The following is a 57,671-nucleotide window of genomic DNA, read 5'->3' on the forward strand; positions in this document are numbered from 1 at the left end:
CGTTCATCGTCACCCTCGCCGGCATGTTCTTCGCTCGCGGCATGTGCACCTTCATCAGCCAGTCGTCCATCCCCATCACCGACGGCTTCTGGACGGCCGCGTCGCAGCAGCGCATCGGCGACCCGCGCGGGAACTTCGTCTCGATCAGCGTGCTGATCGCGTTCGCGGTCGTCCTCGTCGCCGCGTACGTGCTGGCGTACACCCGCTTCGGCCGCACCGTGTACGCGATCGGCGGCAACCCCCAGTCGGCGCTGCTGATGGGCCTGCCGGTGGGCCGTACCCGGATCGCCGTCTACACGGTCAGCGGGCTCTGCTCGGCGATCGGCGGCATCCTGCTGTCGTTCTACACGCTCTCCGGCGCCCCGCTGATCGCCGTCGGCATGGAGCTGGACGTGATCGCGGCGGTCGTCATCGGCGGCACCGTGCTCACCGGCGGGTCCGGTTACGTCTTCGGCACCGTCCTGGGCGTGCTGGTGCTGGGCGTCATCCAGACCCTGATCACCTTCGACGGGAGCCTCAACTCCTGGTGGACCCGGATCGTGATCGGTGGCCTGCTCTTCGCCTTCATCCTCCTGCAGCGCCTCATCGGCATCCGCTTCAAGTGACCGCCCCTCTCGCGGAAGGCAACTCCATGGCAACGCATCCCGAACCCGAGGTCTGGTTCCTCACCGGCAGCCAGGGACTGTACGGCGAGGACACCCTCCGACAGGTCGCCGACCAGTCCCGGCAGATCGCCGCGCAACTCGACGACTCGCCGGGCATCCCGGTCCGGGTGGTCTGGAAGCCGGTCCTGACCTCCAGCGCCGACATCCTCAAGGCCTGTCGGGACGCGGCCGTGCAGGGAGCGGTCGGGGTGATCGCCTGGATGCACACCTTCTCGCCGGCCAAGATGTGGATCGCCGGCCTGGACGCGCTGCAGACACCGCTGCTGCACCTGCACACCCAGGCCAACGTCCTGCTGCCGTGGGACGAGATCGACATGGACTTCATGAACCTGAACCAGGCGGCGCACGGCGACCGCGAGTTCGGCTTCATCCAGACCCGGCTGGGCGTCGCCCGCAAGACCGTCGCCGGCCACGTGAGCGATCCGCGGGTGATCGCGCGGGTCGGCGCCTGGTCCCGCGCGGCGCTGGGCTGGTCGGCGATGCGCTCGCTGCGGCTGGCCCGCTTCGGGGACAACATGCGCGACGTGGCCGTGACCGAGGGCGACAAGGTCGAGGCGGAGCTGCGCTTCGGCGTGTCGGTGAACACCTACGGCGTCAACGACCTGGTCGCGGTGGTCGACCAGGTGGCGGAGGCGGAGATCGACGACCTGGTCAAGGAGTACGACGACACATTCCGGGTCGACCCGCGGCTGCGCCCGGGCGGTCCGCGCCACGACTCCCTGCGCTACGCCGCACGGTTGGAACTGGGGCTGCGCGCCTTCCTCGACGAGGGCGGCTTCCGGGCCTTCACCACCAACTTCGAGGACCTCGGCGGCCTACGCCAACTGCCCGGCATCGCCGTGCAGCGGCTGATGAGCGACGGCTACGGCTTCGGCGGTGAGGGCGACTGGAAGACCTCCGTGCTGGTGCACACCCTCAAGGCGATGGCGGTCGGGGTCGAGGGCGGAACGTCGTTCATGGAGGACTACACCTACGACCTCACCCCGGGCGAGGAACTGGTGCTCGGTGCCCACATGCTCGAGGTGTGCCCGACCATCGCCGCCGACACCCCGAGCGTGGAGATCCATCCGTTGAGCATCGGTGGCCGGGAGGATCCGGTCCGGATGGTGTTCGACGCCGCACCGGGGCCGGCGGTGGTGCTGGGCCTGGCGGACATGGGCGAGCGCTTCCGGCTGGTCGCCAACGAGGTCGACGTGGTGACACCACCGCACCCGCTGCGCCGGCTGCCGGTGGCCCGGGCGGTCTGGCGGCCCCGCCCGCACCTCGCCGGCTCGGCGGAGGCCTGGATCACCGCCGGCGCCCCGCACCACACCGTGCTGTCGCAGGCCGTCGGCGTGGAGGAGCTGCACGACCTCGCCGAGATGACCCGCACGGAGCTGGTCGTCATCGACGCGGACACCGATCCGCGGCGCTTCGCCGACGAGATCCGCTGGAGCCAGGCGTACCACCGGCTCGCCCGGGGGTTCTGAGCCCCCGTTCCGCTGGGGCCGGCCGGTGCCGGCCCCAGGCGCCGCGCGGCGGTGTCGTCGGTACCTCCGGAAGTGGCGGCCAAAGCCGGCCAGCGACCGTCTTGACTATCCTGGTGTTATCGTTCACAGTCGATGTGCGGACGGTCGTCCATCTCGGCTAGCCGGGCCTGAGATGGCCCCCTGCGGATCGCGGGGATCGAGCGCCTCATTGGGCAGAGGCAGCCTTGTTAGCGATCACAGAGCGAGTGCGTGACAGGCCCGGGTGATCCGGGTGTCCCCGGGATGACGGCCAACGGATTCGTTTCCAGTTCCTGATCTCGAAGGAGAATCATGGTTGCCATCGGTGGGCCCAGCCGGGCCGTGCCACCTCGCCGTACATGGTCATCCCGGCTCGCCGCCGTCACCGCGGCGGTGGTGGTGGGCGGCCTGCTCGTTGCGGTGGCACCGTCGCCGGCGTCGGCGGCGACGGTGGACACCAACGCGTGGTACGTGTTGGTGAACCGCAACAGCGGCAAGGCGTTGGATGTGTACAACCTGGCCACGAACGACGGAGCGCGGATCACGCAGTGGTCGCGCAACGACGGGAACTGGCAGCAGTGGCAGTTCGTGGATTCCGGTGGTGGCTACTACCGGTTGAAGTCGCGGCACTCCGGCAAGGTGCTGGACGTGTACAACTTCTCCACGGCCAACGGTGCCAGCATCGTGCAGTGGTCGGATCACAACGGCACCAACCAGCAGTTCCGGTTGGCGGACTCGGCCGGTGGTCAGGTGCGGTTGATCAACCGGAACTCGAACAAGGCGCTGGAGGTGCAGGGCGCCTCGACCGCCGACGGGGCGAACGTCGTGCAGTACGACGACTGGGGCGGGACCAACCAGCAGTGGCAACTCGTACGCGTCGGAGACTCCGGCAACCCCGGTGCCGGCCTGCCGTCGTCGATCCGGTGGAGCTCCAGCGGGGTCCTCGCCGGTCCGAAGCCGGATGCGGCCCACCCGGACGTCCGGGCGATCAAGGACTACACGGTGGTGCGCCACAACAACGCGTGGCAGGTGTACGCGACCACGGCGAGCCCTTCGCAGGGTTGGAACCTGGTGCACTTCTCGTTCCCGGACTGGCCGCAGGCGAACGCCGCGACGCACACCTACCTCGACACCGCCACCCCGATCGGGCGCGGCTACCGGGCGGCGCCGCACATCTTCTACTTCGCCCCGCACAATCTGTGGTACATGGTCTACCAGACCGGGCTGCCGACGTACTCGACCAGCACCGATCCGAGCAACCCGCGATCCTGGACGACGCCCCGCAACTTCATGAGCAGCGAGCCGGCGATCGTCACCCAGAACAAGGGCAACGGGGCCTGGCTCGACTTCTGGATGATCTGCGACACCGCCAACTGCTACCTGTTCTCCAGCGACGACAACGGCAACATCTACCGGTCGCAGACGACGCTGGCGAACTTCCCGAACGGGTTCGGCAACACCCAGTTCGCGCTGCGCGACTCGAACGCCTTCAACCTGTTCGAGGGCACCGCGGTGTACAAGGTGGCGGGCAGCAACCAGTACCTGCTACTCCAGGAGGCGATCGGTTCCAACGGACGCCGCTGGTACCGGTCGTTCACGTCCGGCAGCCTCAACGGCTCCTGGACGCCACACCTGGCCACCGAGTCCAACCCGTTCGCGCACCGCAACAATGTCACGTTCTCCGGGGCCGCGTGGACGCAGGACTTCAGCCACGGTGAGCTGATCCGGTCCGGCAACGACCAGACCGTGCCGGTCGACCCCTGCCGGCTGCAGTTCCTCTACCAGGGGCAGGACCCGAGCGCCGGCGGCGAGTACATCTCGCTGCCTTGGCGGATGGGTCTGCTGACCCAGACCAACTCGACCTGCTGAGGACACCGGCGCCCCCGCCTCTCCGGGCGGGGGCGCCGGCTCCGCGTGACGGCCCGACCGATCTGGTCGGGCGGTCGGTGGCCCCGCCCGACGATCATGATCGTGCGCGGCGGTCCGGGCGGCACCGCGTGGCCGTGGACGGTCGTCCCGGCTCGGTGCCGCCGGTGGTCGGTGAACGACGGGCGACGCCCACGGACCGCCGCCTGGCGCTCTCCTCGGCATTTTTCCGCAACTTCGGAAAGCGCCGTAAAATCGACCTCCATGCGTCGCCGGCGGCGCGACGAAAAATGGTGTCCGTCAATTATTCGGCCCCCCGGAAACGGCACACTTCCGGTGGGTTCGGCCGCGCCGGGCCCGGCGGGACCGCTGGCGTAGACTGTCGGCGATCAATTATCGGCCGCTCGGAAGAACCGCCGTGGCGGCTGCGTGAGCGATTCGCGCCACCCGGCCGGTTTCGGCCGATGCCGGCCCTGGGGCGGTCGCCGCAGGCACGTGGGGAGAGTGAGGTGGCCGTGCGCGGTCCTGCGATGACGGACGTGGCGCGCCTCGCCGGCGTCTCCCACCAGACGGTGTCCCGGGTTCTCAACGGCCACCCGAACGTGCGCGAGCAGACCCGGCTGCGGGTCCAGGCGGCGATCGCCGAACTCGGCTACCGGCCGAACCGCGCCGCCCGCGCGCTGGTCACCGGCCGATCCCAGGTGATCGGCGTGGTGGCACAGAACACCACCCTCTACGGCCCGGCCTCGCTGCTGGCCGCCCTCGAACAGGCCGCTGCCGAGGTCGGCTTCGCGGTCAGCGTCGGCAGCGTGCGCGACCTCGATCATCGGTCGATCTCGGCCGCGGTCGAGCGGCACCTGGCGCACCGGGTCGCCGGCATCGTGGTGATCGCCCCCGTCGAGTCGGCCGGGGAGGCCCTCGAACGGCTGCCCCACGACGTGCCCCTGGTGACCGTCGACGGCGATCCTCGACGGCCGGTTCCCCTGGTGACGGTCGATCAGGTCGCCGGTGCCCGAGCCGCCACGCAGCACCTCCTCGACGCCGGGCACCGGACGGTCTGGCACGTGTCCGGGCCGTCGGACTGGTTCGACAGCGCCGGGCGGATCGAAGGATGGCAGGCGGCCTTGCAGATGGCCGGCGCCGAGGTGCCGCCCCTGGTGCCGGCGGACTGGTCCGCGGCGGCCGGGTACCGGTGCGGGCAGATGCTGGCCCGGATGCCGGAGGTCACCGCGGTCTTCACCGCCAACGATCACCTGGCTCTCGGTGTGCTGCGGGCCCTGCACGAGCACGGCCGGCGGGTGCCGGACGACATCAGCGTGGTCGGCTTCGACGACGTACCCGAGGCGGCCTACTTCATCCCGCCGCTGACGACGGTGCGGCCCGATTTCGCCGCGGTCGGTCGGGCGAGCCTGGAGCTGCTGCTGGCCCAGCTCGAGTCGGACGCCGTCGGCCCGCTGAGGCGGACCATCGCACCGACCCTCATTCCGCGCAGCAGCGTCGGCGCCCCGCCGCGTCGCTGAGCCCACGAGCCCTGACGCGGGTGATCAATCGCCGGCCGCCGGGCGGTGCCGGACGTCCGGCGTGGACATCGCGGTCTGGGCGGTCCTGAGGATTCGGTCGGCACCGACCGGCCGATCTGGACGGTGGGTGTTGTCATGCCACGACACGGTGCTAAGGTAGCTGCATGCACATGCAGTTATCGACACCCGGAGTCGCCGCTGCGGGTGTCGTGAGTCCGGCCTGGTCGCAGGTCGCGGCCTTCGCCTCCGCTGTCGATGCGAGTCTGGGCAGGTGGCTCACGGACGCCTACCGGGTCGGCCTGACGGAGTACCGCGCGCTGGTGTACCTCAGTCAGGCCGCCGACAAGGAGCTGCGGGTCAACGACCTTGCCCAACGGGTCGGCCTGAACCAGAGCTCCGTCACCCGGCTGGTGAGCCGGCTGGAGGCGAAGGGGCTGACGCGCCGCGACGTCTGCCTGGACGACGGGCGCGGGGTGTACGCGGTCATCACCGAGCAGGGTGAGGCTCTGCTCAAGCAGGTGCGGGGTCCCTACGAGCAGCGGGTGCGGGAACTTCTCGGCAACGTCGGAGTGCACTTCCCGCAGTTGGATGCGCGGCAGCTGGGCCAAGCCCTGGGTGACATCGGTCGCCTGCTCGCTCCCTAGTGGGTCGGTTGGGTGTTGTCGCAGCCCGGTCAGGTGCCGAAATATGCATGTACATGCAGCAGATACGACGAAAGGATCATCGTGAGCTGGCTCCATCTGGGAATCGCCGTCATCTTCGAGGTCGCGGTCGGCCTCTTCGCCAGCAAGGCGCAGGGCTTCACGCGCCTGTGGTGGACCATCGCCACCCTGGCCAGCGGCGCGATTGCGACCTTCTTCCTCAGCCTCGCGCTGTTGACCTTCGACGTCGGCGTCGGCTACGCGATCTGGACCAGCGTGGCCGGCGTCGGAATCGTGGTCGTCGGCGCGCTCTTCCTCGCTCAGCGCCTCAACTGGAAGAAGGCGCTCGGCATCCTCATCGTCATCGGCGGCGTGGTCGGGCTGCAGCTCAGCGGCGCCGCGTGACCCGCGTCCCATCCACACCACACGAAGGACTGATTCGATGACCGTGACGACGACCATGAACGACTCGAAGAAGGCCGGCCCCTGGCTCGTGCTTCTCCTCGCCGGCACATTCGAGGTCGGCTACGCGCTCAGTGTCGGCGGGAGCCAGGGGTTCACCGTCCTCGGCTGGTCGATCTCCGCTGTCGTCTTCTTCCTCCTGACGTTGTTCTGCCTCAGCGTGGCACTCAAGAGCATCGACGTCGGGATCGGCTACGCCGTCTGGGCGGGCATCGGCGCCGTCGGGGCCGCGCTGTTGGGCCCGGTGTTCTTCGCCGAGTCGCTCACCCCGGTTCGCGCGGTCTGGCTGGCCGTGATCATCGGCGGGGTCGTCTGGCTGAAGCTCGCCGACAGCCCGGCGCTCGACGTACGACAGGCCGCGACCCCGTCCGACGCCATGCAGTGAGCGCTGGTCGAAGCGGAGGGTTGGTCGTCATGGCCGTAGGGTCCGTGCCGGATTCGGTCAGAGTCGTTCGTCGACGGTGGTGACCCGTCGGCGGTGACTGCGGTGGGAGGGCCCCCTTCCAGGCTCCCGCCTGGAAGGGGGCCCTCCCGTGTTCAGCCAGGAGTCGGGGCCAGGTCGGCCGTCACGGCGAGGTCGGCGGTTCGGCCTGGTACGCCCGGTGCAGCAGCGCCAGGAAGGACGGTGCTTCCGGCAGCGGCACCGAGCCGATCCGATGAACCGCCACACCCGGCGTCCACGAGTTCATGACCACGGCCCCGGCCAGCGCCGGCAGGTCGGCAAGGGTGACCTCCTGGACGCGCTGGGGGACACCGAGGCGATCCAACTGCCGGCGGACGATGCCCATCGTGGTCCCGCCCAGCATCTCGGCCGCGGGCCACACCACCGCGGCGCCGTCCCAGAAGGCCAGGTTCCAGATCGACCCTTCGCTGAGTCGACCCCGGCGGTCAACGAAAGCGACGTCGTCGAAGCCCTGTCCAACGGCCTGACGGAGGAAATACGTCTTCCCCACCTCGCCGACATGCTTCACGGCCGGCAGGACCCGTTCGTACTCGACCGTCGCCAGCGTCAGCGGGCCCGGCGGCCCGGACGCGGCCGGCCCGGTGCGGACCAGCACTTCCGGCTCCGCATCAGGCCGGGCCGCGGTGAACTCGCCCGCCGGCGAGTACACCGTGGCGAGCAGCGAGAGGTCATCAGGACCGGCCTTCAGCGCCGTCCGCAGGTAGGAGCGGACCCGATCATCAGGCAGAGCCTGACCGAACATCTCCATCGAGGCGAGCCGTAGCCGGTCCAGATGAAGGTCGAGGCCCCGGACCCGGCCTCCGCGTACCTGCATGGCGGTGAAGTGGGCATAGCCCGCGAAGGCGAGCGGCGTCAACTCCTCGGCGGTCGCCGCACGGCCGTTACGTTGAACAACGAAGGAGGTCATATCGCAAACGTAGGATCTGACACCGATGTGAGGTTCAAGCGCGGATGAGGGAGGTCACACGGGAATGAAGATCGGGGAACTGGCTCGCGAGACCGGCGTCAGCCCACGCCTCCTGCGCTACTACGAGGAGCAGGGACTGCTCACCTCGTACCGCGTCGGAGGTGGGCACCGGCGGTACACCGATGACGCCCCGGTCGTGGTCGGCCACATCAGGGCGTTGCTCGCCGCTGGCCTGCCCACCAGCGTCATCCGCGAGGTGCTGCCCTGCGTAGAGGGTCCGGGCCCAGAACTGGAGCACTGCGCGGCGCCTACCCTGCGGGAACAGCTCCGTGGCCTCGACGACAAGATCTCGACGCTCCAGAACGCCCGGTCCGCACTCGCCGCGCTCCTCACCACCACCGCCCGCGCGGCCGACGCGCGGTCAACCGCCCGATGACGCGACGATCACGGGCTGCCGGGACGTGATCCACCACGTGGACTCCTCGGCACCGATGAGTTTCGGAGGGCTGACTGGTCTGCCTCCGTGACAGCCGACCGTTCAGGAGAGTTCCGATGACCTCGATCCAACCCGTCGTCAGCACGCCCGACCTGCCCCGCCTGCGCAGCTTCTACGAGAAGGTGCTCGGCGCGATACAGACCCTGCGCGTACCCGAGGAGGGCCCGGAGTTCTACGTCGAGCTGCGGATCGGCGACACCGCGCTCGGCCTCGTGCAGAAGGATGACACCCAGATCGGCGCACCGGTCCGGATCATCCTCAGCGCGGACGTCCCGGACGTCGACGCGCTGCTGCCCGAGGTCGAGTCGGCCGGCGGCGCCGTGCCCGGCCAGCCCAACGACATGCCGTGGGGCCAGCGGGTCGCGCACGTGCTCGACCCCGACGGCAACATGCTCAACCTGACCAAGTGGCTGTAGCCGGCAGGTGAGCCGACCCCGGCTACCTGGCGGGCTGCCGGCGCACCATCTCGGTGATCCAGACGGGCGCGAACGGAGACGTGCAGCCCGGGGACGTCGGGTAGTCCTTGAGCACCTCCAGGCGCTCGCCGATGTCGATCGCGCGGGCGCGGTGCTCGGCGTGCTCGATACCGATCTGGGCCAGGCAGTGGTTCATCGCCCATTGCAGGCGATCGGGGGCGTCTCGCATCTCCGCCTCGATGACGTCGAGCAGACCTGCGAGGTCGAGGCCCTCGGGCTTCTTCGCCACGCGTTCGGTGGTCAACGCCCAGCCGGCGCTCGCGACCACCGGATCCGGATCGGCGAACCAGGCCAGGCGCAGCTCCTCGGCGTGCGGGTTCTTCTTCACCACGTAGTTCACGAGCCAGTCGTGCACCTTGGGTGTGCGCGCCTCGCGCACCATGACGTCCAACTCGTCACGCGCGAACGCCTTCGGCCGGCAGATCAGGATCGCCAGCAGTCGCGCCGCGGTGTCACCGGTCGCCCAGAGCTGCCGCGCGAGTTCCTGCTGCGTCTTGAGCCGCTTCGCGAGGGCACGCAACCTGCCGAGGTTCACACCGTGATCGTCACCGTGCTTCTCGTTGACTTCGCGTGCCTTCGGGTCCTCGAGCGCGGCCAGCTCGGCCATCACCTCGGCCACCGTCGTCCCGTCCAGCGTCGTCCCGGCCACCTCAGCCTCCTGGTTTATCAGGCGCAGGATGCAGCCTACGACGCAGGTCGACCTTATGTCGTCCACGCCGGGCCGGCGCCGGGCGCTGGCCGTCGAGGCTCCCGCACAACTGCGGCCAGGTCACCACGCGCACGGTGGGAATCCAGGTCGCGGCCGTGCCGGGCGGGATCGTACGGTGGGCGGCGTGTCCGAGGACGGCTTCCCGAACGATGTCAGTGGCGACTTCGAGGTCCACATCACCGTGCACGAGTGGAACGCCGGCGAGCTGGCAGGCTTCGCCGCGGAGCACGGGTTGAAGTACACCCACGTGGTCTTGGACCAGGGCGAGAAGCCGTCACAGCCCATGCTGACCCTGACGGGATCCGGCCCGCTGCACCGGCAGCGCGATGTCGCCGACCAGTGGACCGCTCGGTTGCGGGCCGCCGGTCTCGGCGTCGCGCGGGTCAAGATCGAGGCCGCGCCGTGGTGCGACGGTGTGCCGGTGACCGACGGGGACGCCGCGGCCCAGCCGGCCGGACGGTATTTCGAGCACCACGTCAAGCTGCTGTTGCCCGCCGGTGTCTCCGCGCTGGCGACGGCATCGACGGTGGCGGAGCGGCACGACGCCCGGCTGTCCCGCAACGCCCGGCGGGCGCGGGATGACGGGCGGCAGGAGCGGTTCGTCACCCAACGGTGCCACCGGGTGGGCCGCGCCACCGCGCGCGCTCGTCTCGATGACCTCGTCGCGGCTCTGCGGAGCACCGGCCTGGAGATCGTCGCCGTCGAGCAGGAGTACGTCGTCTTCGACGACCGTATCGAGCTCGACGCCGGCTGGCTCGCCCCGGCCGAGCCGGACCGATCGCACTGACCAGGGAGGAAACGATGCCCAAGGCACCTGCCGGTGCGGCCGGCTACCCGCCCACCTATCAGCCGTTGCCACCCCGGCCCAAGCTACGGCAGCGGGCCGTGTTCGATCCCGCGCTAAAGCAGTACACGAACGCCTACCGAGCGGGCGAGCCGATGTTCGCCGACCCCGGCACCGGCCAACGCTGGCGTGCTGCCCGCCGCGCCGCCATGTGCCACCTGATCAACGTCATCGCCGACACGCCCTGGGCGCAGCAACTGGTCCTGCGGGGCAGCGTCACGATGTCGGCGTGGTTCGGCGCGGCCGCGCGGGAGCCCGGCGATGTCGATTTCGTCGTGACGCCTTTCTCGCTGAGCATCCGCAGCGACGAGGCCACGGCGATGTTCGCCGGCATTCTGTCCGCGCTGCGGGCCCGGCCGGGCGCCGGCCTCAATCCTGAACTGGTGCAGACGTCCGACATCTGGACCTACGAACGGGCCGACGGACGGCGTCTGGTCATCCCGTTCACCACCGACGACGGGCTGACCGGATTCGTGCAGGCCGACTTCGTCTTCAACGAACACCTCGACCTGGAGCCCGTCCCGATCCGGTTGGACGGCGTGCACCGGCCCGTGCGGGCGGCCGGCCCGGCGCAGTCGCTGGCCTGGAAGGTGATGTGGCTCGCGACGGACATGTACCCCCAGGGCAAGGACCTCTACGACGCCACGCTGCTCGCCGAGCACACCACCGTGGACCTGCGACTCGTGCGGGACCTGCTCCGGCCGGAGCTCGGCCGCGAGGCCGACGACTTCACCGCCGCGTCGGTCCTCGACTGGACGGTCGACTGGGACAACTTCACCGCCGAGTACCCGGGCATCGCCGGCAACGCCGCCGTCTGGAGACGGCGACTGGCCCACGCTCTCGAGCGAGGGTTCACGCGGTGAGCGCTCCTCTTCTCAAGGTCGCCGCAGGGCTACGGGGTGGATGGTGCCGATCAGCTGTTGTCCGGGGCTGACGTCAGTGAAGAGGAGTGCGCCAACCGTTCGCGTAGTCGCCGTGCCTCGCGGCCCCGGTAGGCCCGCAGGACGCTCTCCAGGGTGTCGCGGACGTCCGGGTCGGGGTGATCGGCCAGGTATGCCAGCTCCTCGGCGCCGCCGCGTCGGCCCCGGCCCAACTCGCCGAGCACGTCGATGATGTCGTCGGCCGTGGTTGCCGCCCTCAGCCGCGCCATCAGCTCACTCTTCGGCCGCGGCGGCTCATCGTAGGGGAACCGGCGGCGCAACCTGCCCGCCTTGTACCCACCGCGGGGAAGGCAGGCCGGGCACGGGCAGGGCCGCCGGCCGTGGGCTGCCGGCAGGTATCGCCAACCGACGCCCTGCGGGACGTCCCGGATCCGTCGTACCTCTGCGGTGGTGATCGCGCGGGGCACGAACGCCTCGTAGCCGCGCGGATCGTCGAGCTCGCGTACGGCGGCGACGGCCTGCGCGGCGGTGGCCTGGCGCGGTGGAGCACCGTAGTGGCCGACGGTCACCGGCTCCTCGTCGGGCAGCCGTAGCTGAACCGCCACCAGCACGCCCGGGTGCCAGCGTCGCAGCTCACGCACCCACTGGTAGGTGAGGGTGAACGATGGCAGCACCGGCATGCAGTACACGCCCCGTCGACCGGTGGGCCCGTGGCTGCGCGCGGCGACTCCCGAGCGCTGGATGCGTCGCGCCGACTTCGCCCCGGTGACGTGCACGAACTCCGCCATCGCGGGGATGGTAGCCGCGGCTAACCGGCATGGTGCTCGGCGCCGGGCCGCGGCTCCAGGACCACCACGGCGGTCTCCGACGACCGCAGCGCCGCGTGCGCGTCGAGGTTCGTCTCGATGTCGCGCCAGCGGGCCCACAGCCGCGACCGCTCGTCGCCTGTTGCGGCGCGCCCACGGACCAGCCGCTGGCCGTCCACCAGGTTGACGGTCGCGTCCGGATGCGCCTGCAGGTTGAGCCACCAGGCGGGCTCACCCTCACCCCAGCCGTTCATCGCCAGCGAGTACAGATTCGGCCCGTCCTCCAGGTACGCGATGATGACGCTGCGCCGCTGGCCGGTGCGGCGCCCGGTGGTGGTCAGCCGCAACGTGCCCCAACGGTCGGCACGGGGCCGCCAGAGCCCGACCCGGCTGCCGGAGATCCGGTACAGGCCCCGGTGCACCGACCAGGCCAGCCGGATGAACCAGCGCGGCGGGAGCTTCGGCTTCTCCGCCCGATTCTCGTCCGACATGACCACCTCCCAGGCCTACCAGCGATGCTACGAACAGGACGGCACGTGCAACATCGGGTGAACCGCCAGCGCTGAGCGGCCCCGCCGGCGCGGGAGCATGTGCCAGGGGCTCTCGACATCACCGGCCCGACTTTCCCGCTTCCGGCAGCCGTCGGGGTGCAGGCGCGTTGGCGGCGGCGAGCCGTATGGTGTACGGTACGCCGTACGGCAACGATGGAGACTGGTCGGGTGGGCTTTGGCGGTCGACCCACGTCGGGAGGTGCGGTGCGACCCGGACGGCTCGCGGTCGTCTTCGAGCCGGGGGAACCGCCCCGGACCGGCGCGGTCAGCTTCTACGATCCGGCCGGCGCAGGGTTGTCGGCGGAGTTCGACCGGTTGGGGGAGCACGGCGAGCTGCCCCTCGCCCTGCCCGGGTCGGGTCGCGTCGTGGCCCGGCCGGTTCCGGTGCGCACGGTCCCGGTCGGTGACGCGGTCCGGCAGCTCGTCGCGCTTCGGGACGCGGAGGAACTGACGCCGGCCGCCGCCTTCTGGTCGGCGGTGGCGGTGACCGGGCTGCACCTCGCCGCCCGGGGGCGGCTGCTACCCGGGGTCTCTCCGGACGGCTACGACGCCTGGCGGGTGGGCCCGTTCGACGTGGCGGACGTCGAGCGCGTCCGGGCCCTGGCGGCGGCGATGCCGACCGAGGCCCGTGCGGTGCCGCTCGATCCCACCGCGGAGCGGCCCAGGTTGCCCGACCCGGAGGGGCTGGTCCGGGCGTTCCTCGACGCCGTCGCCGATACCCTGCCGCGCACCCCGGCGGCGCCCTGGCTGACCGGCGACCCGCGTTTCACCAGTGAAAACCCGGTGCCGAGCGACGACCTGCGGGACTGGGCGCGGGAGGTCTCCGCGGGCGTGGACACCGGCCTACGGGTGGCGCTGCGGCTGGAACTCCGGGAGCACCGCGACACCGCCGCACTCACGGCCGTGGTGCGGATGCGCAGCCTTGCCGACCCCACCCTGGTCAGCGACGCCGCGGCGCTGTGGGAGGGCGACGAGCACGGCCTCGGCGAGCGGGCCACCTTCGAGGCGATGCTCGCCGTCCGGCGGGCCGCCGCGGTGTGGCCGCCGCTGGGACGGCTGCTCGACGACGCCGCGCCGGTCTCGCTGGACCTGTTCGACGAGGACCTCGTCGACCTGCTGGGCGGCGCCGAGGCACGGCTCGCCGCCGCCGGCATCGACCTCCAGTGGCCGCCACAGCTCTCCCGCGACCTGCACGCTCGGGTGCTGGTCAGCACCCCGCCCGAGCCGCCCGCCGAGGTGGCGACGCACCTGCGCGGCGCCCCGCCGATGCCGCTCAGCTGGCAGCTCACCCTGGCCGGCGCGCCGCTCACCGAGGCGGAGATGGACCTGGCCGCCAAGTCCGGGCCGATCGTCCGGCTGCGGGACCGGTGGGTCGCGGTCGGGCCGGAGCTGGCCCGCAAGGCCCGCGACCGGCAGCTGCCGCCGCTGGCGGCGTACGACGCGCTGGGCGCGACCCTGATCGGCAGCACCCTGGTCGAGGACGAGCGGGCCGAGGTGGTGGCCGACGGCTGGTTGGGCGCACTGCGCGAGCGGATCGCCGAGCCCGCCGGCGGGCCCGAGCCGCTGGAACCGCCGGCCGGCCTGCGCGGCACCCTGCGCGAGTACCAGCTGCGCGGGCTGCGGTGGTTGCAGCGGATGACCTCGCTCGGCTTCGGCGGCTGCCTCGCCGACGACATGGGCCTCGGCAAGACCGTCACGGTCATCGCGCTGCACCTGCGTCGCCAGGCCGACCCGGCGACCGTCGGGCCGACGCTCGTGGTCTGCCCCGCCTCGGTGCTCGGCAACTGGGAACGGGAGATCCACCGGTTCGCCCCGGGCGTGCCGGTCCACCGCTTCCACGGCGCCGCGCGCTCGCTGGACCCGGCTGCCGGCGGATTCGTGCTCACCAGCTACGGCACCGCGCGGCTCGACGCCCACGTGCTCGCCGGGCCGCGGTGGGGCCTGGTGGTCGCCGACGAGGCGCAGTACGTGAAGAACCGGCTGAGCGACACCGCGAAGGCGCTGCGGCGGATCCCCGCCCGCGCACGGCTCGCGCTCACCGGCACTCCCGTCGAGAACAACCTCGCGGAGCTGTGGGCCATCCTCGACTGGAGCACCCCCGGCCTGCTCGGCGACAGCGCCGCTTTCCGCGCCCGATGGGCCCGCCCGATCGAGGTGGACCGGGACGCCGCGACCGTGGACCGGCTGTTCCGGCTGGTGCGCCCGTTCCTCCTGCGGCGGCGCAAGGCCGACCCCGGCGTCGCCCCCGAACTGCCGCCGAAGACGGTCACCGACCACCTGGTCTCCCTCACCGGCGAGCAGGCCACCCTGTACCGGGCGGTGGTCGCCGACGTCATGGCCGAGATCCGGGCCAGCAGCACGGCCATCGCCCGCCGCGGCCTGGTGCTCAAGCTGCTGGTCGGCCTGAAGCAGGTGTGCAACCACCCCGCGCACTACCTGAAGCAGCCGCACGGCGCGCTCACCGGCCGGTCGGAGAAGCTGCAACTCGTCGACGACCTGCTGGAGACGATCCTCGCCGAGGACGGTGGCGCGCTGGTCTTCACCCAGTACGTCCAGATGGGCCGGCTGTTGCACCGGCACCTTACCGCGCGGGGCGTACCGGCGCAGCTGCTGCACGGCGGCACGCCGGTGCCGCAGCGGGAGGAGATGGTGCGCCGGTTCCAGGCCGGCGAGGTGCCGGTGTTCCTGCTCTCGCTCAAGGCGGCGGGCACCGGCCTGAACCTGACCCGCGCCGATCACGTGATCCACTACGACCGGTGGTGGAACCCGGCGGTGGAGGAGCAGGCCACCGACCGCGCGTACCGGATCGGGCAGACCAAGCCGGTGCAGGTGCACCGGCTGATCGCCCAGGGCACCCTGGAGGAACGCATCGCCGCCCTGCTCGAAGCCAAGCAGGGGCTGGCCGACGCGGTGCTCAGCGGCGGCGAGAGCCCCCTGACCGAACTCTCCGACGCCGAGCTGCTCAGGCTCGTACAGCTGCGCGACGAGCGATAGGAGCGGGACGTGGACGTCGACTTCGCGTACGACGACGAGCTGGACGACGACGCCGACGCGACCGGGGACGACCGGCGCGCCCGCACCTTCGCGGCGTTCGGGCCGGGCCGGCGGATCGGCAGGAAGTTCGCCGACACCTGGTGGGGCAACGCCTGGATCGAGGCGATGGAGCGCAGCGCGCTCGACTCCGAGCAACTCCGGAGCGGCCGCCGGTACGCCTTCGCCGGACAGGTGGGACCGATCACGGTGAGCCCCGGCCGGATCTCCGCCCCGGTCCACGACGGCGACCAGTACACGCCATACCTCACGGTGGTGCGCATCGGCACCCTCACCGACGGCGGATGGGACCGCCTACTGGACAGGGTCGCCGCGAAGGCGGGGCACATCGCCGCCCTGCTCGACCGGGACATGCCGCACGACCTGATCGACACCGCCGACGACGCCGCGGTCCGGCTGCTGCCCAGCTACGGCGACCTGGAACCGTCGTGCGACTGCCCGTCCTGGGACCATCCCTGCCGGCATGCCGCCGCGCTGTCCTATCAGGCGTCCTGGCTGCTCGACCGCGACCCCTTCGTGCTGCTGCTGATGCGCGGCCGGGCCGAGCCGGAGCTGATCGAGGAGCTGCGCCGGCGCAACGCCCGCCGTCCGGTCGACACCGCGGCCGAGGGCGGGCTCGCGGGCACGCCGGCCGACGAGGCGTACGCGGCCGTGCCGGCACCGCTGCCGGAACCGCCCGGGCCGGTGCCCGGCGAACCGATGGCGCTCGCCCCGCTGCTCGCCGCGCACCAGGCGGCCGGCGTCGACCCGGCGGCGCTGGGGATGCTGGCCGCCGGTGCCGCACTGCGGGCCCGAGACCTGTTGACCGCGTCGCGGGCGCGGGAGCTGCCCGCTGAGCCGGACCCCTGGCCGGACGCGGTGCGCCTGGCGAGCCGCCTGCCCCGCTCGCCGGCGGCGAAGCGGCTCGGCGAGGCCACCGGCCGGGCAGCAGAGCTGCCCCGCGCTATCAGGGCCTGGGAGTACGCCGGCGCGGCCGGCCTGGACGCGCTGGAGGTGGTGTTCAGGCCACCGAAGGAGGTGGCGACCCGGGCCACGGACGCGCTGCGCGCGGCGTGGGAGGGCGACCGCGCCGCACCCGAGGTGAAGACCTGGCGTAACCGCTGGACCGTGGGGCGTGACGGGCAGCTGCGCTACGGCCGCGACGGGCGCTGGTATCCGTTCCGGCGGCGTTCCACCGACTGGTGGCCGGCCGGTCCCCCCAGCTCCGACCCGGTCGAGGCCCTGCTGGAGCTGCGCCGGGATTGACGACGGCCGGCCGGACCGGTGGCGCTGTCCCGGCTCGCCCTCGTCCCGACCGGGGCAAGCGGCGATGCCAGGATGGGATCATGGGCGTGGAGGAGCTGCACGGGAGGAAGCCCGAACAGGACGCGATCGCCGACCTGTTGGCGGGCGCCCGGGCGGGCACCAGCTCGTCGCTGGTGCTGCGCGGCGAGCCCGGCATCGGCAAGACCGCCCTGCTCGACCACGCCGCCGCGGCGGCCGGGACCATGCGGCTGCTGCGCGCTACGGGGGTCGAGTTCGAGGCCGAGCTGCCGTACTCGGGGCTGCAGTTGCTGCTGCGCCCGACGCTCGGATCTCTCGCTGCGCTGCCCGGACCGCAGCGCACGGCACTGGAAGCGGTGTTCGGGCTCGGGCCCACGGCCCGCTCCGAGCCGATGCTGGTCGGGCTGGCGGTGCTCTCCCTGCTGACCGAGTACGCGGACGACACCGGGCTGCTGTGCCTCGTCGACGACGCGCAGTGGCTCGACCGGGCCTCCCGGGAGGCGCTGCTGTTCGCCGCCCGGCGCCTGCACGCCGAGGGCGTGGTCATGATCTTCGCCGCCCGCGACGGCGAGGGATCCTTCCCCGCCCCCGGCCTTGCCGAACTGCGCCTGTCCGGGCTGGCCCCGGAGGCGGCCGCGGCCCTGCTTGACCGGCACCCGCTCACCCCTGCCGTGCGCTACCGCCTGCTCGCCGAGGCCCGCGGCAACCCGCTGGCCCTGCTGGAGCTGCCGGTCGCCCTGGCCGCCGAAGGCGCCAGCGCGTTCTCGCCCGGAGCGCTACCGCTCACCGGTCGCCTGCAACTGGCCTTCCACGGCCAGGTCAGCCGCCTGCCCGAGACCTGCCAGAGCCTGCTCCTGGTGGCGGCGGCCGACGAGACCGGTGAGCTGGCCGTGATCCTGCGGGCCGCCGCCGCGCTGGGAGCGGCCATCGCGGACCTGGCCCCCGCCGAGCGGGCCGGCCTGGTGCTCCGCGGCGACGCCGACGGCACCACGATCCGCTTTCGCCATCCGCTGATCCGCGCCGCCGTCTACCAACGGGCGCCGCTCGCGCAACGCCTCGCCGTCCACCGCGCGCTCGCCGCCGCCCTCGACTCGCCCGAACACGCCGACCGCCGGGCCTGGCACCTGGCGGCCGCCACCACCGGCGCCGACGAGGAGGTTGCCGCCGCGCTGGAACGCACCGCCGCCCGGGCCCGTGACCGCAGCGGCCACGTGGCGGCCGCCGCGGCGTACGAGCGAGCGGCCCGGCTGAGCGCCGAGCCGGCCGCCCGGGCTCACCGGGAGGCCCTGGCGGCGGAGGCGGCCCTGGAGGCGGGAGACCTGGAGCGGGCCAGGGCCCTCGGGGTGCGCGCGGCCCGGCGGCTCGACGAGGCCCCGGTGGTGCGGGCGCGGATCGCCCAGGTGCAGGCGGTCGCGGACTTCTGGCAGGGCTCCTACTCCACCGCCCACCGGCTGCTGCTCGACGGCGCCGGGCTCATCGGCGACACCGAACCGGGCCAGGCCGCCCGGTTGCTGATCCAGGCCGTGCACACCTCCTGGTATCTGGGGGAACGGCAGCTCGCGGAGACCCTCGACCGGCTGGCCGCGCTGCCGCTGGACGACGCGGACCCCCTCGCGCCGGTCGGGCGCTACCTCGTCCACCTCGACCCGGGCCGCGCCGAGCGGCCGCCGCCGCTGGGCGACACCCTCGCGGCGGTGCGGCGCCGCGGCCCGGCCCCCGACCAGGTGCTCCTGATCCTCTGCGGAGCGGCGCTGGCGCTGGGCCAGGACTCCGACGCGTACGAACTGGCGACCGCGCTCGCCGCCGAGCACCGCGCCCGCGGCGGTGCCGGGCGGCTGCCGACTGTGCTGTTCTTCGCCGCCGAGGGCGAGGTGTTCGCCGGCCGGCACGGGGACGCGCTCGCCACCGCGACCGAGGCCCTGGGGCTCGCCCGCGACACCGGCCAGCAGCAGTGGGTCAGCCAGTTCAGCAGCGTGCTCGCCTACCTCGACGCGGCCACCGGGGAGGAGCCGGCCTGCCGGCGCAACGCCGAGGAGGCACTGGCGGGAGCCACCGCGGCGGCCATCTCTCCCGGGGCGCCGTGGGCGTACTGGTCGCTCGGGTTGCTGGAGCTCGGCCTCGGCCGCGCCGAGGCGGCGCTCGCCCGCTTCGAGCGCCTGAACCGGGAGCCGATGCGGCATCACATCTGCGCCACCCGTTCCGTTCCCGACCTGGTGGAGTCGGCCGTCCGGGTGGGGGAGCCGGAGCGGGCGGCCGAACCGCTGGCACGCTTCGCGCGGTGGGCCGGGGCGGTCCGGCAACCGTGGGCCGACGCGCTCGTGCTGCGCTGCCGTGGGCTGCTCGCCGCCGACGACGAGGCCGAGGCGTTCTACGCGGCGGCCCTCGACCGGCACGACCGGGACGGCCGCCCGCTGGAGTACGCCCGGACCGCGCTGCTGTATGGGGAGTGGCTGCGCCGGGCCCGGCGCAAGGCTGAGGCGCGCGGGCCGTTGCACGCCGCCGTGGAGGTCTTCGACCGGCTCGGCATGCGGCCGTGGACCGCCCGTACCCGTGCCGAGCTGACCGCGACCGGCGTCCAGGACCAGGGCCCCCCGCCCGGCGGCGGCGTGGCGGCCGGTCTGACCCCGCAGGAACTGCAGATTGCCCGGCTCGCCGCGCAGGGCCTGTCCAACCGCGACATCGCCGCGCAGTTGTTCCTCAGTCACCGGACGGTGGGCTACCACCTCTACAAGGCCTACCCCAAGCTCGGCGTCACCTCCCGCGGCGAACTCAAGGATTTCGCCGGGCAGCTCGGGTTGTGAGATCTTGTCCGGATGACCACCGCGGAACAGGTGCTGCCTGGGCAGATGATGGCCGTGGACGTCGACGAGGTCCCGCCGGTCGAGCTGGGTCCCGGCGTCCAGGTACGGGCGCTCCCGGGCCCGCCGGGGATCAGAACGTGGGTGATCGACCTCGCCCCGGGCGCCGAATGGCCGGACCTCGACGTGCACGAGACCTACGGCGAGGCGTACTTCGTCGTGCGCGGCGAGGTCATCGAGGGTGAGCGCACCCACGGCCCGGGCTCCTACGTCGCCTTCGGCCCAAAGACGAGCCACCGGCCCCGTACGCGGACCGGTGTGCGCGCCTTCGGCTTCAACTACGACGTCACCGGCTGACGTACGCCGGAGCCGTTCCGCAGTTCGGCGGCCATCGCGGCCGAGTCGTGGTCGGGCCCGACGCCCTCCACGATGATCACCTCGCCCGCCAGGTGGTCCGCCCGCAGCGGCAGGATCTCCTGGTAGGCCGCCGACTCGTACCAGTTCCGCGCGTTCTCCGCCGACGGGAACTGGAGTATCACGACGCTGCCGGGCCAGTTGCCCTCGCGCACGTCGACCGGTCCGCCGTGCACGACGAAGCGACCGGAGAACGGGTCCATCGTCGCCTGGATCCGCTCCATGTACTCCAGTACCTGCGGGTGGAGCTCCGCCGGGTCACGAAGATGCGCGATCACGTAGGCGGTCATGGTTTCCTCCTCTGTTGCGTCGACGACCGGGGGCGGACCGGCCTGGCGGTCCACCCCCGAGGTGTTCAGATCCCGGCCGGCACCTTGTCGAGGAAGCCCAGCACCTGGCGGATCCGCCCGTCGTCACCGATCACCGCGACGTCGAAGCCGACGACGATCGGCTCGGCGCCCTCGGGGCCCAGGTGCCAGGTGAACCGCGCGATGTCGTGGTGGGTGTCCACGGCGCCGCCGAGGCTGAAGACCAGCCCGCCGAACTGTGCCTGGACGGCCGCGATGGTCGCGTCGAGCCCGTCCCTGCCCCGCACCGACACCAGCGGGTCGGTGTAGACCGCGTCGTCGGCGAAGACCTCCTGGAGAACGGCCTGTCGCGCGGTGGCGTCGGTCTCGTTCCAGGCGGCGAGGTAGCGCTGGACCAGCTCCGTGATGTCGCTCATGTCGGTCTCCTCAGTGGTCGTGCTTCCTGGTGACCACCACGTTATGAGCCCCGAACCGACGGCGAATCTGACGCGCATAGGTACTTTCGCGCGCGCCTTCGGTACGCAGCGACTGGCGCCGTGTTCACCTCGTCGAGCCGTGTCGGTCGGACTACTCCGGGAAGCTCCGACTGGTTGGGTGCTCCTGCTCCTCAGCGGCTCCGGGCGACGATGTCGCCGTAGGCGGTGGTCGCGCGGATGTCGAGTTCGGCGCCGGCGCCTTCGGCGTTCATGAGCGCGTTGGTGATCCGGCCGTAGCTGGTGCCGGCGTCCAGGGAGGCGGAAACCCCGTGGGCGGCCTGGACCGACACGTCGCCGGCCTGGGTGCGCAGCACGAGCGTGCCGCGCACGGCCTCGGCGATCCGGATGTCGCCCTTTCCGGTGCTGATCTCGGCGGGGCCGTTGAGACGGCCGACCTCGACGTCACCGCCGGCGGTGGCGAGGCGGACGCTCGCGGCCTCGTCGACCTTGACCGCGCCGTGCGCGCCGTCGAAGGTGACGTCGCCGACGCGGCCGACGACCCGGAACTCGGCGCTGGCCGCCTTCGCCGCGACCTGCGAGCCGGCGGGCAGCTGGACCGTCACCTCGATGGATCCGGAGCTGCCGAGGATCTGGTTCTTCGCCGAGGCCTTGATCCGCAGGACGCCGTCGCCGTACTCGACCGTGGTGCGCTCCGCCACCTTCACGTCGCGGCCCTTCGCGGCGTCCGCGGGCCGGATCTCCACGGTGGTGTCGGTCCGGTCGGCGGCGATGACCTGGATACGCCCCGCGGGGATGTCGAAGACGGCGGAGATGGGGTTGGGGGTGTCGAAGGTCTGCATCGTGTTCTCCTTGTTGCTCGGCCTTTCTGATGTCGAAAACGCTACGTTGCATTCAACAATCGAGCAACGATCCTGTTGCGAATAGCTTGCATAATCCCAGGTAGAAGGTCGGAAATCGTTGCAACGGCTCTGCTTCTAACGCAACGAGCATCAGGCGCTCCGTTGCAATGGAAGGGGAGTGAACGCTAAGCTGGCGGCGTCACGCAGGCGGAAGAGGGAGATCGCGATGCCGGGGGGCAGGCTCACCCAGCAGGAACGCCAGCAGATCGCGCTGGGGTTGGCCGACGGGCTCGCCTACGCGGAGATCGCCCGACGTCTCGACCGCCCCACTTCGACGGTCACCCGTGAGGTGATGCGCAACGGCGGCCCCACCGCCTACCGGGCCGACCTGGCCCACCGCGCCACCGAACGCCGCACCCGCCGGCGCCGGCAGACCGCTCCGCGCGCACAGCAGGTGCCCGCGCAGGCCCACGGACGCGACGCCGAGGCGGTGCGCGAGTACGAGGAGACGTTCACCACCCTCCTCATGCAACAGGGCCTGCCGAAGATGATGTCCCGGGTGCTGACCTGCCTGTTCACCGCCGACGCGGGCAGCCTCACCGCGTCCGAACTCGTCCAGCACCTCCAGGTCAGTCCGGCGTCCATCTCCAAGGCGACCACGTTCCTCGAAGGCCAGGGCCTGATCCGCCGGGAACGCGACGAACGCCGCCGCGAGCGCTACGTCGTCGACGACGACGTCTGGTACCAGTCGATGATCGCCAGCGCCCGATCCCACGCCCAACTCGCCGAGACCGCCCGGCAGGGCGTCGGCGTCCTCGGCTCCCACACCCCGGCCGCCACCCGCCTGGAGAACATCGCCCGCTTCGTCGACTTCGTCGGCGAGAGCATCATCCGCGCCGCCGAACAGGCCCGCGAGATCCTCTACACGAAGACCGAGGCGGCCTCGGGCGGCATTCCCACCACCGCAGGCCCGGACCGCACCTCCGATCGTCAATCCGAGAAGGCGGGCCCGGCGCCGGACACGGCCTGACGCCGGTGCCCGCACACACCGCCGACCGTACGTGCGTCGACGCCGTCAAAGGCGTGGGCGGTGCCGGGCGACGAGGGTGGGGTCGCCCGGCACCGCCGGTCGTGGACAGCGACCGGAGCAACGCTGTCCACGGTGCCGGTCGGGCCCGCACCGCCGCGGTGACGCGGCCGGCCCGTCCGACGGGTGCGGTCAGGGAAGCACCTTCCAGGCCCGGGTGATGGTCTGGTCGATGCGGTTGCCGGCGCGGTCGGTGGCGGTGACCCGGACCGTGGCGAACCGCGCGCCCGCCGGTGCGGCCGGCATGGTCGCCGTCACCGTGCCGGTGCCTCGGGCGGGCACCTTCCGCCAGTGGGCGCCGTCGTCGTAGGACACCCGCACCGTGACCTCGAACCGCCCCGGCCCGGTCGCGCCCGGCTGGTAACCCGGCTTGAGCGACAGCCGGTACGGCTGATCGGCGCGGACCGCGTTGGACAGGTCGGTCCGGATGTCGTAGCGGAGCTGCGGCAGCGCCAGCACCTGCGGCTCATCGCCCTTGGGCCGCCCGGAGCGGAACGTCCAGGTGGTGGAGGTAGCGGTCGAGGTGGTCCACCAGACCCGCTCCGGGAACCGGTCCCGGGTGACGTCCAGGGTCAGCTGGTAGGTCCGGTTGCCCGGGCCGACCGTGAACTGTTGCGACGATCCGGTGCTGGTGCCGACGACCTGGTCACCGCGGCGCAACGTCAACCGGGCCCGGTCGGAGCCGCCGTCGATCCAGCCGTACGCCGCCGCGGCGCCGTCGGCGTACTGCGGAACGGCCACCCGGATGGTGTCGTGCCACCGGTTGACCGGCGTCCCGTACGGGTAGTTCGGCGCGCCCGCCGGCACGGCGGGCCGGGTCAGGGCCGGGAACCACACCTCCCGCGTCCGCTCGCCGGGCCGGTACGCCCGCAGCGGGCCGTACATGGTGCCCTGGGTGCCCTGCCGGTTCTCGCCCTCGGCGGTGGCCTGGGCGCGCCAGAGCACCCCGTTGGTGTTGACGTGGTCGGTACGCCGCTGCGCCGCGGTCACCGACCGGTTGAAGCTGAACGCGACGCTCACCCCGTCCGGGTAGCCGGCCCGCGAGTCCAGCGCCCGCATCTCCGGCGCGTGCTGGTGGAACTCGTTGTCCACGGTGGCCAGCGCCAGTTCCCGCGACGTGTAGTGCAGGTCGGCCGGAATCCGGTCGGGCTCGGCCAGCAGCAGGTCGTAGTGGTAGGGGCTGGTTGCCACACCGGTCAGCTCGACGGTCACCTTCCCCGCCGCCAACCGCTGGCGCAGCCGCTGGCCGTCGGCGTACTCGACCTGGTAGGCCGGTACCGGTGAACCGTAGCCGCTCGCGTAGATCTTCCCGGGCTCGTCCGGGGCGAGGAGCACGACCACGGCGCCGGCCGCTGCCGCGGCCCGCAGCTGCTCCGCGACCGCCTCGTCGCCGACGTACCGCAGCAGCAGCGCCGCGCCACGGGCGGCGCCCAGCCCGGCCGGCCCGCCGTCGCCGCCGTCGACCAGCGGCAGCGTGTGGGTGCCGTCGAGCAACGGCGCGTACTCCACCGGCAGCGGGCGAGCCAGCCGGAAGCCGCCGGCGCCGGTCACCTCGGCGGTCAGCTCGGGGGCGCTGAGATCCCACCGGCTGAAGAACTGGAAGGTGCCGGTGGAGACCGGCCGGGTCGGCACCGCGTAGACCCGCTGGACGTTGGACGGGTTGAACGCCCAGCCGGACAGGTTCGACCGGCTCCCGGCGGTGCGTTGCCACGAGATGGCGCCCCGACTGATCACTGTCGGGTCCGCGACGTCCATCCGGATTTCGTTGCCGGCGCGTGCGTCGATGCGCACGGTGCGGTCCGCGTCGACGAGCAGCTCCGGGTCGCCCGCCACGGTGACGTCCTTCTCGACGCCACCGGCGTCCAGGGTGTGCACGAGCGTCATCAGCGAGTACCGCCCGGCGGGCAGCTCCACCGTCGCCCGGCCGTCGGAGAAGAACCCGTAGTGCTGCGCGCCGGTGTCCAGGTTCCACAGCTCCGCCCGGTCGGGGAACCCGGTGGCCGGCCGACCGTCGCGGTTGGTCGCCTCGATGGTGAGGGTGTGCGCCGGCGGGGTCACGCTGAGGCCGACCGGGGTCCGCAGCCGCAGTCCGGCGGCGGTCGCGGTGAGCACGCCGGCGTACTGGTTCGGCCTGGTGGCCGCGGTGTCCAGCCGGACGGTCGCCGTCGCCCGTCCGCCGGCGGCGATGGTCAGCCGGGCCGGCGTGACGGTCAACGCGGCGGCCCGGCCGGTGGCGCCGGTGTCGGTGGCGGCCACGGTCAGATCGAGCGTGACCGGCTTCCGGCCGGTGTTGTGGTACGCCACGTCGGCGCTTCGCGGACCGGAGCCGGCCGGCACCTGCCCGAGCACGACGTTGGCGGTGTCCACGCCGACGGTCTGGCCCAGCGCCGCCGGAACGTCCAACCGGCCCACTCCCTGCGCCCAGACCGGCGCCGTGCCGACCGGCTTGGCGGTGCCGACCAGCGCGGCCTTGAGTCGTTCGGGCCGCCAGTCGGGACGGGCCTGGGCGAGCAGCGCGGCCGCGCCGGCCACGTGCGGCCCCGCCATCGAGGTGCCGGACATCGCGGTGTACGACCGGTCGACCAACTGGCCGAGCGAGGTGCCCGCCGCCCGGGCCGCCACGATCCCGACACCGGGCGCGGTGATCTCGGGCTTGACCGCACCGTCGTCGAGGCGCGGGCCGCGGCTGGAGAAGTCGGCCAGAACGTCCTGCTTGGACACCGCGCCGACGGTCAACGCGGCGGTGGCGATGCCCGGCGTGCCGACGGTCTGCGGCCCGGGGCCGGAGTTGCCGGCGCTGACCACGAAGAGCGTGTCCGAGTTGGCGGTCAGCGCGTCGACCGCCTCGCTGACCGGGTCCGGGCCGCCGTAGGACGGCGCGCCGAGGCTGAGGTTGACCACGCGGGCGCCCTGGCGTACCGCCCACTCCATGCCGGCGATGACCCAGGAGAGGTCGCCGTAACCGGAGTCGTCGAGGACCTTGCCCACCAGCAGCCGGGCGCCCGGGGCCACGCCCCGGCCGCCGGCGCGGCCGGCCTTTCCGCTGCCGGCGATGGTCGCGGCGATGTGCGTGCCGTGCCCGAACCGGTCGACCGCCGTACCGCCCTCGGTGGTGAAGTCCGCGGTGGCGGACACCCGGCCGGCGAGGTCCGGGTGGGTGGGGTCGTAGCCGCTGTCGAGCACCGCCACGGTGACGCCCCGCCCGTCGTATCCGGCCTTCCACGCGGCCGGCGCGCCGATCTGGGGCACGCTGTCGACCAGGTCCGCGCGGACCCGACGGTCCAGCCACACCCGCCGTTCGCCGGCGGCGAGGGTACGCGGCCCGGTGGTCAGTGCCGTCCAGAGCGCCCGCGCCTGCGACTTGCGTCCGGTGACCGCGACCGCGCCGATGCTGGACAGGACGCGGGTCCGGGTGGCCCCGGGCGGAGTCTCCGGCACCGAGGCCCGGGCGCCGGCGGTGGCGGGCGCGCCGGCCACGAGCAGCGGAAGGGTGGGGCTCGCCGCGTCGTGGTAGCCGTCGGCGACGAGATCCGTGACGTTGAACAGCGCCTCGTCCAGCACGCCGGTGGCGACGTACGGCACCGCCTCGTCCGGCACCACGTAGACGTCACCGTCGCGGTGGGACAGTCGGAAGCCGTGCCGGTCGGGCCGGCCCCGGTCGTCGATGGTCGCCTCCTGCCGGCCGTCGGCGAACCGGGTGAGCCGCACGACGTCACCGTTGATCAGCGTGACCGTGTACACCGAGCCGGGAGTCGCGGTTGGCGCAACTGCGTCAGCGGCGACGGCCGTCGCGGCCGATGGCGTAACGGCGACCACGGTGATCGCCGCCACCGCGGCGGCGAGCACCCTCCGTAATGAGCTGAACACGAGGCCCCCTTCGACGTGCCGGCCCTACGGCAGGCAGCGTCACACCTCGTCAACGGGACCGTAAAGGATCTAGAGTCAGCGCAGCTGAGACATGGCCCAGATGCGCCAGGGGAGGACCATCGTGCTTGGACCGGCCGGGCTGAGCGCGGCCGAGGAGACGGCCTACCTCGCGCTGGTCCGCCAGGGCGGTGCGACGCTGACGCAGCTGACCGCCCGGACCGGACTCAGCCCCGCCCAGGTGCGCCGCGCGGTGCTCTCCCTGCACCGCAAGGGCTTCGTGCACCACACCCCGGCACCCGAGGAGCGGGTCGTACCGGTTCCCCCGGAGCTGGCGGTGGAACAGCAGGTCCGCCGCCGCCAGGAGGAGCTGGAGGGCGTACGGGCGGCCGCTCACCGCCTCGCCCAGGAGGCACGCAGCCGGGCCAGCAACCGGCGCACCGAGGAGCTGATCGAGATCGTCTCCGGCCGGGCGGCCGTCGCGCAGGCCTTCGACCGGTTGCAACGCACCGCCCGGCAGCAGATGCGGGTGCTGGTCGCCCCGCCGTACGCGGTGCCGAAGGACGTCAACCGCCAGCAGTTGGAACGGCAGGCCGCCGGGATCACCTACCGGGCGGTGTACGACGTCGACGCGCTGACCGATCCCGGTTTCGTGGCCAGCGTCGTCGTGCACGTGCAGGAGGGCGAGCACGCCCGACTGGCGCACGGCCTACCCACCAAGCTCGCCGTCGCCGACCGGGAGCTGGCCCTGCTGCCGCTGGCGTGGACGCAGGCGGCACACGACGCGGCGTTGCTGGTGCACCCGTGTGGCCTGCTCGACGCGTTGATCGCGCTCTTCGAGACGGTCTGGAACCAGGCCACGCCGCTGTCCGTGGCCGACTCCGCCGACCTCGCCGCCGCCACCGCGGTCTCCGCCGCCGACCGGCACCTGCTGTCGCTGCTCGTCGCCGGCCTGACCGACGAGGCGGTCAGCGCGCGGCTGGGCGTCAGCCGCCGCACGGTGGTCCGTCGGGTGCAGCACCTCATGGAGCTGACCAACTCGCGGTCGCGGCTGCAACTGGGGTGGCAGGCCCGCGACCGCGGCTGGCTCTGACTCACCGTCTCCTGAGGAGCCCGGCACGCGGCGACGGACGCCCCGCCGACCACGGGACGACGGTTGCTGCGGGCGACCACCTGAACGATGATCACTGTCAGCTGTGGACGCGTGAGCAGGCGAGCTGTAGGGGGCAGTGGTGGTCGGCGAGGTCGCTCCCCACTCCGGTGCGGCCGATGTGGACGTCGGTGGGGTGGCGGCGCCGCTGCTGATCGGCCGCGACGGGGACCTCGTCCGGCTGGGGCAGGTCCTCACCAACACCTCGGCACTGGTGCTGATCGAGGGGGAGGCCGGGGTCGGCAAGAGCCGCCTCCTGGACGAGTTCCTGTCGTCCCCCGCCGGCGCCGTCCATTCCGCCCTGACGGCGGTCTGTCCGCCGCTGCACGAGCCGTACACGTTGGGACCGATCGTCGAGGCGCTCCTGGCAACCGACGTCGACACGGTGGCGAACCTGGACCTCAGTGGCCTCGCCGGTGCCTTGCGGCCGCTGTTCCCCGAGTGGGCAGAGCACCTGCCACCGGCTCCCGAGCCGGCGGAGGACGCGAGCGCCGCCCGCCACCGGGTGCTCCGGGCACTCGCCGAACTGCTCGACAAGCTGGGGGTGAACCTGCTCGTCGTCGACGACGCACAGTGGTCCGACGACGCGACCCGGGAGTTCCTGCTGTTCCTGGCCGAACGGTACGGGCAGGGGCCGAGCCTGGTGGTGGCCTACCGTCCGGAGGACCTGGTCGGGGACCCGTGGTTGCTGCACCTGTCGGGACGCCTCAGGCCACACCGCGCACGGCTCCGACTCGTCCTCAACCCGCTCGATGAGTCCGAGACCGCGGCGCTGGCCTCCTCGATGCTGGCCAACCAGCGGCTCTCCGCCGAGTTCGCCCAGCATCTGCACGCGCACACCGAAGGGGTGCCCCTCGCCGTGGAGGAGTGTGTGCGACTCATGGCCCGACGCGGCGACCTGGTCCGCCGCGACCAGGGCTGGAAGCGGCTGCCACTGGACGAGATCGTGGTGCCCCCGACGGTGCGGGACACCGTGCTGGAGCACGCCAGCCGCCTGGACCAATCCACCCGATCGGTGCTACGAGCCGCCGCGGTCGTCGCCGACCCCATCGCCGAGCAGATGTTGTCGCAGATCAGCGAACTGCCGCCCGCCGAGTTCGCCGCCGGGCTGGCCGAGGCGATCGCGCACCGCCTGCTGCACCTCCGTGACCACCTCCGGGTGTCCTTCCGCCACGTGCTGGCTGGTCGGGCCATCTACGACGCCACCCCCGAGCGGGAACGTCGTACGCTGCACGAGCGCGCCGGGCGGGTGCTCGAAACCGTGACCCCGCGACCGCTGGCGCAGCTCGCGCGGCACTTCCGCCACGCCGGTGACGGCAAGAGGTGGGGCAGGTACGCGGAACTCTCCGCGGACGTGGCGTTGGAGACCGGCGACGAGACGACAGCGGGCGCGCTGCTGCACGACGTGCTGACCAACGGCGACGTGCCGGCCGAGCAGATGTGCGTGCTGGTGGAGAAGGTGCCGTTCGGTTCCTTCACCGGTCCGGGTCGCCTGCGGGACCTCGCCGCCGCCGTCCGTCGGGTCCTCGGCCGGGGCGTACCCGATCCGGGTGTCGAGGCGAACCTGCGGTTCCAGCTCGCCCGGATCCTCAACGACATGGAGGAGTTCGACGAGGCGCACGCCGAGCTGGAAAGGGCGCTGCCGCACCTCGATCGTCAGCGTGCCTCGCCCGCCGTCGCCATGATGCTGCTCGGCTGGCCGCGCGGCCGCCCACCGGCGGCTCGGCACCTGACCTGGCTGGACCGGGCGGCGGAGTTCGCGCGGTCACTGGAGCCGTCGGACCGGCTGCGCGTCGCGGCCGGCCGGGCTGCCGCCCTGCTGCAACTCGGTGACGAGCGTGGCTGGGTGGAGGCCGCGCACATGCCAACCGCGGCCCGGACCGTCAGGGACCGCCGGATCATCACCGTCGGCTACCTCAACTTCGGTGACGGGGCCATGCGGTGGGGGCGGTACGCGGAAGCCGGCCGCTGGCTCGCTACCGCGCGTCGCCTCGCGGTCGAGTACGAACAGGTCAGGATCACCGATCTCATCGACTCCACCCAGTTGCACCTCGACTGGTTCACCGGAGCCTGGGACGGCCTCGCGGAGCGGTCGGCGGCGCTGGCGGACACGGACGACTTCCACCCGGTCAGCCGGGTCGAGCCGATCATGATCAGCGGCCTGCTCCGGATGGCGGCCGGCGACCTCGTCCAGGCCGCCGAGGAGATCGAACGCGTCGTCGCCGGCGCGCGGGACGCCGGCGCCTGGGACACGGTCGCGGAGGCGGTGGCGACGTTGGTGCAGATCCGGCTGCGCGAGGGCCGGCCCGACGAGGCCCTGACGATCTCCCGGGACCCGTGCGAGGTCGTCGCGGAGAAAGGGGTCTGGCTCTGGGGCACCGACGTGGTGCCGGCCCGTGTCCAGGCCCTGCTCGCCGTCGGTGCCGTGCCGCAGGCACAGGACCTGGTCGAGGCGTTCGCCCGAGGGCTGGGCAGCGGGCGGCTGCCGGCACCGCAGGCCGCCGTGCTGGACTGCCGTGGCCTGCTCGCCGAGGCCGCCGGCGACCACGCCTCGGCGGCGGGCCTGTACGGGCAGGCCGCCGCGGCCTGGGCGGCGCTTCCCCGGCCGTACAGCGCGGCGCTGTCCCGCGAGCGGCAGGCAGGGTGCCTGATCCGGGCCGGTGCCGTCCCGGACGGGCTCGACCTGCTCACCGACGTCCTGAGCGGATTGTCCTCCCTGCCGGCGAAGCTCGACGTGGACCGGGTCGCTCGCGTCCTGCGTGCGCACGGACGCCCGGTGCCGCGCGTGTGGCGCGGCGGCCGGAAGGGCTACGGGTCCGAGCTGTCGCCCCGCGAGTTGGAGGTCGTCGCCCTCGCGGCCGAAGGGCGGACGAACCGGGAGATCGCCGATGCCCTGCACCGCTCACACCACACCGTGGCCAGCCAGATGAAGTCGGCGATGCGCAAGCTCGGGGTCTCCTCGCGGGCGGCCCTGTCCGCCCGGGCGATCGCCACGGGACTGGTCTCCGAGCCGGGCACGGCGGCGGGCGACTGACCCGCGGGCGATCCGGATTGTTTCCCTCACCTGAGGGATCGCAGCACCGTCTCGCGGTTGACCACGATGCTGGCATGCCGCATCGCGATGACCCTGATCAGGACGAGACGACGTCGTCGGAGGCCGCCCGCCCGGCCGATGTACCCGGCGAGTCCCGCCCCGGGGCCGGACCGGGCGACGAGACCGACGTCGAGGACGACGACCGATATCTGCCGCTGTGACCAGCCACGGTCGGCGTCCCCACCGTCCTCCCAGACGAGGAGCCACTATGCGCCTTGCCCATCCGAGACGAAGAATCACGACCGTGGTGGTGGCCGCCGCGGCCACGGTACTCGCCCTGAACGGTGCCGCCACCGCGCTCCCGTCGACCACTCCGGACCCGCGGAACGCAGCCGCGGCGAAGGCCAAGATCCGCCCGCAGCTGCAGACCCAGTTGAGTGCCCGGGAGTCGACCGTGGACTTCTGGGTCTACTTCGACGCGAAGGCGGACCTGGCCAAGGCCAGCGCGATCACCGATTGGGACGCGCGCGGCACCGCGGTGGCCAAGGCCCTGCGGCAGGCCGCCGACGAGAGCCAGCGGGCGGTACGCGAGGAACTCTCCGCCTCCGGCGTCACCTACCGGAGCTTCTGGGCGACGAACGCGATCAAGGTGACCGGCGACCAGGCCCTCGCCGAGCGGCTGGCTGCCAGGAGCGAGGTCAGTTCGCTGCTGCCGTCGTTCACGGTCGACCCGCCCCCGATCACCAAGGGTGTCGGCCGGCAGGCGGTCGACGCGGTCGAGTGGGGAGTCGCGAACATCAACGCCGACGACGTGTGGGACCAGTTCGGCGTACGCGGCGAGGACATCACGGTGGCCTCGATCGACACCGGCGTCCAGTTCGACCACCCGGCGCTGGTGCGGCAGTACCGCGGCAACAAGGGCGACGGCGTGTTCGACCACAACTACAACTGGTTCGACGCGGCCGGCACCTGCGGCGGCGCGCCCTGCGACGGTGACGGGCACGGCACGCACACGATGGGCACCATGGTCGGCGACGACGGCGCCGACAACCGGATCGGGGTGGCCCCCGGAGCCCGGTGGATCGCGGCCAACGGCTGCTGCCCGGACGACGCCGCGCTGATCAGTTCCGGCCAGTGGCTGCTGGAGCCGACCGACCTGAACGGGCAGAACCCGGATGCCAGCAAGCGGCCGCACATCATCAACAACTCGTGGGGCACCACCACCCCGTCGGACGCCCCGTTCCTGGAGGACATCAGCCTGGCGTGGACCGCGTCGGGCATCTTCGGCGTCTGGGCCAACGGCAACAACGGGCCGGGCTGCCGGACGAGTGGCGCCCCAGGCAGCCGGAAGATCAACTACTCGGTCGGGGCGTACGACTCCGACCACACGATCGCACCGTTCTCGTCGCGCGGGGCCGGCCAGGACGGCGAGATCAAGCCGAACCTCGCCGCGCCGGGCGTGAACGTCCGGTCGAGCATGCCGGGCGGCGCGTACGCCAACCTCAACGGCACCTCGATGGCGAGCCCGCACGTCGCGGGCGCCATCGCCCTGGCCTGGTCGGCGGCGGCCGCGATGGTGGGCGATATCGACGGCACGCGGTCCCTGCTGGACGGCACGGCCATCGACAACCCGGACAGTCAGTGTGGCGGCACCGACGACGACAACAACGCCTTCGGTGAGGGCCGACTGGACGCGCTCGCACTGCTGAAGCAGGTACCGCGAGGCACCACCGGGCGGTTGGGCGGCACCATCAGCGACGCCGAGACCTCGACGCCGCTTCCCGGTGCCACCGTCACGATCACCGGGCCGGTCAGTCGTGAGGTGACCACCGACGCCGACGGGGCCTACCAGTCGGGTGCCCTGCCGGTCGGCAGCTACACCATCGGGGTGCGGAAGTACGGCTACGCCTCCGGCGCGTCGGAGGCGCAGGTCCGCGAGGGCGCGACCACGACGGCCGACGTCAGGCTGGTCGCCCAGCCGATGAACACGGTCAGCGGCACCGTCACCGACGGGTCGGGGCACGGCTGGCCGCTGTACGCCAAGGTCGTCATCAACGGCTATCCGCTCGGACCGGTCTTCACCGATCCGGTCACCGGCCGGTACAGCCTCCGGCTGCCCCGATCCGCGTCGTACACCATGCAGGTCACCGCCCAGTACCCCGGCTACCAGGCCACCCAGCGGACGTTCGAGCTGGGAGAGACGGACCTGGTCCAGGACGCGGCGCTGACCGTCGACGAGTCGGCCTGCACCGCCCCCGGCTACCGCTTCAGCGGCGTCAGCGAGGACTTCGACGACTGGACCGACGCCGGCACCCGGAACGGCTGGCAGACCTCGGGCAAGCCGAGCTGGCGGTTCGACAACCCCGGCTACCGGCCGGTGCCCGACGGCGGCGACGGCAGGTTCGCCATCGCCGACTCGGCGACCGGCGGCGGGAAACGGTACGACACCAGCCTGACCTCGCCGGCGATCGACCTGTCCGGCGACGCCGCCCCGCAGCTCACCTTCCACACCTCCTACTACCCGGACGACGCCAGCCAGCGGGCCGACGTCGACGTGAGCACCGACGGCGGTCGGACCTGGAAGACCGTGTGGCGGCAGACCAGCGACCACGCGTTCGGAAAGGTCACCCTGCCGCTGCCACAGGCCGCCGGCCGCGAGGACGTCCGGATCCGGTTCCACTACCAGGGCCGCGACGCATGGTGGTGGGCGGTCGACAACGTGTTCGTGGGCACCCGCGCCTGCCGACCGGTCGAGGGCGGGTTGGTTGTCGGGTTCGCCGACGACCACGACACCGGGGCGCCGGTCTTCGCGACCGTGGCCCGTACGGGGCAGCCCCGGGAGGCCGGCACGGGCGTCACCACGCCGGTCGACCCGGCCCTCGGTGACGGCCTGTACTGGGTGTTCAGCTCCGCGGTCGGCCGCACCGACTTCACCGCGAGCGCGACCGGCTACCAGACCGCCACCGCGACGATCCCGGTCGGCAAGGACACGGTCGTGACCCACGACTGGTCACTGGTGCGGGCCGATGGCTGACCTGCCGTACGACGCCGCGCACCGCCATCCCGCCACCTCACCTGCCGCAAGGAGCGATTCGTGAACACCTCACGCAGCAACCGCCGCCCTCGGCGGAGACATCGGCTACGCCTGCTCGCCGCCGCCACGGCGGTGCTGACCCTGCTCGGTACGGCCGGCGCCGCCGCCGCGAGGCCGGACGAGCCGACCGCTCCGGCACCGGCCGGAGCCGCCGCCACCGCGGACGGCCTGCGGGCCGTCTCGCTGCCCGGGCTGACCAGGTCGACCTACACGATCACCCTGATCACCGGCGACGAGGTCACGCTGACCCGCGACGGCGGCCGCTACATCGTCACCGCCATCCCGGCGGCACGGGCCGACGGCACCCGCCCGACCATCGACGTCGAGGTCCGGACCGGACCGGGCGGGACGGACACCCTCCTGCACGCGCTGCCCAGCGATGCGCAGGCGCTGGTCGCCGGCGGCGTCGTCGACCGGAAGATCTTCGACGTGGCCTGGCTCGCCGCCCAGGTGGAGCGCGGTGCCAACACCCCGCTCGGCATCACCGTCAAGTACGGTGACCGGCTGGACGCGGCGGCGCTGGACAAGCGGGTGTCGGGCCTGCCCGGTGCGACGACGGCCGCGAAGCACCCGGAATCCGGCACGGTCGACCTGCGCGTCGACCCGCGCCAGGCCGCCACGTTCTGGGCCGGCTTCAAGGGCAAGACCGGCGTCGGCGAGCTGAGCGACTACCTGTTCGACCGGGTCACCCCGAAGCTCGGGGGCGACGCGGTCGCGCTCTGGCCCACCGGGCTCCGCTCGGAGAAGGCCGAGCCGCAGACCGACACCGGGCAACCGACGTATCGGGTCACCCAGACCTACAAGAGGACGAACGGCGAACCGTTCTACTGCGGCACCCGCCTCATGACCATCTGCCCGACGTTCGGCTTCCTGCTCGCACAGGTCGCCGGGAACGCGGTCGGGTCCGGATACGAATCGGTCAGCGCGCGTTGCCTGGACAACGATCCGTGCACCACCTTCGAGGCGACGTTCGAGGTGCCACCCGGCACCTACCAGGGCGGCGGGCACGCGCTCTTCCGGCTCGACGGCCGGGACCAGCAGCTCAACCTGGAACTGCCGGAGTTCACCGTCACCGGCGACACCACCCTCACGCGCGACGCCGACGCCGCCCGCCAGTTGACGGTCGGCACCCCCCGGCCCACCGAGACGTTCGTCGCCTCCCGGACCACCTTCCGCACCTTCAGCAACGGCCAGGGCGGCGGCACCCTGAGCTTCACCGGGTACGGCAACTCCAGTTTCTGGGCCATCCCCAGCCCGCCGGTGACGGTCGGCACCTTCCACCTCGGGACCAACTGGGTGCTCGGCAAGCCGATGGTGACCATGACGGCCACCACCCCCAAGCGGGTCGCCCTGAAGCCCATGCTGCCGACCTACTGGTACCGGAGTCCCGGCTTCGAGGTGGTCCGGTTCAGCGGCCGGCAGACCCTCCAACTGGTCGACGGCGGACTCGGGCGGGCCGCGGACTACGACCGGATCACGGCCAAGGGCAAGATCGTCCTGCTGCGGATCGACGCCGACAAGCCCGCCGGCGGGCAGTGCAACGTCGGCACCGAGCAACTGATGCGAGCGCGGACCGCCGGTGCCGTGGCGGTGCTCGTCGATCCGATCTCGTCCGGTGGGCCGTGGCCCACCACCGTCTGCCCCATGCCGGTCGCGCCGGACTGGTGGTCCTCCCCGCAGGAGGTGGCCGACATCCCGTACGCCGCCATCTCGACGGCGGAGGCCGAGAACCTGCGCGGCCTGCTGCGCCGTGGCCCGGTGAAGATCGACGTATCGGGATACGACTCGGTCAGCCCGTACGTCTACACCCTGCACATCTACCAGGAGGGGCGGATCCCGACCTCGCTGCACACCGAGGTCACCGACAAGCAGCTTGCCAAGGTCGACACCTCCCTGCACGGCACCCAGGCACAGCCGGCCAGCCTGATCTACTCGGCCTTCCGGCCGAACGAGACGGCTGTCGCCGGGGTCCCGTACAGCTACCTCACCGACAGCGTCCGGTTCACCACCTACCGCGGCCCGGTCTCGCCCGACCTGGTCCGGAACCAGTTCTACGAGCCCTCCGGCGGGCAACCGGGTGTCCGTACCATCGACGTCGCCGACCGGGCCGGGCCGGCGAGCGCCCGGTGGACCTCCCGGCCGCTCGTGCCCGGCGCGCCGGCACTGTCCCCCCAGATCTTCCGGTCGCAACCAGGCAAGTGGGAGGGTGACTGGTCCAACGAGATCTGTGCCTTCTGCCGGCAGGGCGACACGTTCTACCCGATCACCTACCTCGTGTCCGGCGCGGCGCCGGACCACCTCATGGGCTCGTACGTGTTCGAGCCCCAGAACGTGCACATGTACGCCGACGGCCAGGAGCTGCCCCAGGCCAACTCGCTCATCTGGGGTGCCACCTACCACCTCCCCGCCGAGCCTCGCCGCTACCGGCTGACCGCCCACAACGGCGCCACCACGACGACGTGGAACTTCACCTCCGCCGCGGCGACCCGGAACGAGCCGCCGAAGGGGTCCAAGTGCCCGGAGGGATCGGGCAGCCCGTGCCACGCCGACCCGTTGCTGTTCCTGCGGTACGACGTCGGCGCCGACCTGGGCGACGCGGTCACCGCACCCGGCCGGCACCAGATCACGGTCACCGCGTACCACCAGGTGGCCGCCGCGCCGGCGGTGAAGCGCGTCGCCCTCGCCATCAGCACCGATGGCGGGGTCACCTGGAAGACGCTCCCGACGAAATCCAGGGGCGGCGGCAACCACACCGCGAGCTACCAGGTCCCGCAACTGGCCGACACCACCGGCACGGTCAGCATCAGGGCCAGCGCGGAGGACGCGGACGGCAACACCGTCGAGCAGACGGTCCTCGACGCCTTCCGCCTCACCAGCCGGCGCTGACGCCACTCCCAGGTCCGCCGGGCACGTCCAGGACGTGCCCGGCGGCTGGGGAAGTGTCACCTCGACAGGCGTGCTCGGCGTCCGGGCGGTCGGTGGTTGGCCGGCCGACCCGGGTCAGCACGCCGGCTGATCGAGCGGATCGAGGGATCGATCGCGCGCGTGTAGTTCCGTAGCCCGTGCCGAGCGGTACGAGGGCTGGGCGTCCCTGGCAGACCGCTGCGACCGGACCGTCCGGATCCGCGACGGGCGGATCGGGTAGCGAGCACAATCGCATCGATGGCGGCGTTCGGTCGGCCCGGTCCGGCGGACGTCCACAATGCCCGAGCGGAGAAGAAGTCCCACCGATGTTGCGGATGGTCTGGTCACAGCTGCGGAACACGCCCGGCCGGAGCCTGGCGGTGTTCGCCGCCGTGCTGGTCGCGACCACCGGGTTCACCGTGCTCACCGGTGCCGCCAGCACCTCCCGGCTGGTCGCCCAGGGCTCCGTCGACGGGCAGTTCCGGCCGTCGTACGACATCCTGGTCCATCCCTCGGCGCCGGTCGCCGGCCTGCTCGACCAGACCCGGCCCACCGCGGCCTACGGCGGGATCGGCCTGGACCAGTGGCGGCGGATCGAGCGGATCCCCGGGGTCGAGGTGGCCGCGCCGCTGGCGGTTCTCGGCCTCGCCGACATCCGGCCGGACCTGAGGGTGGACGTGACCGACCAGATCGACCGGTCGGCCGAGCGGCAGGTCGTCGAGGTCGCCGCCCGGATCAGCGGGGACCGCGGGCTGAGCAGGCTGACCACCGCGCCGACCTACGTGTACGTGTCCCGCCGGCCCCTGGTGCCGCTCGCCGGCCAGAGTGGGCGGCTGTACGTCTACGCCGACGGCACCCGGGTCAGCCAGTCCACCTCCGCCGCCGAGTGCCCGGGCACGGGTGGCGGCGGCACGCTGGAGGTGCAGCCCGACGGCCGGCGCCGGCAGGTCTGCCAGACCGCGGTCGGCAGCTTCGACCCCGACGCCCGGCGGACCGGAGTCAGCGACATGCAGGCGTACCAGTTGCTCGCGGACGGCAGGTTCCGGTTGGCCTCCGTGTTCACCACCGGCCGCCCAGCGTCGGCCGTTCCCGCCACCGCTCGGCTGGAGGTCCGGCTGCCGGCGGTGGTGCCGGTGCTGGTCGCCGGAATCGATCCAGCGGCGGAGGCGCGCCTGGTCGGCCTGGACCGGGCGGTCCGCCAGGGTCGTTATCTGACCGGCACCGATGCCGTCGCCCCCGTACCCCCGTTCAACCGGCTCTTCCCGTCGTCCACGGCCGGTCCGGCCGGCCGGACGCTGCCGGTGCTCGCCGCCAACGACCTCGGCCTGGACGAACGGATCGACCTGGCCGTGTCCCGGCTGACCGGCCCCACCGCCGACCGGGTGCCCGGCACCGCGACGGAGGCGCTCTGGACTCTGCTGCGCGACTCGGCGAAGACGCCGCCGCGGGCGGTCCAGCACGACCTGGCGCAGGTCTACCGCGCCCGGCTCGACGCCGCCCTGGCCGAGCAGGCCCCGCTGTCCGGCATCCTGGCCCTGCTCCGGCCCGGACCGTTGGCCTACACACAGCAGCCCGACGGAGTCGCCCGGGTGCCGCCCCGATCAGGAGCCGACCCGACCGACCCGGCGATCGAGGACGTGTGGCGCGACTCCTGGCTCGGTGCGGGCGGCGTCGGGACGGCGGATCCGGTGAGTCTGCTCGGGCAGTCGGAGTGGTCGGTCACCCCGGTGGGCAGCTTCGCGCCGGACGCGGTCGACGCCCAGGCCGCGCAGCAGGCCCTCGACCTCTACCGCCCGGCCCCGCCGGTGGGCGCCGACGCGCGCTCGCGCGACCTGCTCGGCGACCGCCCGCTGCTGCCGGGCGACGACCCGCTGGGTTACCCGCACCGTCCACCCGGCCTGGTGACCAGCCTGACCGCGGCCGGTGAGCTGTACGCGAGCCTCGGCTCGGCGATGACCGCCGCACCGCTGAGTTCGGTGCGGGTCCGGGTCGCCGGGATCGACCGGTTCGACGAGGTGGCCCGGGAACGGGTCCGGATGGTGGCCGACGAGATCGTCCGGCAGACCGGCCTGACCGTCGAGATCGTGCTGGGCGCCGCCACGGTACGCAGCCCGGTGCTGCTGCCCGCCGGCCCGCTCGGCCGCCCCGACCTCACCCTGTCGGAGGCGCGTACCCGCAAGGGTGTGGCGGCCGAGATCGTCACCGCCGTCGACCGCAAGAACGTCCTGCTGCTGGGGCTGCTGCTGGTGGTCTGCGCGCTGCTGGTGGGAAACGCGGTGTCCACCGCGGTCCGGGTCCGCCGCCGCGAGCTGGCCGTCCTGGCCTGCGTCGGCTGGCCCGGCTGGCGCCTGAGCCTGCTGGTCCTCGCCGAGACCACGGCACTCGGCCTGGCCGCGGGGCTGCTCGGCGCCGGGCTGTCGGGTCCGCTCGCCCAGCTCGCCGGCGTACGGGTCTCCGGCACGGTGACCCTGCTGTGCGTGCCGATCGCGGTGCTGCTGACTGCGGCGGCGAGCACCCTGCCCGCCCTGCGGGCCGCCCGTACCCGGTCGGCGGAGGCGCTCCAGGCGAGTGCGGCACCCGCCCGCCGGGCCGCCGCGCGGTCCGTCGCCGGGCTCGCGGCGGCCAACCTGGTGCGGGCGCCGGCGCGCGCCCTCGCCGGGGCGGTGAGCCTCGCCGCCGGCGTCGGCGCGGTGACCCTGATCGCCGCCGCGCTCTGGGCGTTCGACGACGGCATGGTCGGCTCGCTGCTCGGTCAGGCGGTCTCCGTGCAGGTACGCGGAGTGGACCTGGTGGCGGTCGGCGGGGTGCTGCTGTTCGGGGTGCTCGGCGTGGCCGACGTGCTCTACCTCAACGTACGGGAACGATCGGCCGAGTTCGCCACGCTCCGGGCCGTCGGCTGGCCGGATGCCGCGCTCAACCGGTTGCTGATCTATGAGGCGCTCGGCGTCGGGGCCCTCGGCTGCGTCCTCGGGGTCGCCGCCGGCCTCGGCTCGACCGCCCTGCTGGTCGGCCGGGTGGACGGCCGGCTGGCGGTGCTGGCGCTGGCCGTGACCGCGGCTGCGCTGCTGCTGACCGTGCTCGCCGCACTGGTACCGGCGATCCTGATCCGGCGGCTGCCGACCGCCGCGCTGCTCAGCGACGAATGAGGCGGCCAGCAGTCTCTGCTAACTCCGATGTCTTCGACCAGTCACAGGAGGAACCATGAGCACGACCGAGCGGCGAGGCCTGGTGAAGGCCGCGATCACCGTGTCCCTGGACGGCTACATCACCGGTCCCGACGACCGCCCGGGTCAGGGCCTCGGCGTCGGCGGCGAGCGGCTCCACTACTGGGTGATGGGCGGCCCGTGGACCTACGAGACGGATCACGAACCCGGCGCCGGCATGACCGACGCGGACCGGGCCTACTACGACGCGCTGCTGGAGGGCACGAGCGCCGGCCTGTGCGGCCGGGGCATGTACGACAACGCCGGGGCCTGGGGCGGCCGGAACCCGTTCGGCGGCACCCTGGTCGTGCTCACCCACCGCACCGCGGACCAGCCCGATCCGGGCACCGGTTTCCTCATGGTCGACGGGTTCGAGGAGGCCCTGGCGGAGGCCCGGCGGGCGGCCGGCGACGGCGCCGTCGCCATCGGCGGGGGTGCTGACGTCATCCGGCAGGCGCTCCGGGCGGGGGTGGTCGACGAACTCGGCATCACCACCGCTCCGGTCGTCCTCGGCGGTGGGAAGCGGCTCTTCGAGGGCTTCGACCGGGACGTCGACCTCAAGATCCTCTCGGTCCACCACTCGCCGTACGCCGTCCATGCCCGCTACGCCGTCGTGCGTTGACCCCGCAGATCGAGGTCCCCACCGTGCTCGCGGGCCCGCCCGGGACGGCGGGACCGGCCGGTTGGTGACCTGGGGGAGCGGGGCCCGGCCGCGCGGCGGGTGAACCCTTCGGGCCGGACACCCGGCAGCGACTCCGGTACCGGGGCTGGCACCGACACCGCCGTCGTCGAGGGCGCTACGAGGACGCCCGATCCGCCGGCGTCGTGGCGTCCGCGCGGTCGCCGGACGTGGACTGGGTGGCCCGGTAGTGCGACGGCGAGACGCCGTAGGTGGCGACGAACGCCTGGCGCAGTGCCTCGACGGTGCCGAAGCCGCAGCGACCCGCTATCGCCGCCACCGTCAGGTCGGTCCCGGTGAGCAGGTGCGCGGCCGCCTCCACCCGGGCCCGCCGGACGAACCGGCCGGGCGTCACGCCCAGCTGCCGGCGGAACAGCCGGGCGAGATGCCGCTCGCTGACCCCGGCGAGCCGGGCAAGCGTCGCCGCGGCGAGGTCCTCGCGCAGGTGCGACGAGATGTACGCGACGGTGTCCCGCACCAGTGCGTGCCGGATCGCGGGCGGTGCCGTGAACATGCTCATCTGCGCCTGGTTGCCGGGCCGCTGGAGGTAGGTCACCAGGTGGCGCGACACGTCCCTGGCCAGCGCCGGACCCTCGTCGGCCTCGATGAACGCCAGCATGAGGTCCAGCGCCGCCGTCACGCCCGCCGAGGTGCACACGTCGCCCTCGGCGATGAAGATGGGATCGCTGTCGAACCGCACCTGCGGAAACCGCGTCTGAAGGTACGCCGCGTGGTGCCAGTGCGTCGCGACCCGCCGTCCGTCGAGCAGGCCGGCCGCGGCCAGCACGCCGGCGCCGGTGCACACCGACGCGACGCGGCGCGCCTCCCGGCCGAGTCGACGGACGTGGGCGACCAGGCGCTCGTCCCGCATCGCGTCCACGTAGCCGATGCCGCCGCAGACGATGAGCGTGTCCAACGGTCCACGAGCCCGTTCCAGCGCCAGCTCGGCGTTCACCACCAACCCGGTGGCGGTGCGGATCGCGGCGCCGCCGGGGGAGGCCAGCCGGAGCCCGTAGATCGCCCGGCCCCGCAGGTAGTTGGCCATCTGCATGGACGCCGTCACGCAGGCGATGTCGAGCAGTTCGGCCGCGGGATAGCCGACGACCAGGACGCGACGGGTGCTCCCCACGGTGCCACGCTACGTTCCGCGCCGGCCGGTGGCGACATGTCCGCAGGACAGCCAGCCCAAGTATTCGGACCAACGCCGGGCCGAGCGTCGCCTCGACGACAGCCCGCCGCGCACGGTGGGTCCATGACAACCACCGACCCGGCCACGCCCGCCCACAGCCGATCCGGACGCCTCGTACGCCCGCTGGTCCGCCACTACGTCGAGATGGTCGTCGCGATGACCGTCGGCATGATGGTGATCGGCGCCCTCCGCTCGTTCCTCGGGCTCACCGTCCCGTTCGCCGAGCGCCCCGGCGCCGCGTACCTGTTGATGGCGACGGACATGGCGATCGGCATGGCCATCCGGATGGGCGTTCGCCGCCACCCGTGGGCCGCGACCGTCGAGATGTGCGCGGCCATGTACGTCCCGGTCGCGCTGGTGCCCCTGGTGTGGACCGGGGTCATCGGAACGATGCCGTTCATGATCGCGGTCCACGTCCTCATGCTGGCCGCCATGCTGGCCGTGCTCCTGCGCCGCCGCCAGCAACTCGCCCGCTGCTGACCCGGGCGACCCCGCGCCAGCCCACCCCAGACCGTCCCCGAGCCAGGAGTCGCTGATGCGCAGACGCATCGCACACATCGTCATCATCACGGTGGCGGCGCTCGGCCTGCCCGCCGCCGTCGGCACGCTGGGCGTCCGGCGAGCGGCCGACGAGGTCTACCCCCAGCGCGCCCCGAGCGTCGCCGCGCCCGAGCGGGCGGCCCCCGCCCTGGATCCGGGCCGACCGACGGTGGCCATCGTGCTCGGCTCGGCGGGCGCCAACGTCGCCGACACGCTCGCGCCGTACGAGGTGTTCGCGGCGACGGGCCGGTTCAACGTGGTGACCGTGGCGCCGACCTCCCACCCGGTGACCCTGACGGGCGGTCTCGACCTCGTTCCCGACCTGAGCTTCACGGAGCTGGCCGCCCAGGCGACCGAGCCGCCCGACGTCATCGTCGTGCCGCAGCTGCACGGCCCCACCTCGGAGGTGGTGGAGTGGCTGCGGACGCAGCGGCGGCAGGGAGCGCCGCTGCTGATGGGCGTGTGCGTAGGCGCCGAGGTGCTCGCCGACGCCGGGCTCCTCGACGGCCGGCCGGCCACCTCGCACTGGCTCAAGCTGATCGGGCTCCGACGCAGCGATCCGGACGTGGACTGGACCGAGGGCGTCCGGTTCGTCGACGACGGCGACGTCGTCACCACCGCGGGCGTGCTGTCCGGGATCGACGGCGCGCTCCGGGTCGTGGAGCGCCTCATCGGTCCCACGGAGGCCGAGCGGGTGTCCCGGGAGCTGCGCTGGTCCGGCTACCGACCCGGCCGTCCGGTCGCCATCGCCGACGAAGATCCGGGGCCGCGCGACCTGGTGGCGCTGTTGAGCGCCGCCTACCGGTGGGACCGGCCGACGACCGGCGTGCTGCTGGCCGACGGGGTGGGCGAGATCGAACTGGCCGCCGCCTTCCGTCCCTACACCGAGCTGTCCTACCTGGCCCGCCTCGAGGCGTTCAGCGTCGACGGGCGGGCTGTCCGGTCCCGGCACGGCCTGACGTTCCTGCCCCGCTCCGGCTGGAACCCGGCGAGACCGGGCGTCGACCGCGTGCTGGTGCCCGGCGGTGCTTCCGGGGGCTCCGCCGCCCTCGGCGACACGTCCATCCCGGTGGTCGCGCTGCACGATTCGGGCGAGTTTCCCTTCGACGGAGCGCTGCGCGACATCGCCGACACCTACGACGTCGCCACCGCTCGCTGGGTCGCCAAGTCCCTCCAGTACCCGGTGCCCGACCGGGAGCTCCGCGGCCCTCGATGGCCGTGGCGCCTCACCGCGATGCCGCTGCTGCTCGCCGGTGCCGGCGCCGGCGCGGTGATCCTGGTCGGTCGCCTGCCGAGGCTGCGGCGCGGCGAAGCGCCGGTGTGGTCGAGGTGGTCGCGCAAGCGGCGGATCGGCTCGTCCGGCGGGAGATGATCGGATCGGACCGCAGCGGTCGGGCGCGGGCCGGGGTGCTTCGGTCAGGCTCGACGTCGAGAGGAGGCCTCGTGATCACGGCACTCAACCGGCTCGTCGACCTCGTCGAGGAGCACCTCACCGAGGAGTTCGACGTCGACGGGCTGGCCAGGGCGGTCGGCACGACCGAATACCACCTGCGCCGGATGTTCTCGTCGTTGGCCGGCATGCCGCTGTCGGAGTACGTGCGCCGGCGCCGGATGACCGTCGCCGCCGCCGACGTCGTCCGGGGCGAGGACGACCTGCTCGCCATCGCCGTCCGGCACGGATACGGCTCGACCGAGGCGTTCGGACGAGCGTTCCGGGCGGTCCACGGCGTCGGCCCGAGCGACGTCCGCCGCGACGGAGGCCCTCTTCGCGTCCAACCCCAGCTCAGGTTCCGCCTGACCGTCGAAGGGAGCATCCCCATGGACACCCGCATCGTCGACCGCCCCGCGTTTCGGCTCGTCGGACACGCCGCCCGGGTTCCCCTGATCCACCAGGGCGTCAACCCGCACATCCAGCGGCACATCACGGCACTGCCGCAGGAGGAGCATCTGCGGCTGAAGGCCCTCGGCGACACCGAGCCGGCGGGCCTGCTGCAGGTCAGTGACGACCTCGACCCCGACGGGACGGAGGGCAGCGAACTGACCTACCTGCACGGGGTCGCCGTCGCCGGGGACACTCCGGTCCCGGACGACCTCGACGCCATCGAGGTGGCGGCCGGCAGGTGGGCGGTCTTCCGTACCGCCGGACCCCATCCGCAGGCCCTGCAGAACGCCTGGGCCGCGACCGCGACCGAGTGGTTCCCCGCCAACCCGTGGCGGCTGCGTCCGGGGCCCTCGATCGTCGCGGTCCTCGACCGCGCCGACGACTTCAGTACCGCGACCTGCGAGCTGTGGCTGCCCGTCGAACCGACCTGACGGACCGCGCGGAGGTCCGGACAGCATGCCGGATCCGGCCCGGCCGCCTGCCGAAAGGTGGCTGGGCCGGCACCGAGACGTGTCCCCCGCGTTCGCGAAGGCCCGAAGACGTGGCCCCGTGCGGCAGGGGGTGAAACGGTGACCGACGGGCTGCTCGAAAACCGCCTTGTTGTCCTGCCGCGCCGTACCTACTGTGCAGTGATGTCCTCGCGAACCCTGACGGTGACCTTCGACGCGCACGACCCGACCCGCCTGGCGCAGTTCTGGGCCGGCCTGCTCGGCCGGGAGGTCGTCGAGGACTCCGGTGGTGCGCTCCTGCCCGGTGACGACACCCAGGTCAGCCTCCGGTTCGCCCCGAGCCGCGCGCATCAGGTGGAGTCGGCCCGCCGGCTGCACCTGCACCTGACCAGCGCCAGCGCCGACGACCAGGAGCACACGGTCGCCGCGGCGCTCAGGCTCGGCGGCGGCCACCTCGACGTCGGGCAGCGCCCCGAGGAGGGACACATCGTCCTGGCCGACCCCGAGGGCAACGCGTTCTGCGTGATCGAGCCGGGCAACAACTTCCTCGCCGGGTGCGGCCTGCTCGGCGAGGTCGCCTGCGACGGCACCCGGGAGGTCGGCCTGTTCTGGAGCGAGGCGCTCGGTTGGCCACTGGTGTGGGACCAGAACGAGGAGACCGCGATCCAGTCGCCGCACGGCGGCACGAAGGTCGCGTGGGGAGGCCCGCCGGTGACCCCGAAGGAGGGCCGGAACCGGCAGCGCTTCCACCTCGCCGCGGCCGGTGGTGACCAGCAGGCGGAGGTCGATCGGCTGATCGCCCTCGGTGCCACCCGGCTCGAGGTCGGTGCGGACGGCGCCGTCGTGCTGGCCGACCCCGACGGCAACGAGTTCAGCGTCAACCGGAACTGACCCGGCGCGGCGGTCGGGTCGCCCTGGGGAGCGCCGACCCGGCCGCGCGGAGGTCACGTCCGGTTGGGCGCGCCGAGCAGGTACCGCAGGTCGTCCAGCATGACGACCAGCACGCCGACGACCAGCGCGCCGGCGACGGCCACGGCCGCTTCGCCCGGGCGTACGGACCCGGCCGGGGCGAGCGCGCCGGCGGCAGCGACGGCGATGAGGAACGCGTTTCGCCACACGTGGTGCCGGCCCAGCGGCGTGGCGGTGCGGCCGAAACACCGGCAGGTGCCGCCGCCGCGACGCAGGTTCGCGGCGATGGCGACGGTGAAGGCGACCAGCAGGGCGGCCGAGGTGACGAAACCGGCCAGCGGGAACACCGCCAGCAGGACGACGGCGGTGAACTCGGCGGTCACCACGGCCGCGGCGAGCGGCCCGGCCGGCCGGTAGCCCAGGTCGCGGACCGAGTTCGTGAACTCGCGGTACGCGGCCCGCCCGGACACCTTGCCGACCGCCGCCGTCAGCAGCACCGTGCCGAGCAGCATCCGGCACCCGATCTCGACGTACATGTCATCGCCTCCCCTTGGCCACGCCGAGGATCGCCTCGCGTGGCACCGCCCCGAAGTGCCGCGAGTCCTGGCTGTGGGCGTTGTCCCCGCGCACCGACACGGCGCCGTCAGGTTCGACCCGGTGCACGCGTTTGACCATCCACGTCAGGTCCGCGTCCGGCACGACGTCGCGGGCCCGGAAGACGACCAGGTCACCGGCGGCCGGCGGCCGCCCGACGCGGACGATGATCCGCTCCCCGTCGCGTAGCGTCGGGGTCATGCTCTGCCCGCGGACGACCACCAGCCGCCAGCGGCGGCGCAGCCAGCCGGTCACGACGCCGCCAGTTGGTAGCCGTCGGCCTGGAGGCGGAACAGCCGCGCGTACTCGCCGTCGGCCGCCATCAGCTCGTCGTGCCCGCCCGATTCGACGACGCGTCCGGCGTCGAGCACCACGATGCGTCGCGCGTCGCGCAGGGTGCTGAGCCGGTGGGAGATCAACAGGCCGGTGCGGCCGTGCCGGATCCGGGCCAGCGACGCGTGTACCCGGGTTTCGGCATCGGCGTCGAGTCCGGAGCTGGGCTCGTCCAGGATGAGCAGGTCGGCGTCGGCGCGCATCAGCGACCGGGCGAGCGCGACCCGCTGCCACTGCCCGCCGGAGAGCGTCACCCCCGGCTCGCCGTCCTGGTCGGCGAAGGTACGGCTGAGCAGCGTGGCGTAGCCGTGGGGGAGGGCGCGGAGGCGGTCGTGGATTTCGGCCCGCGCGGCGGCCTCCTCGACCTGCTCGCCCGTGTGCGGCAGCCGGCCGATGCCGACGTTCTCCGCCGCGGTGAGGTCGTAGCACATGAAGTCCTGGAACACCGCGCCCATCCGCCGACGCACCGTCTCGACCCGCAGCTCGCGCAGGTCCACGCCGTCCCAGGTGATCCGGCCGCGGTCCGGGTCGTAGAACCGGCAGAGCAGCTTGACCAGGGTGCTCTTGCCGGCTCCGTTGAGCCCGACCAGCCCGACGGCCTCACCGGCGGTGATCGTCAGGTCGACGCCCCGCAGGATCCACGGGCCGTCCTCGTCGTAGCGGAACCACACGTCCTCGAACCTGACGGCGCTGCGCAGCGGCGGTGCCGGCAGGGTCCCGTCGGCCAGGTCGACAGGAGTGTCGAGAACGGTGACGTAGTGCCGGAACAGCCGGATGGCCGTGCCGGCCTCGCCGAGCTGACCGGCGACGCCGGCCAGACCGCTGTGCGCCGCGGCGAACGCGGCCAGCAGCAGGGTGAGGTCGCCGAGGCTGAGCCGGCCGCGGACCGCGGCGTTCACCGCGATCACCGTCGCGGCGAGGGTCACCGCGGCACCGGCCAGCGCCCAGCAGGTCTGCACCACCGTGGCATGCCGCGCGGCGGCCAGCTCGATCCGGGCGGCCGCCCGCACCGCACCGGTGAGCCGGTCGTGGAAGAACCGGCCGAGTTGGTAGAGGCGCACCTCCCGGACGGCACGCAGGTCGGTCAGCACGGTCTGGAACAGGAACCGGGCCCGGAACAGGCCGGCGCTGTCCTCCACGGCGCGCGCGGCCCGCCGGGACAGCCGCAGCTGGATGAGGAAATCGGGCACTGCCACGGCGAGCAGGAGCAGGCCGGCCGGCGGCCAGAGGGACGCCAGGATCGCGGCGAAGCCGCCGATGGTGACGACGTTCTGGACCACGTCGACGGTGAACATGACGACGGCGTACGGCGCCTGGGTGGCGGCCTGCTGGGCCAGCGTCAGCCGGTCGCGCAGTGCCGGCTGCTCGAACGGGCCCAGCCCGACAAAGGTGTTCAGCTTCCGGTACAGCCGCACGTCGGCGGCGATCGTGATCGAGTTCTGCAGCGCCGTGGTGAAGTAGCCGGACACGCGGCTGGCGATCGCCGCCAGGGCTCCGAGGACGGCGATCGCCACGGCGTACCAGGTCGCGGTCGACGGGCTGGCCGCGCGGCCCCTGCTGACCTCGTCGAACAGCAGCTTCGTGAACCACGCGATGCCGAGCGGTGGCACCGCGCCGACGAGGACCAGGGCGACCATGGCGGTGAGCGCCTTCGGGTCGGCGCAGCCAAGCCGCAGGGCGGCTCGCAGCGTCGCCACGTCTCAGGCCAGGACCGGAAGCTGGTGGCTGGCGCCGACGACGACGCCGTCGACCACCGACAGCACGGCGGGGAACCCCTTGACCCGGAACTCCTTCTCGGCCCGCGGCTCGGACATCGTGGCCGTGTCGAAACCGGTGAGGCGGGGCGCCATCGCCGCCGTCTCCTCCGGCGTGCCGATCATGACCACGAGGGTGTCGTGGCGGTAGCGCTCGGCGTCGGCGGTGAGGTCGTCCAGGAGGGTCTGGCACGGGGGGCAGGTCGGGGTCAGCATGACCACCGTGCGCCGGCCGGTGGTCAGGTCGGCGTGCGGGAAGCCGCTGACGTCCAGGCCCGGGGCGGGCAGCACCTCGGGAACGGGCTCGCCGTCGTGGTCGTGGGCGTGGCCGGCCTGCACCTCGCGTAGCCGCCGGGCGAGGGCCAGGGTCAGGACGAGATTGAGCACGGCGACCGCGCCGACGACAGCGATGGCGGCGTAGGCGAAACCCTGCATGGAAACTCCTCGGCGAGTCGGGAGGGGGCCGCGCCGCCCGGCGCGGCCCCCGGCGGACAGCCAGGTCAGCAGGCGCCGACCTTCTTGGTGTAACAGATCGGCCGCGACGTCGAGGTCACGCACGCGCCGTTGCAGTTGTAGTAGCCCTGCCGGTAGTAGCGGAAGTAGGAACCGCCCGAGCAGTAGCCGTTGGACGCGACGCACGAGCACTTCTGGCCGTGCTCCGGCACGCAGGCGCCGGCCTCCTCGCGGCCGAGCACCTTGCCGAGCACGGCGTCGCCGACGCGGTTGATGATCCTGGTCATGGGCAAACCTCCTTGTGGGGGTGGTTGCCCATCACTGTGCTGGTCGCCGCTGCGCGTGCCCTGCGCTACTACTGCGCGCCGGCTGCGTTCCGCCAGCCCGCCAGCCGTCGGCGCAGGTCATCGGCGTACGCGGCGTCGAAGTGCTCGAAGATGCCCAGCGCCTCCTCGCCCAGCGCGACGGCCCGCTCGGGCCTGCCCAGGGCGGCCTGCGCGCGGGCCAGCAGGCTCAGCGAGTTCGCCAGCGGGAACGGCTGCCCGATGCTGCGCAGCATCGCCACCGAGCCTTCCAGTTCGGCCACCGCCTGACCCGCGTCGCCCTCCTCCAGGTGCACCTTCCCGAGCAGCCGGCGGGAGATCGCCTCGCCCCACTCGTGGCGCATCTCCCGGAACGCCGCCGCCGTACGGAACAACAGCCGGCGCGCGGCGTCGGTGTCTCCGGCGGCCAGCTGCGTCGCGGCCAGCGCCTGCTCGGCGGTGGTCACGCTGATCCGGTCGCCGAGCCGGCGCGCGGCGGTCACCGCCTGCCGCAGGTGCTCCAACGCCTGCGGCCACTGCTCGGCGTGCCGGTGCAGCAGCCCGATGCTCTCCCGCGCGAGCGCCTCGCCCCACAGGTCGCCGCCTTCGGAAAACAGCCCGAGGGCCGCGGTGAAGGCGGCGTGGGCGAACGGTGAGGTGAGCTGGTACTGCGCGTGTTGCTCGCCGAGGGTCAGCAGCACGTGCCCGCCGACCGGGCCGACCGGCCAGTGCGCCGCGCAGGTGCGCACCATCAGCAGCAGCGCGGCGTCCGCCTCCCGCAGCCGACCGAGCGTACGACAGCACAGTGAGTAGCCGTGCAGTGCGGCGAGCCGGTGTGCCACCAGCGGCCCGCGGCTGTCCCGGTGTGCCGCGCGCAGCAGTGGAACGGCCTCGGCGTGCCGGTTCACCATCCGGTAGGCCGTGCCCAGCTGGAGCCGCAGCGACATCCGGGTCGGCGACGGCAGGTCGGCGGCGCGGTCGAGCACGTTGCGCAGGCAGTCGACGAGGTCGGGCAGGTGCTCGCTGCGCATCATCGCGAAGTTGCCCATCGTGCAGGCCAACCGCCCCGCCAGGTCGACCGCGTCCAGCCGGAGCAGGTCCCGTACCGCCGCGACCAGGTTCTCCCGCTCCGCCTCGAACCAGTCGACGGCGTCCCAGGCGTCGATCGCGGACACCGCCTCGGCCACCGGCAGGGCCTTGCAGGGCAGCGCCGCGGCGGCGCGTTCGGCGTACGCGTGCAGCCGTCCGTACCAGGCGATCACCTGGTCGGCGCTGACCTCGGTGCGCTCCCGGGAGTGCAGCCGGACCAGGTCGTGCATGCGGACCCTGCCGCCGGGCTCGGCGGTCAGCAGGTGGGCCCGGCACAGCTGTTCCAGCAGCGGCTCGGTGCTGTCGTCCCACATGCCGAAGCTGCGCAGCGACGTACGGCTGAGCACCGCGAGCAGCCGGGCGGCGGGCGGTGGCAACCGCTCGAACCCGACGGTGAAGCTGCTGCGCACGTCGAGCCCGTCGAGCGACAGCTCATCGAGGCGGCGCCGCTCGTCGCGCAGCCGGTCACGCAGCCGCGCCACCGGCATCGCCTCCCGCTCGGCCAGCCGTACGCCGGCGATGCGCAACGCCAGCGGCAGGCGACCGCACAGCTCCACCACGTCGACGGCCGCCGCGGCCTCGCGATCGAGCCGCTCGGCGCCGGCGAGGCCGGCCAGCAGGTCGAGGCCGTCGTCGACCGGCAGGACGTCGAGCGGAACGACCTCGGTGCCCGGCAGCCCGGACAACGCCGCCGTGCTGGTGATGAGCGCAGCGCTGCCGGCGGGCGGCAGCAGCGGGCGCACCTGCGCCGCGTCCGCCGCGCTGTCCAGCATCACCAGCATGGGCTGGTCGGCGAGCACTGAGCGGTACAGCGCCGCGCGTTCCTCGACCGCCGCCGGGATGGCCTCGCCGGCCACCCCGAGGGCGCGCAGGAAGGCGCCGAGGACCGTGTCGGGCCGCGCCGGGTCCGGAGTGTTACCGCGCAGGTCCGCGTAGAGGCACCCGGCAGGGAAGCGGTGGCGGCTCTCGTGCGCCGCGCGCAGCGCGAGGGTGGTCTTGCCCGTCCCCGCGAGCCCGGTCACGACGACGATCTGCGCCGCCCCGGTGGCTGGCGGGTTGCGTCCGAGCAACGACAGCAGCAGCCCGAGCTCCTTGTCCCGTCCGACGAAGTCGCCGGGGACGCCCGGGAGCTGGTTGGGCCGCACCCGCGCCGGCGGGGACGACTCCTGCTCGCTGCCGAGGATCTCCCGGTGCAGCTGTCGCAGCTGCGGCCCCGGGTCGATGCCGTGCTCCTCGGCGAGGAGGCGGGCTCCGGCCCGGTACACGGCGAGCGCCTCCGCCTTCCGGCCGCTGCGGTGCAGGGCCACCATGAGCTGGCCGCGCAGCCGCTCCCGCAGGGGCCGATCACGCACCAGCGTGGTCAGCTCCGGCACCAGCTCCTGATGCAGACCGAGGGACAGCAGTGCCTCGACGCGCAGCTCGACCGCGTGCTCGCGGAGCTCGTGAAGGCGGTCACGCTCGACGTCGACCAACCTCGTGTCGACGTCGACGAACGCGTCGTCGCGCCAGCGCGCCAGCGCCCGGTCGAGCAGCTCCACGGCACAACGGGCGTCGGTGGCGGTTGCGGCGGCCCGCACGTCGGCGGCGAACTCCGCCGCGTCCAGCACCACCGCGGCGTTCAACTCGTAGCCGGGTGACCTGGTGAGGATCAGCTCCGGCGTCGCACCGCGCCGGACCGAGGCGACGACCGCCTGGACCCGGTTGCGCGCACCCGTCGGCGGGTGGTCCGACCAGAGGCCGTCGATCAGGCGGTCGACGGAGACGATGCGTCCATGGTGGGCCGCCAGGCTCGCGACGAACGCCCGTTCCAGCGGGGCGAGCGACACAGCTACCCCGTCGACGCTCAACTCGATCCGTCCGAGGACGCCGATCCGATACCCGCGCACCGCGCAAAGCTAGCGCGGTGGCCACTGGTTGCGCTTTGGGCGGTTCGCCCGACCTTCTGCCGGCGCGCCTGGCCTGGGCGGCGGGTGCGGCGCGGGCCGGCCCGGATCGCGACGGCCACAGTGATCAATACCTCACCGAGCGCTCGGGAGTCTCGTCCCGGCCATCGACGTCGATAGGGTGCGGTCCGGTTCGTCTATCCAGAAGGGACACATCCTGATGCTGCGTCGGATCACGTCGCTCTTCGCGGCGACGGTGCTCGCCGTGGTCACGTCCGTCACGGTTGCCGCCTCGCCGGCCATGGCCGGCGCGAACGCGATGGCCTGGACGTACGCCGGTGGAACCGCCCGGGGCCAGGCCGTCTGGTACCACGACGGGGACAGCCTCAAGGTCTGCGACATGAGCGCCGACGGCCGGGGCATCCGGGGCGTCATCTACTCGTACAACTCCGCGGGCGGCTACTGGGTGAACGAGTTCTCGGTCGCCGACTCGAACTCCTCGGACGGCTGCAAGACCGGGTCGAAGAACGTGCCGGACGGGCGGAAGGTCGAGGTCGTGGTCTACCAGTACTGGTCCGACTCGACGTGCTGCGCCGAGAGCTCGTACGGCGTCGCCTGAGCTGACCGGCAGCCGGCCCGCCCGTTCCCGGTGGGCGGGTCGGCGGCCGGCCCGCCGGTGGCCTCGGCCCGGTCGGAGCACGACCAGCCCCGGCTGGCCGGGCGCGGCTGCCGCGATCCGGTTGCCGATCGGTCAGGTGGCCGCCGTCGCTTCGCCGATGGCCTGGTCCAGGATCTCCAGGCCGAGGGCCAGCTCCTCGCGCGTCGCGGTGAGCGGCGGCGCGATCCGGAAGGTGCCACCCATGCCGGGCAGTTGCACGACGTTCATGTGGAGCCCGAGTTCGAGGCAGCGGCGGGTGATCCGGGCGCCGAGAGCGTCCGAGCGCTGCCGCGTCTCGCGGTCGACGACGAGTTCGACGCCCTGCATCAGGCCGCGTCCCCGCACGTCGCCCACGACGTGGTGCCGGCCGCGTATCTCCAGCAGGCCGGCGCGGAGGAACTCGCCGAGATCCCGCGCCCGGACGTCCATCTGTTCCGCTTCGAGGACGTCGAGCACGGTGTTGCCGACGGCGGCGACGAGCGGATCGGACACGTGGGTGGTGTAGAAGAGGTACCCGCGCTCGTGTGCCGCCCGTTCGATCTCCTCGCTGGTGACCACCGCGGCGAGCGGTAGGCCGGCGCCCAGCGTCTTGGAGAGGGTGAGGATGTCCGGCACGATGCCGTCGCGTTGGAACGCGTACCACGTGCCGGTGCGGCACAGACCGGTCTGCGCCTCGTCGACGATCAGCAGCATGCCGCGCTCGCGGCACTTGGCCGCCAGCGCGGCGAAGTAGCCCGGGGGCGGCTCGATGACGCCGCCGGAGCTGAGGATCGGTTCGACGATGCAGGCCGCGAGACTTCCCGACGACTGGGCGTCGACGAGGGCGAAGCCGTAGTCGAGTTGCCGCTGCCAGTCCAACTCGCCGTCCGGGGTGGTGAAGTCGGGACGGTACGGGTTGGGGGCGGGGATCGCGAAGTTTCCCGGCGGGGTGGGCCCGTACCCCTGGTGGCCGGCGCTGTACGTCGCGGCGGCCGCGGCGTGCGTCATGCCGTGCCACGACTGGGCGAAGGCGACGATCTCGTGTCTGCCCGTCACGAGTTTGGCCATCCGGATGGCCGCCTCGTTCGACTCGGCGCCGGTCGTCAGCAGCAGCGCCTTCTCCAGCGGCGCGGGGAGGGACCCGGCGAGCCGGCGCGCGAGGTCGACGACCGGGCGGGACAGCATGCCGCTGAACAGGTGGTCCAGGCTCGCGATCCCCCGCTGCACCGTTTGGACGATCGCGGGATGGCTGTGGCCGAGAATGGCGCTCATCTGGCCCGAGGTGAAGTCCAGGATCTGCCGGCCTTCGGCGGTGTAGACGAAGCTTCCGGCCGCGCGCTCGATGATCTCGGGCGTGAACGGGGCGCCGTATCGCACCAGGTGGCGGTCGACGTCGGACCAGAATTGTCCGGTGGCGGTCCGGTCGGCGGTCAGCGTCATGCGCCTGACGATAGGACCGTTCGCTGTACGTGAATAGCTGAAGTTTCTGGCTACGCTGTGCGGAAAACTCGCACAAGGAGTTCCGATGCGGCTGAACACGGCGCGCCTGGAGATGCTCAGCCTGCTGGACAGTCTCGGCACCGTGCGAGCCGTGGCCGCGGCCCTGCACCTGAGCCCGTCGGCGGTGTCGGCGCAGCTGGCGGTCCTCGAGACGGAGGCCCGTGCCGAACTCCTGCGGCGCACCGGCCGCCGCGTCCAGCTCACCACCGCCGGGCGGACGCTCGCCCGGCACGCCCGCATCATCCTCGACCAGCTCAAGGCCGCCGAGGCCGACCTCGCGGGCGCCTCCGGGCAACCGGCGGGACCGGTGCGCCTCGCGGCCTTCTCCAGCGCCATCCGCACCCTGGTCATTCCCCTCGCCGCGCGGCTGCGGCAGGCGTATCCGCAGATCGACCTGGACGTCTCCGAAGTCGATCCGCAGGCCAGCCATCCGGCGCTGCGCCGCGGTGACTACGACGTCATCGTGACCGCTGACTTCATCGACGGATCCATGCCGTTACATCCGGACGTGCAGGCCATCCCCCTGCTCGCCGACGCCATCGTGCTCGTCGTGCCGGAATCGCAGGCTGGTCCGGACGTACCGGCCGACGTGGCCGACTTCGCCGAGGCGACCTGGTCCATCGACCTGCCCGGTACGTACCTGTCCAGTCTGGTCACCAGCACCTGCCGGACGGCCGGCTTCGAACCGATCGTGGCGGGCCGCTTCGCCAGCTACGAGCTGCTGCTGGCGCACGTCGAGGCGGGCCTGTCCGTGTCGCTCCTGCCCGAACTGGCAGTGGACCGGCGCTACCACGTCGCCACCCGCCCGCTACGCCGACCGCTGACCCGCCACGTCTACGCGGCCGTTCGCAGCCGGTCGGCACTCACCGCGGCGAGCCAGGTCGTGCTGGACGAACTGTGCGACGTCGCGAGGGCGTTCGCTGACGACTGGCGCGACAGGTCCGGCTCGGGACGGGATGTCGAGCTGGACGAGGGTAGCGAACGGGCTCAGCGCGCGGTGGCGCGTCGGCGGTAGCGGGTCATCTTGTCGCGGCTGCCGCAGACCTGCATCGCGCACCAGCGGCGGCTGCCCGCCCGCGAGGTGTCCAGGTACAGCAGCGTGCATGTGTGGCTGGCGCATTCGCGCAGGCGATCGGCGTGGGGGCCGCCCAGCAGGTCGACGCCGTCGCGGGCAACCAGCGCCAGCAGCGAGCCGGCGGTGGGCGCCCCGTGACGTTTCGCCTTGCCGTCGGCCGTGAGCTGGACCGCGGGTGGCGCCTTGGCCGCCCAGCGGTTCACCACCTCGACGGCTCGCCGGTCCACCGGTGCCCCCAACACCCGGCCACGCATCAGCCGGTAGAGGGCTTCGCGCAGCTCATGGGCGCCGCGAAGGGTCGAGGCGGAATCCGGCACGGTGCTGTCGGTCAGACCCGCCGCGATGAACCAGCGGGCCAGATCGGCCGGAGCGGGGATCCGCTCGACGCCGGGGTCGCGCCAGCGCAGGCCGTGGGTCGCGGTGAAGTCGACCGACACCCGTCCGCCGACGAACCGGAACGCCGCCGCATCGTGAAGCACTGTTCGATGATACCGGTTGAACCGGTAACAGAGATCACGCTGTGCCTCCTGTCGCGTTACCGGCTCGACTAGTAACGTCACGGCGCATGAAGATTCTTGTCGTCGGGGCCGGCGCAACCGGAGGCTACTTCGGCGCCCAGCTCCAGCAGGCCGGCCGGGACGTCACCTTCCTCGTTCGGCCCAGGCGCGCCGACGTGCTCCGGGAGCGAGGGCTGCGGATCACCGGCCTCGGCGCCGAGACCGTGCTCGCGCCCCGGCTGCTCACCGCCGCCCAGCTCGACGGGCACTACGACGTCGTCCTCGTCTCGGTGAAGGCCACCGCGCTGCCGGCCGCGATCGACGACGTCGCCGCCGCGGTCGGCCCACGTACGACGCTGATTCCGTTCCTCAACGGGATGGCCCACATGGACGCGTTGAACGAGCGGTTCGGGGTGGACGCCGTGCTCGGCGGCGTGGTCCGGGTCCTCACCACGCTCGACGCCGCGGGTGACATCGTCCGGCTGGGCACCCTGGCCGAGATCGTGGTCGGTGACCAGCGGGGCGGCACGTCGCAGCGCGTCGAGCAGATCGGCGAACTGCTCGCCGGCGCCGGCTTCGACTTCTCCATCTCGCCGGACATCCGCCGCGCCATGTGGCACAAGTGGGTCTTCATCAGCACGCTCGGCGCGCTCAACACCCTGGCGCGCGGATCGGTGGGCGACGCCGTGGCGGTTCCCGGCGGCGACCACCTCGGCTCGCAGATCGCCGCCGAGGTCGCGGCCGTCGCCGCGGCGGCCGGGTATCCGGTGCCGCAGCCGGCCCTCGACGCCGTCCGGGCCTTCGTGACCCGCCCCGGCTCGGCCGACACCGCCTCGCTCTACCGGGACCTGATCGGCGGACAGCCGACCGAGGCCGAGCAGATCTTCGGCGACCTCACGGCGCGGGCCCGGGCGCTCGGCGTACCCACACCGTTGCTGGACGCCACGACGGTGGCCCTGCGCGTGCACGAGCAGCGCCTGCGCGACTAGCCACCGCGTGGGTCGACCGGTGACCGATAGAGTCCTCCGCCGGAGCGAAGGCTCTCCACGACGTGACTGGAGGAAGCATGACGGACGCGCCGCCGCGTGGGCTTGCGGAGAGGCTGCGGGACACCCGCGCGAAGCTGGAGAGCGATGTGGACCTCTGGGTCGCGACCGCCGGCTCCTCGGGCGGCGTCCACCTCATCCCGCTCTCCTTCCTGTGGGACGGGAGCGCCCTGCTCATCTCGACGCCGCGTGCCTCGGTCACCGGCCGCAACCTGCTGGCCGACCCCCGGGTGCGACTCAGCCTCGGGCCGACGCGCGACGTGGTCATCGTCGACGGCACCGCCGAGCCGGTGGACATCGCCGACCTCGGCCCGGAGACCGGCGACGCGTTCGCGACCAAGACCGGCTTCGACCCGCGTCAGCTCGACGAGCCGTACCAGTACTTCCGCATCCGGCCGCGACGCATCCAGGCCTGGCGGGAGGCGAACGAGCTGGCCGGACGCGTCCTCATGCGCGACGGCCGCTGGGTCGGCTGATCCGCCCGGCGCACCCGGCGGGTGCCCGTGATTCGAGCGAGGAGACTCCACAGTCGAATCGGGGGCACCCGGCCGGCTGCGACCGCTGACCGGCCGCTCAGCGGATCCGGTCGTAGACGAGCGCCAACGTGCCGTGCTCGCCCGTGGCCTGGCTGGCGAGCGTC

At 72.8% G+C, this 57,671-nt stretch carries 48 protein-coding genes and 1 pseudogene (2 of these 49 only partly in view); 31 read left to right on the forward strand and 18 right to left on the reverse strand.

Translation table 11 applies throughout. The features are described from left to right. The 7 genes from yjfF to GA0070609_RS07395 form a co-directional block, all read left to right on the forward strand. A protein-coding gene (gene yjfF, locus GA0070609_RS07365; protein ID WP_088993113.1) for a galactofuranose ABC transporter, permease protein YjfF crosses the window boundary here: on the forward strand, positions 1 to 605 show its 3' portion. The gene continues 388 nt to the left of window position 1, outside the view; only the last 605 of its 993 coding nucleotides appear in the window; its start codon lies beyond the left edge, outside the window; the stop codon is at positions 603 to 605. 26 nt (positions 606 to 631) lie between these two features. Beyond that, positions 632 to 2,134 carry an L-arabinose isomerase gene (araA, locus tag GA0070609_RS07370; RefSeq protein ID WP_088993114.1) on the forward strand — a complete coding sequence of 501 codons (1,503 nt, stop codon included), beginning with the start codon at positions 632 to 634 and terminating at the stop codon, positions 2,132 to 2,134. Positions 2,135 to 2,464: 330 nt separating this feature from the next. Then, positions 2,465 to 4,021 carry a non-reducing end alpha-L-arabinofuranosidase family hydrolase gene (locus GA0070609_RS07375; RefSeq protein WP_088993115.1) on the forward strand — a complete coding sequence of 519 codons (1,557 nt, stop codon included), beginning with the start codon at positions 2,465 to 2,467 and terminating at the stop codon, positions 4,019 to 4,021. Positions 4,022 to 4,548: 527 nt separating this feature from the next. Then, positions 4,549 to 5,538 (forward strand): LacI family DNA-binding transcriptional regulator, encoded by a 990-nt coding sequence (locus GA0070609_RS07380; RefSeq protein WP_172899301.1) that lies wholly within the window; start codon positions 4,549 to 4,551, stop codon positions 5,536 to 5,538. A 164-nt stretch (positions 5,539 to 5,702) separates the two neighbouring features. After that, positions 5,703 to 6,182 carry a MarR family winged helix-turn-helix transcriptional regulator gene (locus GA0070609_RS07385; RefSeq protein ID WP_088993116.1) on the forward strand — a complete coding sequence of 160 codons (480 nt, stop codon included), beginning with the start codon at positions 5,703 to 5,705 and terminating at the stop codon, positions 6,180 to 6,182. Between the two features lie 81 nt (positions 6,183 to 6,263). Beyond that, positions 6,264 to 6,584: a DMT family transporter gene (locus GA0070609_RS07390; RefSeq protein WP_088993117.1), complete on the forward strand. Its 321-nt coding sequence runs from the start codon at positions 6,264 to 6,266 to the stop codon at positions 6,582 to 6,584. 37 nt (positions 6,585 to 6,621) lie between these two features. Next, complete coding sequence (locus GA0070609_RS07395) at positions 6,622 to 7,026, forward strand: DMT family transporter (RefSeq protein ID WP_088993118.1); 405 nt, start codon at positions 6,622 to 6,624, stop codon at positions 7,024 to 7,026. A gap of 181 nt (positions 7,027 to 7,207) precedes the next feature. On the opposite strand, the gene GA0070609_RS07400 is transcribed toward GA0070609_RS07395, so the two are convergent. After that, complete coding sequence (locus GA0070609_RS07400; protein WP_172899302.1) at positions 7,208 to 8,011, reverse strand: aminotransferase class IV family protein; 804 nt, start codon at positions 8,009 to 8,011, stop codon at positions 7,208 to 7,210. Positions 8,012 to 8,075: 64 nt separating this feature from the next. On the opposite strand from GA0070609_RS07400, the gene GA0070609_RS07405 reads away from it, so the two are divergent. Both GA0070609_RS07405 and GA0070609_RS07410 read left to right on the forward strand, forming a co-directional pair. Then, positions 8,076 to 8,447, forward strand: coding sequence for a MerR family transcriptional regulator (locus GA0070609_RS07405; RefSeq protein WP_088993119.1), 372 nt, complete (start codon positions 8,076 to 8,078; stop codon positions 8,445 to 8,447). A gap of 116 nt (positions 8,448 to 8,563) precedes the next feature. Continuing rightward, positions 8,564 to 8,923: a VOC family protein gene (locus tag GA0070609_RS07410; RefSeq protein ID WP_088993120.1), complete on the forward strand. Its 360-nt coding sequence runs from the start codon at positions 8,564 to 8,566 to the stop codon at positions 8,921 to 8,923. A 22-nt stretch (positions 8,924 to 8,945) separates the two neighbouring features. Here the strand turns inward: GA0070609_RS07410 and GA0070609_RS07415 are convergent, their stop codons facing one another. Further along, positions 8,946 to 9,590: a DNA alkylation repair protein gene (locus GA0070609_RS07415; protein ID WP_197700321.1), complete on the reverse strand. Its 645-nt coding sequence runs from the start codon at positions 9,588 to 9,590 to the stop codon at positions 8,946 to 8,948. Between the two features lie 70 nt (positions 9,591 to 9,660). Between GA0070609_RS07415 and GA0070609_RS34145 the strand changes: the two genes are divergently transcribed. Continuing rightward, positions 9,661 to 10,479, forward strand: a complete 819-nt coding sequence (locus tag GA0070609_RS34145) for a hypothetical protein (protein ID WP_231928568.1) — start codon at positions 9,661 to 9,663, stop codon at positions 10,477 to 10,479. 14 nt (positions 10,480 to 10,493) lie between these two features. Next, positions 10,494 to 11,399, forward strand: coding sequence for a nucleotidyl transferase AbiEii/AbiGii toxin family protein (locus tag GA0070609_RS34150; protein ID WP_231928569.1), 906 nt, complete (start codon positions 10,494 to 10,496; stop codon positions 11,397 to 11,399). Between the two features lie 50 nt (positions 11,400 to 11,449). Here GA0070609_RS34150 and GA0070609_RS07425 read toward each other — a convergent pair whose 3' ends face one another. Beyond that, positions 11,450 to 12,205 carry a HEAT repeat domain-containing protein gene (locus GA0070609_RS07425; protein ID WP_157748074.1) on the reverse strand — a complete coding sequence of 252 codons (756 nt, stop codon included), beginning with the start codon at positions 12,203 to 12,205 and terminating at the stop codon, positions 11,450 to 11,452. Between the two features lie 20 nt (positions 12,206 to 12,225). Continuing rightward, entirely contained in the window at positions 12,226 to 12,714 is a 489-nt protein-coding gene (locus GA0070609_RS07430; RefSeq protein WP_088993123.1) for a nitroreductase/quinone reductase family protein, read from the reverse strand. A 264-nt stretch (positions 12,715 to 12,978) separates the two neighbouring features. On the opposite strand from GA0070609_RS07430, the gene GA0070609_RS07435 reads away from it, so the two are divergent. The 4 genes from GA0070609_RS07435 to GA0070609_RS07450 all read left to right on the forward strand — a co-directional run bounded on the left by GA0070609_RS07435 (position 12,979) and on the right by GA0070609_RS07450 (position 20,243). Continuing rightward, positions 12,979 to 15,768, forward strand: coding sequence for a DEAD/DEAH box helicase (locus GA0070609_RS07435; RefSeq protein WP_088993124.1), 2,790 nt, complete (start codon positions 12,979 to 12,981; stop codon positions 15,766 to 15,768). Between the two features lie 9 nt (positions 15,769 to 15,777). Next, positions 15,778 to 17,070 carry an SWIM zinc finger family protein gene (locus GA0070609_RS07440; RefSeq protein WP_088993125.1) on the forward strand — a complete coding sequence of 431 codons (1,293 nt, stop codon included), beginning with the start codon at positions 15,778 to 15,780 and terminating at the stop codon, positions 17,068 to 17,070. Between the two features lie 80 nt (positions 17,071 to 17,150). Then, complete coding sequence (locus GA0070609_RS07445) at positions 17,151 to 19,889, forward strand: ATP-binding protein (RefSeq protein ID WP_088993126.1); 2,739 nt, start codon at positions 17,151 to 17,153, stop codon at positions 19,887 to 19,889. Between the two features lie 12 nt (positions 19,890 to 19,901). Further along, positions 19,902 to 20,243: an anti-sigma factor gene (locus GA0070609_RS07450; RefSeq protein ID WP_088993127.1), complete on the forward strand. Its 342-nt coding sequence runs from the start codon at positions 19,902 to 19,904 to the stop codon at positions 20,241 to 20,243. Here the strand turns inward: GA0070609_RS07450 and GA0070609_RS07455 are convergent. The 3 genes from GA0070609_RS07455 to GA0070609_RS07465 all read right to left on the reverse strand — a co-directional run bounded on the left by GA0070609_RS07455 (position 20,225) and on the right by GA0070609_RS07465 (position 21,884). Next, entirely contained in the window at positions 20,225 to 20,590 is a 366-nt protein-coding gene (locus tag GA0070609_RS07455) for a DUF1330 domain-containing protein (protein WP_088993128.1), read from the reverse strand. The two genes, GA0070609_RS07450 and GA0070609_RS07455, sit on opposite strands and share 19 nt — an antisense overlap. Positions 20,591 to 20,655: 65 nt before the next feature. After that, positions 20,656 to 21,024, reverse strand: coding sequence for a nuclear transport factor 2 family protein (locus GA0070609_RS07460; RefSeq protein WP_088993129.1), 369 nt, complete (start codon positions 21,022 to 21,024; stop codon positions 20,656 to 20,658). A gap of 191 nt (positions 21,025 to 21,215) precedes the next feature. Beyond that, the gene (locus GA0070609_RS07465) at positions 21,216 to 21,884 is read right to left on the reverse strand and encodes a DUF4097 family beta strand repeat-containing protein (protein ID WP_088993130.1); all 669 of its coding nucleotides are present in this window, start codon (positions 21,882 to 21,884) and stop codon (positions 21,216 to 21,218) included. 226 nt (positions 21,885 to 22,110) lie between these two features. On the opposite strand from GA0070609_RS07465, the pseudogene GA0070609_RS07470 reads away from it, so the two are divergent. Further along, a pseudogene (locus tag GA0070609_RS07470) lies at positions 22,111 to 22,827 on the forward strand (helix-turn-helix domain-containing protein); the annotation flags it as partial. A gap of 276 nt (positions 22,828 to 23,103) precedes the next feature. On the opposite strand, the gene GA0070609_RS07475 reads toward GA0070609_RS07470, so the two are convergent. Beyond that, positions 23,104 to 26,712, reverse strand: a complete 3,609-nt coding sequence (locus GA0070609_RS07475; protein WP_157748075.1) for a S8 family serine peptidase — start codon at positions 26,710 to 26,712, stop codon at positions 23,104 to 23,106. A gap of 247 nt (positions 26,713 to 26,959) precedes the next feature. Between GA0070609_RS07475 and GA0070609_RS07480 the strand changes: the two genes are divergently transcribed. The 7 genes from GA0070609_RS07480 (at position 26,960) to GA0070609_RS07505 (ending at position 40,842) form a co-directional block, all read left to right on the forward strand. Next, positions 26,960 to 27,928, forward strand: coding sequence for a TrmB family transcriptional regulator (locus GA0070609_RS07480; RefSeq protein ID WP_197700227.1), 969 nt, complete (start codon positions 26,960 to 26,962; stop codon positions 27,926 to 27,928). A gap of 139 nt (positions 27,929 to 28,067) precedes the next feature. Then, positions 28,068 to 31,019 (forward strand): helix-turn-helix transcriptional regulator, encoded by a 2,952-nt coding sequence (locus tag GA0070609_RS07485; RefSeq protein ID WP_172899303.1) that lies wholly within the window; start codon positions 28,068 to 28,070, stop codon positions 31,017 to 31,019. 74 nt (positions 31,020 to 31,093) lie between these two features. Further along, entirely contained in the window at positions 31,094 to 31,240 is a 147-nt protein-coding gene (locus GA0070609_RS33085) for a hypothetical protein (RefSeq protein ID WP_157748076.1), read from the forward strand. A gap of 83 nt (positions 31,241 to 31,323) precedes the next feature. Continuing rightward, positions 31,324 to 34,053: a S8 family serine peptidase gene (locus tag GA0070609_RS07490; RefSeq protein ID WP_172899304.1), complete on the forward strand. Its 2,730-nt coding sequence runs from the start codon at positions 31,324 to 31,326 to the stop codon at positions 34,051 to 34,053. 60 nt (positions 34,054 to 34,113) lie between these two features. Beyond that, on the forward strand, positions 34,114 to 36,999 hold the full coding sequence (locus tag GA0070609_RS07495; protein WP_157748077.1) for a protease-associated domain-containing protein: 2,886 nt from the start codon (positions 34,114 to 34,116) through the stop codon (positions 36,997 to 36,999). A 344-nt stretch (positions 37,000 to 37,343) separates the two neighbouring features. Further along, positions 37,344 to 40,163: an ABC transporter permease gene (locus GA0070609_RS07500; RefSeq protein WP_157748078.1), complete on the forward strand. Its 2,820-nt coding sequence runs from the start codon at positions 37,344 to 37,346 to the stop codon at positions 40,161 to 40,163. A gap of 55 nt (positions 40,164 to 40,218) precedes the next feature. Beyond that, complete coding sequence (locus tag GA0070609_RS07505) at positions 40,219 to 40,842, forward strand: dihydrofolate reductase family protein (protein ID WP_088993137.1); 624 nt, start codon at positions 40,219 to 40,221, stop codon at positions 40,840 to 40,842. 175 nt (positions 40,843 to 41,017) lie between these two features. Here the strand turns inward: GA0070609_RS07505 and GA0070609_RS07510 are convergent, their stop codons facing one another. Then, a complete protein-coding gene (locus GA0070609_RS07510) occupies positions 41,018 to 42,028 on the reverse strand; it encodes a GlxA family transcriptional regulator (protein ID WP_231928570.1) in 1,011 nt (336 codons plus the stop codon). A 123-nt stretch (positions 42,029 to 42,151) separates the two neighbouring features. Here GA0070609_RS07510 and GA0070609_RS07515 point away from each other — a divergent pair, with 123 nt between their 5' ends. The 4 genes from GA0070609_RS07515 to GA0070609_RS07530 all read left to right on the forward strand — a co-directional run bounded on the left by GA0070609_RS07515 (position 42,152) and on the right by GA0070609_RS07530 (position 45,850). Continuing rightward, positions 42,152 to 42,568: a hypothetical protein gene (locus GA0070609_RS07515; RefSeq protein WP_197700228.1), complete on the forward strand. Its 417-nt coding sequence runs from the start codon at positions 42,152 to 42,154 to the stop codon at positions 42,566 to 42,568. 55 nt (positions 42,569 to 42,623) lie between these two features. Continuing rightward, complete coding sequence (locus GA0070609_RS07520) at positions 42,624 to 44,000, forward strand: DJ-1/PfpI family protein (RefSeq protein WP_088993138.1); 1,377 nt, start codon at positions 42,624 to 42,626, stop codon at positions 43,998 to 44,000. Between the two features lie 71 nt (positions 44,001 to 44,071). After that, positions 44,072 to 44,941 (forward strand): AraC family transcriptional regulator, encoded by an 870-nt coding sequence (locus GA0070609_RS07525; protein ID WP_088993139.1) that lies wholly within the window; start codon positions 44,072 to 44,074, stop codon positions 44,939 to 44,941. Between the two features lie 201 nt (positions 44,942 to 45,142). Further along, a complete protein-coding gene (locus tag GA0070609_RS07530; RefSeq protein WP_088993140.1) occupies positions 45,143 to 45,850 on the forward strand; it encodes a VOC family protein in 708 nt (235 codons plus the stop codon). A 53-nt stretch (positions 45,851 to 45,903) separates the two neighbouring features. Here GA0070609_RS07530 and GA0070609_RS07535 read toward each other — a convergent pair whose 3' ends face one another. From GA0070609_RS07535 to GA0070609_RS07560, 6 genes are all read right to left on the reverse strand, one after another. Then, positions 45,904 to 46,404 (reverse strand): MauE/DoxX family redox-associated membrane protein, encoded by a 501-nt coding sequence (locus GA0070609_RS07535; protein WP_088993141.1) that lies wholly within the window; start codon positions 46,402 to 46,404, stop codon positions 45,904 to 45,906. A 1-nt stretch (position 46,405) separates the two neighbouring features. Beyond that, positions 46,406 to 46,717, reverse strand: coding sequence for a S24/S26 family peptidase (locus GA0070609_RS07540; protein ID WP_088993142.1), 312 nt, complete (start codon positions 46,715 to 46,717; stop codon positions 46,406 to 46,408). Further along, entirely contained in the window at positions 46,714 to 48,492 is a 1,779-nt protein-coding gene (locus tag GA0070609_RS07545; protein WP_088993143.1) for an ABC transporter ATP-binding protein, read from the reverse strand. The genes GA0070609_RS07540 and GA0070609_RS07545 overlap by 4 nt, the downstream gene beginning before the upstream one ends. A 3-nt stretch (positions 48,493 to 48,495) precedes the next feature. Then, complete coding sequence (locus GA0070609_RS07550) at positions 48,496 to 48,984, reverse strand: hypothetical protein (RefSeq protein WP_088993144.1); 489 nt, start codon at positions 48,982 to 48,984, stop codon at positions 48,496 to 48,498. A gap of 65 nt (positions 48,985 to 49,049) precedes the next feature. After that, positions 49,050 to 49,289, reverse strand: coding sequence for a hypothetical protein (locus GA0070609_RS07555; RefSeq protein WP_088993145.1), 240 nt, complete (start codon positions 49,287 to 49,289; stop codon positions 49,050 to 49,052). Between the two features lie 68 nt (positions 49,290 to 49,357). Further along, positions 49,358 to 52,279 (reverse strand): AfsR/SARP family transcriptional regulator, encoded by a 2,922-nt coding sequence (locus tag GA0070609_RS07560; RefSeq protein WP_088993146.1) that lies wholly within the window; start codon positions 52,277 to 52,279, stop codon positions 49,358 to 49,360. Positions 52,280 to 52,496: 217 nt separating this feature from the next. Between GA0070609_RS07560 and GA0070609_RS07565 the strand changes: the two genes are divergently transcribed. Then, positions 52,497 to 52,895, forward strand: a complete 399-nt coding sequence (locus GA0070609_RS07565; protein ID WP_088993147.1) for a hypothetical protein — start codon at positions 52,497 to 52,499, stop codon at positions 52,893 to 52,895. Between the two features lie 132 nt (positions 52,896 to 53,027). Here the strand turns inward: GA0070609_RS07565 and GA0070609_RS07570 are convergent, their stop codons facing one another. Further along, entirely contained in the window at positions 53,028 to 54,452 is a 1,425-nt protein-coding gene (locus GA0070609_RS07570) for an aspartate aminotransferase family protein (protein WP_231928571.1), read from the reverse strand. On the opposite strand from GA0070609_RS07570, the gene GA0070609_RS07575 reads away from it, so the two are divergent. After that, positions 54,439 to 55,428 (forward strand): LysR family transcriptional regulator, encoded by a 990-nt coding sequence (locus GA0070609_RS07575; protein ID WP_088993149.1) that lies wholly within the window; start codon positions 54,439 to 54,441, stop codon positions 55,426 to 55,428. The two genes, GA0070609_RS07570 and GA0070609_RS07575, sit on opposite strands and share 14 nt — an antisense overlap. Here the strand turns inward: GA0070609_RS07575 and GA0070609_RS34155 are convergent. Beyond that, the gene (locus GA0070609_RS34155) at positions 55,401 to 56,048 is read right to left on the reverse strand and encodes a CGNR zinc finger domain-containing protein (protein ID WP_231928572.1); all 648 of its coding nucleotides are present in this window, start codon (positions 56,046 to 56,048) and stop codon (positions 55,401 to 55,403) included. The two genes, GA0070609_RS07575 and GA0070609_RS34155, sit on opposite strands and share 28 nt — an antisense overlap. A 5-nt stretch (positions 56,049 to 56,053) precedes the next feature. Between GA0070609_RS34155 and GA0070609_RS07585 the strand changes: the two genes are divergently transcribed. Further along, positions 56,054 to 56,974 (forward strand): ketopantoate reductase family protein, encoded by a 921-nt coding sequence (locus GA0070609_RS07585; protein ID WP_088993151.1) that lies wholly within the window; start codon positions 56,054 to 56,056, stop codon positions 56,972 to 56,974. 77 nt (positions 56,975 to 57,051) lie between these two features. Then, a complete protein-coding gene (locus GA0070609_RS07590; protein ID WP_088993152.1) occupies positions 57,052 to 57,507 on the forward strand; it encodes a pyridoxamine 5'-phosphate oxidase family protein in 456 nt (151 codons plus the stop codon). A 97-nt stretch (positions 57,508 to 57,604) separates the two neighbouring features. On the opposite strand, the gene GA0070609_RS07595 is transcribed toward GA0070609_RS07590, so the two are convergent. Next, positions 57,605 to 57,671: the 3' portion of a dihydrofolate reductase family protein gene (locus tag GA0070609_RS07595; protein ID WP_088993153.1), read on the reverse strand. 536 nt of this gene lie beyond the right edge of the window; 67 of the gene's 603 nt are visible here — the last part of the coding sequence; the start codon falls outside the window, past its right edge; the stop codon is at positions 57,605 to 57,607.

The sequence above is a fragment of the Micromonospora echinaurantiaca genome, from assembly GCF_900090235.1.
GTDB classification, from domain to species: domain Bacteria; phylum Actinomycetota; class Actinomycetes; order Mycobacteriales; family Micromonosporaceae; genus Micromonospora; species Micromonospora echinaurantiaca.

Excerpts from the sequence above, each read along its gene's own strand:
- araA (WP_088993114.1), top strand. The coding sequence starts at position 632 with ATGGCAACGCATCCCGAACCCGAGGTCTGGTTCCTCACCGGCAGCCAG.
- GA0070609_RS07375 (WP_088993115.1), top strand. The coding sequence starts at position 2,465 with ATGGTTGCCATCGGTGGGCCCAGCCGGGCCGTGCCACCTCGCCGTACA.
- GA0070609_RS07380 (WP_172899301.1), top strand. The coding sequence starts at position 4,549 with ATGACGGACGTGGCGCGCCTCGCCGGCGTCTCCCACCAGACGGTGTCC.
- GA0070609_RS07385 (WP_088993116.1), top strand. The coding sequence starts at position 5,703 with ATGCACATGCAGTTATCGACACCCGGAGTCGCCGCTGCGGGTGTCGTG.
- GA0070609_RS07395 (WP_088993118.1), top strand. The coding sequence starts at position 6,622 with ATGACCGTGACGACGACCATGAACGACTCGAAGAAGGCCGGCCCCTGG.
- GA0070609_RS07400 (WP_172899302.1), bottom strand. The coding sequence starts at position 8,011 with ATGACCTCCTTCGTTGTTCAACGTAACGGCCGTGCGGCGACCGCCGAG.
- GA0070609_RS07405 (WP_088993119.1), top strand. The coding sequence starts at position 8,076 with ATGAAGATCGGGGAACTGGCTCGCGAGACCGGCGTCAGCCCACGCCTC.
- GA0070609_RS07410 (WP_088993120.1), top strand. The coding sequence starts at position 8,564 with ATGACCTCGATCCAACCCGTCGTCAGCACGCCCGACCTGCCCCGCCTG.
- GA0070609_RS07415 (WP_197700321.1), bottom strand. The coding sequence starts at position 9,590 with ATGGCCGAGCTGGCCGCGCTCGAGGACCCGAAGGCACGCGAAGTCAAC.
- GA0070609_RS34145 (WP_231928568.1), top strand. The coding sequence starts at position 9,661 with ATGCAGCCTACGACGCAGGTCGACCTTATGTCGTCCACGCCGGGCCGG.
- GA0070609_RS34150 (WP_231928569.1), top strand. The coding sequence starts at position 10,494 with ATGCCCAAGGCACCTGCCGGTGCGGCCGGCTACCCGCCCACCTATCAG.
- GA0070609_RS07425 (WP_157748074.1), bottom strand. The coding sequence starts at position 12,205 with ATGGCGGAGTTCGTGCACGTCACCGGGGCGAAGTCGGCGCGACGCATC.
- GA0070609_RS07430 (WP_088993123.1), bottom strand. The coding sequence starts at position 12,714 with ATGTCGGACGAGAATCGGGCGGAGAAGCCGAAGCTCCCGCCGCGCTGG.
- GA0070609_RS07445 (WP_088993126.1), top strand. The coding sequence starts at position 17,151 with ATGGGCGTGGAGGAGCTGCACGGGAGGAAGCCCGAACAGGACGCGATC.
- GA0070609_RS07450 (WP_088993127.1), top strand. The coding sequence starts at position 19,902 with ATGACCACCGCGGAACAGGTGCTGCCTGGGCAGATGATGGCCGTGGAC.
- GA0070609_RS07455 (WP_088993128.1), bottom strand. The coding sequence starts at position 20,590 with ATGACCGCCTACGTGATCGCGCATCTTCGTGACCCGGCGGAGCTCCAC.
- GA0070609_RS07460 (WP_088993129.1), bottom strand. The coding sequence starts at position 21,024 with ATGAGCGACATCACGGAGCTGGTCCAGCGCTACCTCGCCGCCTGGAAC.
- GA0070609_RS07465 (WP_088993130.1), bottom strand. The coding sequence starts at position 21,884 with ATGCAGACCTTCGACACCCCCAACCCCATCTCCGCCGTCTTCGACATC.
- GA0070609_RS33085 (WP_157748076.1), top strand. The coding sequence starts at position 31,094 with ATGCCGCATCGCGATGACCCTGATCAGGACGAGACGACGTCGTCGGAG.
- GA0070609_RS07500 (WP_157748078.1), top strand. The coding sequence starts at position 37,344 with ATGTTGCGGATGGTCTGGTCACAGCTGCGGAACACGCCCGGCCGGAGC.
- GA0070609_RS07505 (WP_088993137.1), top strand. The coding sequence starts at position 40,219 with ATGAGCACGACCGAGCGGCGAGGCCTGGTGAAGGCCGCGATCACCGTG.
- GA0070609_RS07515 (WP_197700228.1), top strand. The coding sequence starts at position 42,152 with ATGACAACCACCGACCCGGCCACGCCCGCCCACAGCCGATCCGGACGC.
- GA0070609_RS07520 (WP_088993138.1), top strand. The coding sequence starts at position 42,624 with ATGCGCAGACGCATCGCACACATCGTCATCATCACGGTGGCGGCGCTC.
- GA0070609_RS07530 (WP_088993140.1), top strand. The coding sequence starts at position 45,143 with ATGTCCTCGCGAACCCTGACGGTGACCTTCGACGCGCACGACCCGACC.
- GA0070609_RS07535 (WP_088993141.1), bottom strand. The coding sequence starts at position 46,404 with ATGTACGTCGAGATCGGGTGCCGGATGCTGCTCGGCACGGTGCTGCTG.
- GA0070609_RS07550 (WP_088993144.1), bottom strand. The coding sequence starts at position 48,984 with ATGCAGGGTTTCGCCTACGCCGCCATCGCTGTCGTCGGCGCGGTCGCC.
- GA0070609_RS07555 (WP_088993145.1), bottom strand. The coding sequence starts at position 49,289 with ATGACCAGGATCATCAACCGCGTCGGCGACGCCGTGCTCGGCAAGGTG.
- GA0070609_RS07565 (WP_088993147.1), top strand. The coding sequence starts at position 52,497 with ATGCTGCGTCGGATCACGTCGCTCTTCGCGGCGACGGTGCTCGCCGTG.
- GA0070609_RS07575 (WP_088993149.1), top strand. The coding sequence starts at position 54,439 with ATGCGGCTGAACACGGCGCGCCTGGAGATGCTCAGCCTGCTGGACAGT.
- GA0070609_RS07585 (WP_088993151.1), top strand. The coding sequence starts at position 56,054 with ATGAAGATTCTTGTCGTCGGGGCCGGCGCAACCGGAGGCTACTTCGGC.
- GA0070609_RS07590 (WP_088993152.1), top strand. The coding sequence starts at position 57,052 with ATGACGGACGCGCCGCCGCGTGGGCTTGCGGAGAGGCTGCGGGACACC.